The sequence below is a fragment of the Pantoea sp. FN0305 genome (assembly GCF_050113845.1).
GTDB classification, from domain to species: Bacteria; Pseudomonadota; Gammaproteobacteria; order Enterobacterales; family Enterobacteriaceae; genus Mixta; species Mixta alhagi.
On record NZ_JBNJSN010000004.1, the window covers coordinates 285,342 to 342,413 of the forward strand.

The window sequence follows — 57,072 nt, forward strand, 5'->3', positions numbered from 1 at the left end:
GCCCGATCGAGATAGTTCAACATTCCGGCAAAAAACAGAAGCAGAGCAACAACGCTGCGGTAATTTTTAAACATGACGGGTTCCCTCCATATCGATTTGCAAATGGCTGACGGTATGCTGTTTCATTACCTGCACATCAGGCGTAAAGCCCAGCCCCGGTGCGTCCGGGAGCACAAGGGTCGGCGAAAAGGCGAGCTGAGGATAGAGTGGGGAGGCGAAACGGATAAACGGCACTTCCAGCTGAACCTCGTCGGGCAGCGCTGCCACAATATGCGCCGTCGCCAGCAGCCCGGCGCCGTAATAGAAGCAGTGGGGAACGACCTTTACCCGATGCTTGTTCGCCCGTTGAATTACGCGCAGCAGCGCGCTAATACCGCCTACTTTCGCTACGCTGGGCTGAGCCACATCGATGGCGGCGTTGTTAAACAGCTCGGCGAAACCCCACTCGCCGCAGGCATTCTCTCCTGCGGCGATCGGCATTCCCGCACTGCGCACCCTTGCCAGACCATGCGCATCCTCTGGTGGCCAGACCGGCTCTTCCAGCCAGCCCAGCTTCAGTTCCGTGAGTTGCGCCGCACGCAGGCTGGCTTCTTCCACCGTCCAGGGGCAGTTTACATCGACCATCAGCGTCGCTTCTGGCGGCAGGGCGGCGCGGGCTGCGGCAATCGCCGCATACTCGGTTTCATGCAGCTTCAGAGTACGGAACCCCGCCTGCCAGGCGCGCATGACCTGACGGGCAACCTCTTCCGGCTGGTTGTTATAGCTGACCAGGCTGGCGTAGAGGCCAATTTGCTGACGGCGAGCCCCCAGCAGCTGCCACAGAGGTTGAGCAAGCTGCTGTCCCAGCAGATCCCATAGCGCGATATCGATGGCTGACAGGCCAAAGCGCACCGGCCCGCCGCGACCAAAACCATGCAGCGCCTTTTCCGCCTCTGCCATTAGCGCCTCCAGCGCGGCACGGCTCTGTGGAACTGGTTTGCCTAAAAAGCAGGGGATCACCAGCTGCTGTAGAGCCTGAAGCGTCACCGGGTTGGCGAGATGGCCAAAAGCCTCGCCCCAGCCGTGGATGCCGCTGCTGGTTTCTATGCGCACCAGCAGCGTTTCCATCTGTTTAAGAGCCGGCGAGGCGGCGTTCCATGCGGTTTCCTGATCTGTCGCCGTAGGACGATCGCTGTCAAAAGGGAGGCTGAGGCGTATTACCTCAATGCTTGTTATTTTCATGCCATACACCTTAAAAGTAGGGGAAATAAGAGAGAGAGGCGTTTTAAAATATTTTTCAGCATTAACTGGAATTAACCGACAACAGTATAAAAAACAGGCGGGGCGGGGGCACTGTACAGGCGCATGAAGTTAGGGCGAGGAAACAGCATATCTTTTGGCAAATGAATAAGCGCTCGCGCGGCAGCTCACAAAAACAGCGCAGGAAAAAATCTTCCCACAGGCGTTAACTTTTTCTTTCCTCTATTCTGTGCTCAGGGTTACACTTCTCCACTATTCCCTCTTTTTTCCGCATAGTGTCATATTCTTTTGCAATTCTTCACCCTAATCTTCTTATTCTCTCCAGGATTGCTGCATCTTTATCTTCTATGCTTTCAGGGCTTTACTCAGACTCTGAGTACTTGACGTTTGGTGTCGTAGACTCATTTCCGTAGCAGCGACATCAGCTGTCGTCATAAAACTGATAAGTAAGGACAATACAATGCGTAAACTCACCTCTATTTTGGTAGCATCGGCTCTGGCTTTCGGTGCGGCGACCGTTGCTCACGCAGCAGATGAGATCACCCCGCCGCCGGCAGGCAGCGAGCAGGCGATGCATCATAAAGGTCCGATGGGACATGGCCCGATGGGGATGTTCAAAAATCTGAACCTGACAGATGCGCAGAAACAGCAGATGCGTGACATCATGAAAGATGCCCGCAAAGATATGAAACGTCCGTCACTGGAAGAGCGCCGCGCTAATCACGCGATTATCGCCGCCGATAGTTTCGACCGCAGCAAAGCGGAAGCGCAGGCTGAGAAAATGACCGCCAATGCGAAAGAAAACGCTCTGGCGATGATGGAAACGCAGAACAAACTGTATAACGTGCTGACGCCGGAGCAGAAAAAGCAGTACAACGCTAATTTTGAGAAACGTCTGACTGAAAAGCCGATGCGTGACGGTAAGATGGCTCCACCGCCAGCTGACGAATAATCGCCGCGCGGAGTAATTCCTGAGACCGCCGACGCTGTCCATGGCCTTGTGCCGTGGGCAGCGTCGGCGGTTTTTTTATCAGAAGGTGCCGGTGCCGCCGTCAGAGCACCAGACCTGACCTGAAGAAAAGCTGCTTTCCGCTGAGGCCAGCGTGACATAGAGCGGGGCGATCTCAACCGGCTGCCCCGGTCGACCAAACGGCGCTTCCTCGCCAAATTTCATCACTTTTTCCATCGGCTGACCGCCGCTGGATTGTAATGGCGTCCAGTAAGGGCCCGGCGCAACGGCATTGACCCGAATCCCTTTTTCCGCCACCTGTTTTGCCAGTGCTTTGGTAAAGGCAATAATCGCTGCTTTGGTTTGCGCGTAGTCCAGCAGGATAGCGCTGGGTTTGCCTGCCTGCACCGAAGAGGTATTGACAATGGCTGAGCCCGGCTTCAGATGCGCCATTGCCGCTTTGGTGATCCAGAACATCGCGTAGACGTTAGTTTTGAAGGTTTTGTCGAACGACTCGGTGGTCAGATCGGTAATCGACTCCACATACTGCTGTCGGCCAGCATTGTTAACCAGGATGTCCAGCCCGCCAAGCTGCGTTGCCGCATCGTTAACCAGCTTCTGACAAAAAGCCTCATCGGTAATATCGCCAGGGATAGCAACCGCTTTACGGCCCGCCGCCTGAATCAGATCGATGACCTCTTTGGCATCCGACTCTTCTTCCGGCAGATAGTTAATTGCGACATCGGCACCTTCACGCGCGTAGGCAATCGCCACGGCACGGCCAATACCGGAATCGCCGCCGGTGATCAGCGCTTTGCGGCCGGTGAGACGTCCGCTGCCACGGTAGCTTTCTTCACCGTGATCGGGGCGTGGCACCATTTTACTGGCCAGGCCCGGCGGATCCTGCGGCTGGCGTTCAAAAGGGGGTTTGGGAAAAGCGTCGAGCGGATTTTTACCGGTTAGCGGCGGAACGTTGTTTGGGGCTGCACCGGCGCTGCCGCTTTCCGCTGCGCTGGCGCTGCCCGCCATAGCCATACCGGTAACCGCCATGCTGCCCATCAGGCCGCCAACCACCTGGCGACGAGAAAACTTACTGTGATCGTGTTGAGACATGTGTTCTCCTTTCCATCAGTAAAGTGTCTAACAAACGGCGACACAACTGATTAAAAGGTAGACGCAAATCACAGTTCATGCGAAGCGGTGCCGGGATCAGAGCGGGATAATCGGATATTTTCCGCTCAGCATCGGGCGGCAAAGATATTTGTAGCCGTCATTATCAAAGCCCTTCGGCGGACTGGTGAGACTTTTCGCCTCGTCGAGGTGGCTGACGGAGCCAAGGTAGAACCAGTTATGGATAATGTGCATCTGCGTTGCCTGCGGGCCTTCCTCCACCAGCGCGACGGCACCCGGCCATGGCCAGCACACTACGCGGACTTTCTCCAGCGCGGCCAGCAATCGCTGGTGATGATCGCTCACCGACTCTTTGCCACAGCAGGCGCCAGCACAGCGTTTCAGGCTGGCACGGAAACAGGCGCGATTTTTACTGTGGCTTTCCAGCCCCAGCAGGCCATAACAGAGCTGATGTTCATCGGCGACAGACTTGAGCGTCTCCTGCGCAGCACGGCGGCTGGAAAAGAGCCCAAACAGGTTAGGCGAGGCGGAGAAATCGAGATCGCGCGCATAAACAATGGCGGGCTGAGAGAGGCCGTCCCATTGAAGCGAACAGAGCTGCCGGTTGCGCCGCAGCCGTTTGTTGAACAACGGCTGTTGATTTTTGATCATCTGTGCTTCCAGCAGCAGCGCCCCCAGCTCGCCGGCGGTGGTTATCCAGCTCAGACGGCGCGTCAGGCGCAGCATTTTTGCCTCATCCGGCGTGCGGAAATGTGACATTACCCGCGTACGCAAGTTAATGCTTTTGCCGATATAGAGCGGCATAACGTCGCTGTCGCCGTGAAACGTATAGACGCCGGGCAGCTTCGGAATGTCGGCCAGGAATGAGCGAAGATGATCGGGATATTCATAAATGGCCGCCGCTTCAAATTCAAGGCGGTGGCTGGCAGCACGTCTTACCACAGGTGACTCCGTTTACTGGTTGCATATCCAGTCTATCAGCCGGGGCGGAAATTGAACAGCGCAAAAAAACGGCGCATTGCAGGTTTTATCATCGCCCGTAGAAGGGAGTCAGACTGAGCCACCTGCGCATATTGCAAACATAATGGGTAGCCTGGCCGGGCAAACGGAAGTTACGAAAAGGCTGAGCGGGGCGGAAAGAGAGAGCCAAAAGCGAGCAGGCCGCATGCGGCAGTCTGCCCGCAGAGCGATTATTTTTTCCAGTAATCGTCAAAAACGGTGACCGGCAGGCGACGCTTATGCTCGGTTTTCAGATACCAGCCTTCTATCGTTTTGGCGGCAGATTCATCGATCTGCTGGCCTTCAAGATAGGCATCGATTTGACCATAGCTAACGCCCAGCGCCACTTCATCCAGCAGGCCCGGGCGATCGTCTTCCAGATCTGCCGTTGGGTGTTTGAGATAGAGGTGCTGCGGGCAGCCCAGCTCTTTTAGCAGCATTTTGCCCTGGCCTTTGGTCAGGCGATGCAGCGGGTTAATATCAGTGCCGCCGTCGCCATATTTGGTAAAGAAGCCGGTAACCGCTTCAGCCGCATGGTCGGTACCCACCACCAGGCCCTGGGTCATGCCGGCGATGCTGTATTGCGCCTTCATACGTTCGCGCGCTTTTTCATTGCCGCGTACAAAATCGCTAAGCTCAATACCTGCCTCTTTCAGCGCGCGCTCGCTGGCCTGCACTGCTTCTTTGATGTTTACCACCAGCGTACGATCGGGCTGAATAAAATCGAGCGCATCCTGACAATCTTTTTCATCCGCCTGCACGCCGTACGGCAGACGCACGGCAATAAACTGATAGGCGCTGTTACCGGTTTCTTCGCGCAGTTCGCTGATAGCCAGCTGGCTCAATTTGCCGCAGAGGGTAGAATCCTGACCGCCGCTGATGCCCAGCACCAGGGTTTTTAAAAAGGGATGGGCTTTCAGATAGGATTTCAAAAACTCAACGCTGGTACGAATTTCCTCTCTGGCATCGATCGTCGGCTTGACATCCAGCGCCTTAATTATTTCCTGCTGCAGTGACATAAACCACTCCTTAAATCAGTAGCCTGATGGCTCGTTGCGAATGCGTATCTGTTAAAGCTAACGTGCATCAGGCAAAACGACAAGCGGGTTTGCGCCTGAGAAATGTTCAGGCGCGGTTAATTCAGACAGTTTGCGGTTTTTTTGCCAGCAGGATAAAGGTTGTGATTGCCAACACATAACAGCCAAAGATGGTAAAGGTCATGGTTAATACCGAGGTGCCGCCCAGGCCGGTAACCGGCACGCTGATCGCCCCAAGGGTAAACATGGTGACGCCAATCACCGCCGAGGCGCTGCCTGCGCGTTTGCCCTGGCTTTGCATCGCCAGCGATGCGGCGGTAACGGAGATGACGCCATTGCTGGCCACGGTAAAGAACAATGCCACCAGCACCAGCGGCAGCGCTGCGCCGGTGAGACCGGTTAAAACCAGACTGGTGGAAGCCATAAACGCCAGCATCAGACCGCCTTTCAGCACGCGATATTCACCCCACAGCGGACAGAGGCGGGCGCTGGTTTGTGATGCGATAATCAGCCCCAGCCCGTTCAGCGCAAAGCAGAAGCTGAACGCCTGCGGCGACAGGCCGTAGATCTGCTGCAGCACAAAAGGCGATGCGCCGATATAAGCGAACATCCCGGACATCATAAACCCCTGCGTCAGGCAGAACCCCATAAAGGGACGATGGGTGACCACTTTGCCCAGGGCTCCCCAGGCAGAGAGCAGGGAGCCATGGCTACGCTGCTCAGGCGGCAGGGTTTCATGCAGCTTAACGCGCACCATAATCAGCAGCAGCAGCGGGATCAGCGCCAGCACCATAAATAGCCCGCGCCAGTCAAGGACAGCCATCAACGCGCCGCCCATCACCGGTGCGGCAATCGGGGCCAGACCATTCACCAGCATCAGCAAAGCAAAAAAGCGCGTTAAATCGTGTCCGCTATACATGTCGCGGGCAATAGCGCGTGACAGGACCGCGCCGCCAGCGCCAGCCAGCCCTTCAAACAGGCGCGCCAGTAATAGCTGGTCGATGTTTTGCGCCAGCGCGCAGCCTACCGAAGCAATAATCAACAGAATCAGCGACAGATTCAGCGGTCGCAGACGGCCCATTTTATCGCTGAGCGGGCCAAACAGTAACTGTCCTACGCCCAGCCCAAGCAGACCGGCAGTGAGGCTTAGCTGCGCGGTAGCAGTGGGCGTGTTCAGGTCTGCAGCCAGGTCAGGCAACGCCGGCAGATAAAGATCGATGCATAGCGGCCCTAACGCCGCCAGCAGGCCAAGGCTTATCGCATAGCCAATAGGGTTACGATGGGTTGATGTCATGTTGTTTTTATCTCCCTGTCTAAAACGGTGTGGCATGTTGTGCATTTATTGCGCAGACCTCTGCGGACTGCACTATCGCTGCGGGGGCAGGCGGCGCGATTATACGGTTTTACGCCTGGTTTCCCCACGGTTTCGCCGGGCAATGACCCTTGCGCAACGCTAAATCGGAGTCGGCTGAAAACCAACAAATCTGCGGCATAAATTTGATAAATCAGTAGTTGTGTTCCAGGATTACTTCACATGGACAATGAATGAGGAACATAAAGATGAAAAAACTCACAGGATTTATTGGTGCTGCAGTGGCTTTAGCGGTGTTATCTGGCTGTACCGCTTACGATCGTGCTGAAAGTTTCGTTACTCAGCCCGTCGTGAAGGATGTGAAAAAAGGCATGACGCGTGAACAGGTTCGTCAGGTAGCTGGCCCGGCGTCTACTGAAATCACCATGGTACACGCGCGCGGTACCTGTCAGACTTATGTACTGGGCGAGCGTGACGGCAAACCGCAGACCTATTTTGTCAGCTATAACGACACAGGTCGCGTGATGAACTACGGCTTCCAGAGCTGTAAAGAGTACGATACCGATCCGCAGGCCAATCAGTAAGGTCTGAACGAAATTAGCAGGGGCGGCCTAAGGCCGCCCCTGCTGTTTCTGCTTTCTGTTTATCTTGATGGTTGTTCCATCAGACAGGGCCGCTGCACAACAGACTTTCCTGCGTCCTACACTATCCCAGTCTATAGCCCCGGCGGACGCGGTACCTCAAGATATGCCCCGTCAATATTGCGTTCATAGTAGTGCCCATCCTGCACATAATAGCGTCGCCCGTTGTAGTCAAGCGCATGCATGCTGTTGTCGAGCGTAACGCGTTCTGCAGGCGGTTTTACTACCACGTAGTTTTCTCCCTGGCGTTGGTAATAGGTGCCGTTGAGTAAGTAGTAAGTGAGGCCGCCAATCAACACGGCGGTTGCCGCCTCTGGCAGGAAGCGAAAGGGGGCCGGACGTCCCCAGCCGGGACCGCCGCCGCCATGGTGCCAGCCCGGGTCCGGTTCGCCTGGATGGGCCAGGGCAATAACCGGTGTGGTTAGCGTCAGGGCAAGTAGCGATGCGATAACCTTTTTCATGATAATTCGCCTGCATTAACTCACAGCAGAATCGATCTAAACGTGGGAAAAACAAGCGGGGAAAGGGGGATTTAGCGCATGGTTACTATGCTTAACGCTTCCTTAACGTGGCGGGCTAAATAGCCCGCCAACGGCATCAGGCTGGTACGCTTAGCGCTTTCTGGCTGCGAGACCAGATACGGTGCGCGCCGAGAGAAGCGATAAACTCGCTCATCAGTACTCCTTCGGCTTTCACATCCTCAACCAGTCCTTCTTCAGGCTCATCGTCGCCCAGGCCAAACTGCGCTTTGAAACGGCGAGCATCGCCGCTCAGGCCGATAACCTTCAGATGTTTATAAGCCTCCAGCAGATAATAGCGCGCATCGCCGCTCAGCAGCAGCGCATCAATATTACCGTCCGGCACAATCACCGCATCCACCGTAACCGAAGGCAGGCCGCTGAAGGTGCCGTCAATCGGCAGGCTGGAGCCATCATCGGCACGCACCTGTCCCATATGCGAGGCCAGTAGCCTGGCGTGCACGCCGTGCGCTTTCAGCTCCTGCAAAATCGCCAGCACGTCGGCCGCTTTCACGCCGTCGCTCACCAGCAGAGCAACCTGACGGCCTTTGATATTGCCGTTCGAGATGGCATACAGGCTCAGGCTGGCATCCTTTTTCAGGCCGTTAACATCTTTAGGCGGCGCGGTATGCAGTTTTTCATCCGACAGTGCAATGCCCAGATTCTGCGCCACGCCGTGCGCCAGCGACACATCAATATGCAGCAGATGATCCACGACGCGCTCGCGAATATAGGCACGCGCGACTTTACCCAGCTCGAAAGAGAAGGCTTCAATAATATGCTGCTGCTCAATTGGCGTCTGGCTTAGCCAGAACAGACGCGGCTGGGAATAGTATTCGCCGAACGATGGGCTGCGCTCACGTACTTTGTGACCTTCGATGCGCTCCTGATAACTTTCAAAACCGCCACGGCGCGGCTGCGGCGGCGTTTCGCGCGGCCAGTTATCGTTGATAGAATTCGGTTCATAGTTCGCTGGATTAGTATCAATATCCATGCGATGCATGCCCTGACGCTGGAAGTTATGGTAAGGGCAGACCGGGCGGTTAATAGGAATTTCATGGAAATTCGGACCGCCAAGGCGACTGATTTGCGTATCGGTATAGGAAAAGAGGCGACCCTGCAGCAGCGGATCGTTAGTAAAATCGAGGCCCGGCACAATATGGCCCGGATGGAAGGCAACCTGCTCGGTTTCGGCAAAGAAATTATCCGGGTTGCGGTTCAGCACCATTTTACCGATCAGCTCTACCGGTACCAGCTCTTCAGGGATCAGCTTGGTGGCATCCAGCAGATCAAAATCAAACTTAAATTCGTCCGCTTCCGGGATCAGCTGCACGCCGAGTTCATATTCCGGATAATCGCCTGCCTCAATCGCTTCCCACAGATCGCGGCGATGGAAATCAGGGTCGCGGCCGGTCAGCTTTTGCGCCTCGTCCCACAGCAGCGACGCTTTGCCTGCCACCGGCTTCCAGTGGAAACGGACAAAGGTTGCTTTACCTTCTGCGTTAATCATGCGGAAGGTATGAATGCCAAACCCTTCCATGGTGCGATAGCTGCGCGGAATACCGCGATCGGACATTGCCCACATCACGTTATGCAGCGTTTCCGGCTGCAGCGAAACGTAATCCCAGAAGGTATCGTGCGCGCTTTGTCCCTGCGGGATTTCATTATGCGGTTCGGGTTTCACCGCATGGACAAAGTCAGGAAATTTATGCGCGTCCTGAATAAAGAACACCGGCGTATTATTGCCCACCAGGTCAAACACGCCTTCCTGCGTATAAAATTTGGTGGCGAAGCCGCGAATATCCCGCACGGTATCGGCGGAGCCGGCGCTGCCCTGAACCGTGGAGAAACGGACAAAGACCGGGGTGACCTGACTGGGATCGCGCAGGAAATCCGCTTTGGTGATGTCGCTCATGGAGCGATAGGGCTGGAAATAGCCGTGTGCCGCTGAACCGCGCGCATGCACGATACGCTCAGGAATACGTTCATGGTCAAAATGCGTGATTTTTTCACGCATGATGAAATCTTCCAACAGCGTTGGTCCGCGCGTTCCCGCCTTCAGTGAGTTTTGATCGTTGGCGATGCGCGTCCCCTGATTGGTGGTCAGCGGAAAGTTCTCACCGCCTTTGCGGTGCGCGTCCAGCTGATCGAGTTTGGCGTTACGCGTGGTGGGCGACTTGAGGCTTCCCGGCGCGGTAGGCTGTTTGCCTGGCGGCGTCGGTTCGGAAGAGGGTTGATGCGATCCATCCGCTGGGGCTAAAGAATCCAGACCTGGCCTGGCGGATTCGGGGCCTGTAGCCGGTGCGCTGTGGCTCAGCTCCTTATTATCGGTTTCTTTCGACATTAGCATTGCTCCTGTTGATGTCGTTTAAGGCTCCATTAACTATAGAACAGCACATTAGGTACGCCTGGAATTTCCGGGATTTTGTGTTATAGCGCATTAAGGCGGTTGAAAAGAAAATGTCTTCAGGCGAGCCACAGAGAAAAAAATAAGGGCCGGAAAATCCGGCCCTTAAGGGGTTTGTCCGACCTGAACGCAGCAGGCTCAGGTTCACTGTCAGGGCACAGCGGCGTTAGCGATGTGCCAGTTCGCTATGATCGTCGCTATTAAGCAGCGCCTTGTCTGTCTGGCGCAGCCAGCGGCTGGTGAGGGAACCGGCCGTCATTGAACCATTAACGTTCAGTGCGGTGCGGCCCATATCGATCAGCGGCTCAATAGAGATAAGCAGGGCAGCCAGAGTAACCGGAAGCCCCATCGCCGGCAGTACCAGCAGCGCGGCAAAGGTCGCACCGCCGCCGACGCCCGCCACACCGGCTGAGCTCAGCGTCACGATACCAACCAGCGTGGCGATCCATACCGGATCCAGCGGGTTGATGCCCATGGTCGGCGCAACCATTACTGCCAGCATAGTAGGATAAAGACCGGCACAGCCGTTCTGTCCGATAGTGGCACCGAATGAGGCGGAGAAGCTGGCGATAGATTCCGGCACGCCGAGACGCTGGGTCTGTGCTTCCACGTTAAGCGGAATAGAAGCGGCGCTGGAGCGGCTGGTAAAGGCAAAGGTGATCACTGGCCAGACCTTACGGAAAAAGCGCAGCGGATTAATGCCGTTAACCGACAGCAGCAGGGCATGTACGCCAAACATAATCGCCAGGCCCAGATATGAGGCCACCACAAAGCCGCCGAGCTTGATGATATCCTGCAGGTTAGAGCTGGCCACCACCTTGGTCATCAGCGCCAGCACGCCATATGGCGTCAGCTTCATAATCAGGCGAACCAGCTTCATTACCCACAGCTGTAAAACCTCAATCGCTTTCAGGACGCGCTCACCTTTTTCCCGGTCATCCTTTAACAACTGCAAGGCGGCAACGCCAAGGAAAGCGGCAAAAATCACCACGCTGATAATGGAGGTGGGGTTAGCACCGGCCAGATCGGCAAAGGGATTTTTCGGGATAAAAGAGAGCAGCATTTGCGGCGCGCTGAGATCGGCAACTTTACCCGCATAGTTAGACTGAATGGCCGACAGACGAGCCGTTTCCTGCACGCCCTGCACCAGACCTTCGGCGGTCAGACCAAACAGGGTAGTGACAAATACCCCGACCAGCGCCGCGATAGCGGTGGTAAACAGCAGGACGCCAATGGTCAGCGCGCTGATTTTTCCCAATGCGGAGGCGTTATGCAAACGCGCCACGGCGCTGAGAATAGAGACAAATACCAGCGGCATCACGATCATCTGCAGCAGCTGAACGTAACCGTTGCCTACCACGTTAAACCAGCTAATCGACTCTTTCAGTACCGCTGCGTTGTCTCCGTAGATCAGATGCAGCGCCAGGCCAAACAGCACGCCAATGACCAGACCCACCAATACTTTTTTCGACAGGCTCCAGCCCTGGCGGCCAAGCCGGGATAACACCACCAGCAGGACGATAAACGTCAAAATATTCAAAATAAGCGGGACATTCATTTTTTTTCTCCATGAGATTACCCCACCGCCGCGTTAAAACGCAGCCTGTGGGGTCGGAAGAAGTGTTTTTATCGGCGCAGTGTGTTGCGCAATGGGCGAAATGGTATCAGGTCAGCACCTGACGCCATTAGATCCGAATGGAATGGGTTATAACTTTTTGTCTGATTTTGTATGCAAATGCAGCAGGCGCTTAGTTCAACAGACGATCGATGCCCGTCTGTACGTTATTCATTACGCGGGCAGGCCAGCCGTCCGCACCGAACTGGGGCATGCCAGACGGAAACCATAACGCCCCGGCAACCAGCGCCAGGCAGAACAGACGTTCCAGCTGGTTGCCTGATTTTGTGTTTAATAGCGGCAGTCGAAAGCGCCAGCGGCATGGCCACAACAGCGGCACGCCAGCGGGCGTGAGCATATCAGCCGCAATATGACTGAGATAGCCTAATACCATGCCGTGCATGGCATCGCCCGGCAACGGCGAACCGTGCGGCAGATTAAACTGTAGCAGCACGATGCCGCCCAGCACCGCCAGTAAACTATGGGTAAAGCCCCGATGCCCGAACGCCCGCGCAATGGGCTGGGAAATCCAGCGAAAACGCTGCCCAAGGGTTGAGCGGGGATGATCGATATCAGGCAGCAGGCAGGTCAGCAGAACCGCCGGAATAATATGCCACCAGTCGCCGTTAGCCAGCTCTGGCGTAAGCTCAGCGCGCTTGGCAAAAATAGCGCTGGCAATGGCGAAAATAACGTGGCCTTCGGCCGTCATGGAGATAACCTGGATACATAACTGTCAATGTATCCAGTATAGGGGATTTATACAGTAGAATGGAAGTTGTGACGCTGTAACCAAAAGTGAATACCGGACAGAGCCAGGCCCTGTCCGGTAACCATTAGCGTGCCAGCCAGCCGCCGTCAACCGCCAGCGTATAGCCGTTAACATAATCAGAAGCGGATGAAGCCAGGAATACGACCGGCCCCATCATATCGTCCGGTTTACCCCAGCGTCCGGCCGGAATACGGCCAAGAATTTCCTGACTGCGACCTTCATCGTTACGTAGCTGCTCGGTGTTGTTGGTTGCCATATAGCCCGGGGCGATGGCGTTAACATTAATGTTATGCGCCGCCCACTCATTGGCCATCAACCGCGTCAGGCCCATTACCGCGCTTTTAGACGCGGTATAAGATGGCACCCGAATTCCGCCCTGGAAAGAGAGCATGGAGGCGATATTGATGATTTTGCCGCCGTTGCCCTGACTGATAAACTGACGCGCCACCGCCTGCGAGAGGAAGAATACCGTTTTGCTGTTGATATTCATCACGTCATCCCAGTTCTGCTCGCTGAATTCAATCGCGTCCTGGCGGCGAATAATACCGGCGTTGTTAACTAAAATATCGATACGACCAAAGGCGGCAACCGCCTGTTGCACCACTTGCGGGATGCAGCTGCTATCCATCAAATTGGCATTGATGTTGATAAAGCGGCGGCCGGTAGCTTCCACCAGCGCGGGCGTGTCATCCGCGCCAGAGTGGTTAACGCCGACGATATCACAGCCCGCCTGCGCCAGCCCTACAGCCATTCCCTGACCCAGACCCGTATTACAGCCGGTAATCAGCGCCACTTTTCCTTCGAGGTTAAATGCATTCAGTATCATTTTTTGCTTCCTGTAATCGTCGTTAACGCAGTTCACTGACTTTGACGTGATCCATATCGTCAAAGACCTGATTTTCACCCACCATGCCCCAGATAAAGGTATAGCGTTTGGTGCCGACGCCGGCATGAATCGACCAGCTCGGCGAAATTACCGCCTGCTCGTTATGCACCAGCAGATGACGCGTTTCCTGCGGCTGACCCATCATATGAAACACGGCGGTTTCCTCATCCATATCGAAGTAAAAGTAAACTTCCATACGGCGTTCGTGGGTATGGCAGGGCATGGTGTTCCACAGGCTGCCTTCTTCGAGTTTGGTCAGGCCCATGGTGAGCTGGCAGGTTGGTAACACATCCGGCACGATAAATTTATTAATGGTGCGGCGGTTGCTGGTGGCGGGATCGCCCAGCGTGGCAGTCGAGGCCTCTTCCAGGGTGATTTTTTTATCCGGGTAACGCGTATGGGCCGGGGCGCTGTTGTAATAAAATTTAGCGGGCTGGCTGGCATCTACGCTTTTAAACACCACCGACTGCGCGCCCATGCCCACATAGAGCGCCTGCTGGTTACCAATTTCCCAGGCTTTGCCATCAACTTCAATCAGGCCCGGCCCGCCAATATTGATCACGCCCAGTTCGCGGCGTTCCAGAAAATAACTCACACCCAGTTGCTTACCCACTTCGCTGCCGATAGTGACGCTTTCACGCACCGGCATTACGCCGCCGACGATAATGCGGTCGATATGGCTGTAGGTCATGGTGTAGTTGTCAGCCGTGAATATGTTCTCAATAAGAAATTCGCGGCGTAAGCCAGCCGTATCAAGCTGACGGGCATGGTCGCTATGGATGCTTTGACGAACTTGCATGTCGATGCCTCTCTGAGGTTAGAACCTATAAATCAGGAATACGCTTGTCGTTAACAGAATCATAGGCAGGTCGGCATGCGAATTCAATAAAAATGAAATGGTGTTTTATTTATTTTGCACGTCGGATCATATTTGCGGAAAAAACAGTGGAGCTAAAGCAGGGCGTGGCAGCGATCGGAGACCAGCAGCAGAGTCAAAGTGACAGGGCGCAAAGGAAATAGCCTGCCTGCAAAGCGCAGGCAGGGTAAAAGTCAGTAGCCCTTTAACTGCTGGGCAGTGAGCTGTAACAGCGAATCCAGCTTAACGTCCGCCAGCGCCCAACGCCCATCGCTGCGATATTCAGCTGCGGGAACCACGACCGAGCGCATACGCGCCGCTTTAGTGGCAATCATGCCGTTAAAGGAATCTTCCAGCGTGACGCAGTTTAACGGATCCACGCCGAGACGTGCCGCGGCATCCAGATAGACCTGCGGATGCGGTTTGCTGTAGGGTAGCGCCTCGGCGGAGACCAGCACCTCGAAAGAGTCGCGCAGATTAAACAGTGCCAGTACTTTTTCCAGCATATGCAGCGGTGAAGCGGAAGCCAGACCGATTTTTAAACCCTCAGACCGGCAGAGCTGCAGCGCCTGCTCCACGCCCGGCAACAGCGGTTTCTTCTCTTCCACCAGATTGATGGCGCGGGTAATGATGCGGTCGGTAACCTCCTGCTGGCTGGGTCCATTCCACGGCAGCGTTTCGAACCACATGCGCACCACCTGATCGATACGCAGGCCCAGCGTATCCGGCAGTTCGCTACGGCGCGACAGATCAACATCCAGCGTGGCGAATACATCCATTTCCGCCTGATCCCATAAGGGTTCAGAATCAATCAGCAAACCGTCCATATCAAATATCGCGGCCAGTACAGGTCGGGTGTAGGTCATACAAGGCTCCATTTTCACATTTTGTCTTTAACATAGCATGAAGCTTTCCAGCAGGCATGGTGGGACTCACAGGATAAAATAATTAGCAGCGCTTTTTTCCAGGCGCTTTTCCCTGACAGCGGGTAGACTTACTGCCAGACAACAGGTGCAAGGAGAAACCATGACTTATCAACAGGCTGGCCGTGTTGCCATTATCAAACGCGTGGCTGGCTGGATTATTTTTCTACCGGCGCTGGTTTCCACGTTGGTATCGCTAATGAATTTTATGTTCACGCACAGCGAAAAGCGGCCCGGCATTGATGCGGTGCTGCTCGATTTTATTCACGTGATGATCGATATGATCCGTTTCAATACGCCGTTTCTTGGTTTTTTCTGGCGTAATTCGCCGGTGCCCGACTTTAATGCGGGTGGCAATATCGGTTTCTGGCTTATCTATATCCTGATTTTTGTGGGTCTGGCGCTGCAGGCATCGGGCGCACGTATGTGGCGTCAGTCGCGCCATATAAAAGAAGGGCTCGAAGATATGCTGATCCTGGAACAGGTAAAAGGTGAGGAAGGGCGCAGCCGACAGCAGCTGGAGGAAAAAATCGTGGTGCCACGGCACACTATTTTCCTGCAAATCTTCCCGCTCTATGTGTTGCCGATCGTTATCGCCCTGGCAGGCTACTTTGTACTGTCAGTAACCGGTTTTATCTGAACAGCGTAACGGGCCTGAACAATGATCGCTTCAGGCCCGATTTTTCTGTTGCTCATCCCGTTCCAGCAGCAGGCCCACCGCGCGCTGCGCCTCACTTAGCCAGGCACCGCCAAACACATTGGCGCGGTTGAGCAGGTAATAAAGCTGATAAACTGGCTGACGCTGTGGATAATCCTCCGGCAGCGGCCATTCCGACTGATAACCTGCCAGAATGTTTTCCGGAAAAGCAGGATAGCGGGAAAGCATCGCCAGATCGCATTCACGATCGCCCCAGTAGCAGGCGGGATCGTAGATCCACGGTCCGCTTTCGCTGCCCGCGCAGTTAGTGGGCCATAAATCGCCGTGCAACAGCGAGGGCTGAGGATGATGAGTCGCCAGTGCGCGCTGAACGCAATCGATAATCAACTCGGTATTACCGTACAAAATGCCTTTCTCCGCCGCCAGCTGGAGCTGCCAGCCTATCCGCTGCTCGGAAAAGAAGCGCGACCAGCGACGCACCCAGACATTGGGCTGAGGCGTAGTGGTAATATTATTGTCGAAATCAAGACCGAAATGGGGCTGTTCGCTCCACTGATGCAGGCGGGCAAGCTGCTGCCCCAGCTGAAAGGCGCTGGCTTCATCCAGCGAACGCGGCTCAATATATTCCAGAAGCAGAAAACTGTAATCGCGATCGCTACCGATGCCATACACTTTCGGCACGCGTACCGTCTGGCTGCGTGCCAGCAGCGCCAGCTGATCCGCTTCGGCGGTAAAGGCGCTCAGCATCTCCTGCGTATTGCACTTCATAAAGAGTTGATGTTCGCCATAGCGAATTTGCCAGGCAGCATGAACTTCACCGGCAGGCAGCTCCGTGCGCTGGGTAATTTCCGCATGTCCTAATTGTTCATTCAACAGACGACTTATGGCTGACCACATGGGGTTATCCTCATTCTCGCTGTGTAATGACAGAGCATAAAATCGGCGCCAACGCGCGGCTCGCTCTTCAGGCGTTAAGGGCGGTTCTGCTGGATATAATCCACAAAGGTTTGTACCTCCACCTCCGGCTCACTCTCCAGCGCGACTTCGCCGAGGCTGATGGCTTGCTGACGGATCTCATCAGCGCTTTTAGCGCTGACGATGCCGTAACTGTTGGTACCCAGCTCGTGCGTATGGCCCTCATCATCCTGCAGAGTAGCGCTAAAACCGCTGTTAGTCATCGCGCTGTTGAGTTCAAGACCGGCAGCCAGCCCCTTGTCCTGGTAACGAAAGGTAACAACATACCGGGTCACACTTGATGGGCTCATATTCACCTCGTTGTTCCCGAAAGAATTTTCAGCTTAGACCATCACTGCCAAAGCGGCGAATCAGTAACAAAACAGGTTTGATAATGCGATTAATTATCATTATTATCATGGCGCTAACCTTTTGAATAATAGTTGAACAGGCACCGTCTGTGACAAGGAGAACGATGTGCATCGCGCAATAAAATTTTCTGCCTCGGTTGTTATGCTGGCAGCTTCCGCATCGGCCGTAGCAACCACTTATCCCGTTACCCTGACTGATTTCGATGGGCAGAAAATCACCCTGGCTAAGGAGCCGCAGCGAATCGTGGTTCAGGACGGACGCGATATTCTTGCGCTGGCGCTGCTCGATCGCGCGGATCCTTTTCAGCGCGTCGTGGCCTGGAATAACCTGTTAAAGAAAAGCGACGGGCAAACCTGGCAACTGATGCTGGGCAAATGGCCGCAGGCTGAGCATATTACCGATATGGGCTTCAGCGATAAGGGTGAGGTAAATCTTGAAAGCGTTATCGCCCAGCGGCCAGATTTAATGATTGCACAGCTGCGCTCAAAACCGTCGTTAACCCAGACCGGCGTGCTGGCAAAGCTTAAGCAGTTGAATATTCCGGTGCTGTTTATCGATACCTTTAAAAACCCGGTAAAGGATGCGCCAGCCAGCGTAACGCTGTTGGGTGAGGCGCTTAATCGCGAGCAGGAAGCGCAGCAGTACACCGATTTTTATCAGCAGCACTACCAGGCAATTCAGGATAAGGTGCGGACGGTTTCCCCGAAACCGCGCGTCTTTATTGAAGCCAAAGCCGGGCTGGCCGGGCTGGAATCGTGCTGCTTTACCCACGGCCATGTTGGCTGGGGTTCTATGGTGGAAGCGGTCGGCGCGACCAATATTGGCTCAGAGCTGCTGCCGGGTGCAACTGGCGAGGTATCGCTGGAGAAGGTGATCGCCATGAAACCGGACGCCTATATCGTGTCGGGTTCACAGTGGGCAAGCAAAAATAATGCGGCCGTGCCGTTCGGCTATGGCGTAACGCAGCAGCAGGTTGATGTGGCATTTAATAAAATGAAACAGCGCCCGGGCTTTGCACAGTTACAGCCAGTGAAAGAAGGGCATTTTTATGGCGTTTATCATAATTTCTATAATCACCCATGGAATATTGTGGGTATTGAATATCTGGCGAAATTTATTTATCCACAGGCATTCGCTCAGCTTGATCCTGCCAACAGCTGGCATGAAATCGTCACGCGTTTTACTACCATCCCGGAAGGCCAGGGCGTATTAGGCTCGGCGGCTCCACAAAAGTAACTGCGGTTTTAAGCACGCTTTTCGGCGTGCTTTTCTTTGATAACAAAGGGAAATAAATATTTTTCCAGCCGTGCTGCGTTTCGCCTGATTACCCTTTATAATGCGCGCCGTTAATAAGAAAATTCCAATTCATGACATCTTTTCCTTTGGATGCTTAGGTATTCACGCTGTTTAACGCCTGTTTACAATATTTACGGTAAGTGACGTTGATTGCAGCGTAAAACCCTTCAGACTCTCCCTTTTTTAAACTGTCGTACGGATCACAATAAATGAATTTGCTTAATAAGTTTTCTGCTGCGCTATTACTTTCTGCGGGCGCTTTCTGTCATCAGGCCATGGCTGATAACACCGTATTTACCGTTATGGATGACCCCTCTACCGCTAAAAAAACCTTTGAAGGCAATGCGGCGGCGGGTTATTTAGCACAGACGGGAAACACCAAAAGTTCTTCATTAACCGCACAGACCAATATGACTTGGTATCAGCCGAATACCGCGTACAGCCTGTGGGGCAACGCAGCCAACACGTCTTCTAACGATGAGCGTTCTTCCGAAACCTATCAGGTAGGTGGACGTACACGTTATAACATGACCGACCATGACTATCTGTTCGGTCAGGCCAGCTGGCTTAGCGATCGTTTTAACGGCTATGATTCGCGTGATGTGCTGGCTGCCGGTTACGGTCGTCAAATCCTGAACGGCCCGGTGCATTCGCTGCGTGTGGAATTCGGTCCGGGCGTACGCTATGACGATTTCCATGACGGCGGACATGAAACGCAGGGACTGGGCTACGGTGCGATGAGCTATCAGTGGCAGATGACCGATACCACTAAGTTTATTCAGGGTGCCTCGGTGTTGAGCAGCTTTAATGACAACACCACGGTTAACTCTGAGACCGGCCTGCAGGTAGCAATTAACGCGCACTTTGCACTGAAGGTGACCTATAACGTGACCTGGAATAACAATCCGCCAGAGTCTGCGCCGGATCATACCGATACCAAAACGCAGGTTCTGCTCTCCTACGCGATGTAAAACCGGTTTTACTGCGTGTGATAACAAAGGGCTGCCAGAGGCAGCCCTTAAATATTCTCAGGCATGGCTGTCTTTACCGGTAAAGGCGCTGATGGGTTTGTCCGGTACCGGTTGCTCCATCGCGGTAGCGAACGCCTTTAAGCCGGCGACCAGCGGCATCACCGCATGCCACAGGCTCTCATCGTGCAGCAACTTCCAGGTGCCGCTGACGCCGGGTGCAACCTCATGGTGCTGTTGGGTTTCAGCGTGCTGGTTCACTGCGTTTAAGGCTGATTTCACCGCGTAAACCGTTTTATGAAACTGCCCTGGCGGAATATCAGACAGCGCCATCAGCAATACTGAAAGGTTTTGCATCGCATTCTGCGAGCCCGGTTTGTTTAATCCCTCTACCAGAACTTTGGCAATCTGCGTGTTGGCTGAAACCATATCGTTGGCCAGACGCAAAAAACCGTGATGGTGCAGGCTGTGCAGTAGCTCATGCAACGCATCGTGTGCATCAGGTTCGGTTTTGGGTGGCGGGACATCATAATTTATCGGTTCAGCCATTAAAATTTCTCCGGATGTTGGGTGTGTTCAGGGGGAAGGGTATAACCCTCTTGCTGCCATTTGATTTCGATCGGCAGTCGGGTTTGCGGCGTGCGGCTGCCGTAGCGGAAGTTTTGATGCGGCAACGGCTCGGCCAGCGGTGGGTGCGCCAGCTTAACCATTTTTACCGCAATCTCTTTATAGGCCGGAGTGTTTACATCTGGATCGTGGTGGTCGCCGGTCAGACCATTAACGCCCGGCTTGCCATGGTGGATCGGCATAAACAGCACGTTGCCCGCGACACGATCGCTGACAATCACCGGCACCTCAATTGCGTTACGGCGCGATGCGATGCTCACCCAGTCGCCCTGCTGGAGTTGGCGCGCCTCGGCCAGCTGTGGACTGATCTCCACAAAGCCGTTTGGCGAAAGCGAAAACATACGGTCGCCGCGTCCGGTCTGGTTGGTGGACTGAAAATGCTCCAGCATCCGGCCATTGTTTAACCAGAGATCGTATTCGTCATCTGGCGCCTCCTGCGGCGGCTGCCAGTGAATGGGATAGAGTACCGCTTTGCCGTCGGGAAATTTAAAACCGTCGGTATAGAGCAGCGGGGTGCTGCTGCCGTCCGGCTTCACCGGCCACAGCTGAGACCGCCAGCCGCTGAGCTGCTGATAATCCACCCCAGCGAAGATATCGGCGATGCGTGCGGCTTCGGCCATGATCTCACCCGGATGGGTATAATTCCAGGGATAACCCAGCCGGGCGGCGAGATCGGTAAGAATACGCCAGTCGGGCAGGCTGTCGCCCAGCGGCGGCATCACCTCGTAAAAACGCTGGATGCGGCGCTCGGTATTAACATAGGTTCCCTCTTTTTCTACGCTGGGGCAGCCCGGCAGCACCACATCGGCAAAGGCCGCGGTGCGGCTCATAAAGATATCCTGCACCACCATAAACTCCAGCTTACTGAACGCCTCATGCACCCTGGTGGAGTTTGCATCGGAAAAGGCGGTTTCCTCACCAATGATATACATCGCTTTTAACGCGCCCTGATGCGCGTGTTCGATCATTAAATAATTATCCGCTCCCGCCTGGTCTGAGAGCGTTTCTGGCGTAACGCCCCAGGCATGAGCCCACTTCTCCCGCACCGCAGGGTCGGTAACCTTTTCGTAGCCCGGATAAATATTGCTCAGACAGCCGAAGTCGCTGGCACCCTGCACATTATTATGTCCGCGCATCGGATAGCCGCCGGTGCCTGGCCGACCATAATTGCCGGTAACCAGCAGCAGGTTCGAGAGAGCGGTGCTGGTATCCGCGCCGTGGCTGTGCTGGGTAATGCCCATGGCCCACAGGATAGAGACCCGTTCCGCCTGGCCGATCATTTCCGCCGCGCTAATCATCTCTTCAACGCTCAGGCCGGTCTGCTCGCTGACCTCGTTCAGGGTAAAAGGCGCCAGCGAGGCGCGGTACTCCTCCAGCTGGTTGACCTTTCCGGCAAGAAACGCCGCATCAGCATAGTTATGTTCAAACATATAACGGGACATGGCCGAGGCCCACAGGCTGTCGCTGCCGGGTTTGATGCGCAGGTACAGATCGGCACGCTCGGCCATTTCATGTTTGCGCGGATCCACCACCAGCAGTTTTTGTCTGTGATGTTTTTGCGCGGCCTTGATGCGCGAGGCGATAACCGGATGGTTTTCCGCCAGGTTGCTGCCGACAATCACGATTAAATCAGCTTTTTGCAGATCCTCTATCGTGCCTGCGTCGCCGCCATAACCCACGGTGCGGAACAGTCCTTCGGTCGCCGGGTTCTGGCAGTAACGCGAAGAGTTATCGACATTGTTGGTGCCAAAAATCAGGCGGGCAATTTTCTGCGTCAGGTAAGCTTCTTCATTACTGCCTTTGCTGGAACCGATAAACCCGATACTGTCGCCGCCGTGCTGCGTGGCGATGGTTTTGAGCCGTTGTGCGACGAGATCCAGCGCCTCATCCCAGCTGGCCGGACGAAAGCGCCCGTTTTCACGGATCAGCGGTGTGGTCAGTCGTTGCGGACTGTTCACGAAATCCCAGCCAAATTTGCCTTTCAGGCAGGTTGAAATGCCGTTTACCGGCGCATCCGCCACCGGCTGAACTTTCAGGATATGGCGATCGCGCGTCCACATTTCGAAGCTGCAGCCGACGCCGCAATAGGTGCAGACGGTTTTGGTTTTTTTGATCTCTTTCTGCCGCATCGCCATATCTATCAGCGAAACGCCGGTAACAGGCTGCGCGCCAATGGTGTTTTCCAGCGACTTCACTAACTCAATCATGGGGCGTTTGAGATCTTCCGGCATTGCGGTAAAAGGCCCGGCGTCAGGCTGCATGGTTTTTTCCAGCAGTGCGTTACAGGGACAAACGGTAACGCAGTGGCCGCAGCTGACGCAGCTGGATCCAGCAATTTCGGTGCCGCCATCCCACAATACGCGCGGATGTTCCGCACCGTAGTCAATAGAGAGCGTTTCATTGACCTCAACGTTCTGACACGCCTCTACACAGCGCCCACACAGAATGCACTGATCGGGATCATAGGTGTAGAAAGGGTTACTTTCATCTTTGAGATAAGGTTTACGTTGATAGGGATAGTACTGAATAGGGATACGCATATCGGCGACGGTATTATGCAGCGTGCAGTCGCCGGTATTGTGTTCGCACAGGGTACAGTAGAGTTCGTGACGCGCCAGCAGTCGATCCATGCCTTCTTCCTGCGCGGCTTTCGCTTCAGGCTGATGGCTGGAAATCTCCATGCCATCCCAGGTTCGCAACGTACAGCCGCGCACCAGCTCACCCTGATATTCAACCCAGCAGACATCGCACGATTGCAGCGGAGGCAGGGCAGGGTGATAACAGACGTGCGGCAAGATTTTTTCCTGGGCTTGTAAAAAATCAATCAGAGGCTGGTCAGCTTCACCGCTCAGGTATTCGCCGTTGTAAATAATGGTGCAGGTGTTCTGGCTCATCAGGCGCTCTCATAAGGCAATGCATCATGACCACTTCCTGTGTGCTTTCCCTGTTTTCGTAAAGTTATGTCATTGAAGGTAGACCCTGACGCTATTCCCGGCAAAAGGGCTGTGATAAAAAACCTGATTTCAAATGATAAAAATTATTTCAAACAGTGGCGCGCCTGCGGTTGCTGCCTACGCTTTAAAGTAAGGCTGGCTAAAGCGGGAGGGCCTTATCATGAGTGAAGTTATGTCATTACTGTCCGGGGGCTGGAGTTGGATACTGGGAGGGCTGGCGCTTATTGCCGGGCTTGCCGGCTCTTACTTTGGTGGAAAAAAAATTGGCAAGACGCAAGAGAAGGCTCGCGGGGATGTGGCAGCGGCAGAGCTGCAAACCCAACAGGCTGAGGCGATTGCAAAAAAACAGGCGGATAATATTAAGGTGGCTAAGCATGTGGAAACGTCTAACGCTACTGTCAGTGACGCTGCTGCTCGTGACAAGCTGCACCGGTCGAAGTACAACGTCGATGATTGACCGCGCCAGCGTCGATTCATCCTGTACGTTATTTCAGCCTATCTATACGCATGGCAAAGATGCCGAGGTGATGGACGTTCGCACGATACGCGCGATCAATACGCATAATGAGCTGTGGGACAGGCTCTGCAGTGAAGAAAAACAGTAAGGAGAACCTTTTCCTGAATGTGCTAACGGCCCGCTGATGCGGGCCGCTTTCTTTTGTAGGTCACGGCAAACACCTGTTTAACATCATCCCTTTAGCGTGTAAGATGTCCGCTCTTCAACTCTTACCCGGCCGGGCACTTCTGCATCTTGTCCCTGGCTGCGTACCAAATTAACAACTGTGGGTTAGTTTTGGCCGGTAATCCGTTGAAAATTAACTTCTAACCAATGTTTGCATGTAATCTTTCGTGTGGGTTACCACTGCAATTAAGGATATGAAATGCCTGTAATTACCCTTCCTGACGGCAGTCAGCGCAGCTTTGACCGACCTGTTAGCGTGATGGATATTGCGCAAGATATCGGTCCAGGGCTGGCAAAAGCCTGTATCGCCGGTCGCGTTAATGGCGAACTGGTGGATGCGGTTGATCCAATCGCCGAAGATGCCAGCGTTGCTATTATCACCGCTAAAGATGACGCAGGTCTGGAGATTATCCGCCACTCCTGCGCGCATCTGCTAGGTCACGCCATGAAACAGCTCTGGCCCAACGCGAAAATGGCTATCGGTCCGGTTATTGATAACGGTTTCTATTACGATGTCGACCTCGATCATACTCTGACGCAGGAAGATCTCGATCGGCTGGAAAAGCGCATGCATGAGCTGGCCGAAACGAACTATGACGTCGTTAAGAAAAAAGTCAGCTGGCAGGAAGCGCGTGACGTCTTTGCCGCACGCGGTGAAAACTATAAAACCACCATTCTTGATGAGAATATCAGCCATGACGATCGTCCTGGTCTGTATCACCATGAAGAATATGTCGATATGTGCCGTGGGCCGCACGTGCCTAATATGCGTTTCTGCCATCACTTTAAACTGCAGAAAATTGCGGGCGCTTACTGGCGTGGCGACAGCAGCAATAAAATGCTGCAGCGTATTTATGGCACCGCATGGGCGGATAAAAAGCAGCTGAACGCTTATCTGCAGCGTCTGGAAGAGGCGGCCAAGCGTGACCATCGTAAGATCGGTAAGCAGCTTGATCTCTATCATATGCAGGAAGAAGCGCCGGGTATGGTATTCTGGCACAACGATGGCTGGACTATCTTCCGTGAGCTTGAAACTTTTGTTCGCAGTAAGCTGAAAGAGTACCAGTACCAGGAAGTTAAAGGTCCGTTCATGATGGACCGCGTCCTGTGGGAAAAAACCGGCCACTGGGAAAACTATAAAGAAGCGATGTTTACCACCGCTTCTGAGAACCGTGAATACTGCATTAAGCCGATGAATTGTCCCGGCCACGTGCAGATTTTCAATCAGGGTCTAAAATCATACCGCGACCTGCCATTACGTATGGCGGAGTTCGGCAGCTGCCACCGTAACGAGCCTTCCGGCGCGTTGCATGGTCTGATGCGTGTGCGCGGCTTTACCCAGGACGACGCCCATATCTTCTGTACGGAAGAGCAGGTGCGTGCTGAGGTTAACAGCTGCATTAAGATGGTGTACGACATGTACAGCACCTTCGGTTTTGAAAAAATCGTGGTGAAGCTGTCTACCCGTCCGGAAAAACGCATCGGCAGCGATGAATTATGGGATCGTGCTGAAACGGATCTGGCTGCGGCGCTGGAAGAGAACGCGATTCCGTTCGAATACCAGCCGGGCGAGGGCGCATTCTACGGTCCTAAAATTGAATTCACCCTGCATGACTGCCTGGATCGTCCATGGCAGTGTGGTACCGTACAGCTCGATTTCTCATTGCCGAGCCGTCTGAGTGCCTCTTATGTAGGTGAAAATAACGAACGACAGGTGCCGGTGATGATTCACCGTGCTATTCTGGGTTCAATGGAACGCTTTATCGGTATTCTCACTGAAGAATACGCCGGTTTTTATCCAACCTGGCTGGCACCGGTACAAGCGGTGGTGATGAATATCACCGACGGGCAGTCTGATTATGTCAACGAATTAACGCGAAAATTACAGAATGCGGGCATTCGTGTAAAAGCAGACTTGAGAAACGAGAAGATTGGCTTTAAAATCCGCGAGCACACATTGCGTCGCGTCCCTTATATGTTGGTTTGCGGTGATAAAGAGGTAGAAGCCGGTAAAGTGGCTGTACGTACCCGCCGCGGTAAAGACCTTGGGTCCATGGACGTGGATGTGCTGATCGAGAAGCTGCAGCAAGAAATACGCAGCCGCAATCTTCATCAATTGGAGGAATAAGGTATTAAAGGCGGAAAACGAGTTCAACCGACGCGTCCCAATCGTATTAACGGTGAAATCCGTGCTACCGAGGTGCGTCTGACTGGCGTCGAAGGCGAGCAGCTTGGTATTGTTAGTTTACGCGAAGCTATTGAAAAAGCTGAAGAAGCAGGTGTTGATTTAGTTGAAATCAGCCCTAACGCCGAACCGCCGGTTTGTCGTATAATGGATTACGGCAAGTTCCTCTATGAAAAGAGTAAGTCTTCTAAGGAACAGAAGAAGAAGCAGAAAGTTATCCAGGTGAAGGAAATTAAATTCCGCCCTGGTACCGATGAAGGCGACTATCAGGTCAAACTACGCAACCTGATTCGTTTTCTGGAAGAAGGCGATAAAGCCAAAATCACCCTGCGTTTTCGCGGTCGTGAGATGGCGCACCAACAGATCGGTATGGAAGTGCTTAACCGCGTGAAAGAAGATCTGAGTGAACTGGCAGTAGTTGAATCTTTCCCTTCGAAGATTGAAGGCCGCCAGATGATCATGGTGCTCGCACCCAAGAAGAAACAGTAGGCTTTCAAGTAATAATGTCGCGCAGCGTTCGCGCTGTGCGATTTTATTCGCCTGTCTGGTTCATTTTATTAACAATGCGAAGTGGATATTTTATAAATGCCTAAGATTAAAACTGTCCGTGGCGCGGCTAAACGCTTTAAAAAAACCGGTAAAGGTGGCTTTAAGCACAAGCACGCGAACCTGCGTCATATCCTGACCAAAAAATCAACCAAGCGTAAACGTCACCTGCGCCCGAAAGCCATGGTGTCTAAAGGCGATCTGGGTCTGGTTATTGCCTGCCTGCCGTACGCATAAGTTAATTTTTTCAATCAGAATATAGAACAGGAGAGCTCAAATGGCTCGTGTAAAACGTGGTGTAATTGCTCGCGCACGTCACAAAAAAATCTTAAAACAAGCTAAAGGCTACTACGGTGCACGTTCACGTGTTTACCGCGTTGCCTTCCAGGCTGTTATCAAAGCTGGTCAGTATGCTTACCGCGACCGTCGTCAGCGTAAGCGTCAGTTCCGTCAGCTGTGGATTGCGCGTATCAACGCTGCAGCGCGTCAGAACGGTATCTCTTACAGCCGTTTCATCAATGGCCTGAAAAAAGCGTCCATTGAAATTGACCGTAAAATCCTGGCCGACATCGCCGTATTCGACAAAGTGGCTTTCACTGCACTGGTTGAAAAAGCGAAATCAGCTCTGGCGTAAGTCAGATGGAAGAGGGAGCGTGCTCCCTCTTTTATTTTATGTAACCGTAGCAAAAGATTGACTTTTCCGCCTGCTGGCATTTCAATAGAGCCGTCTAACGCAAGCGACAAGGTAAACCAAGCATGCACGCTATTTTTCGTTTCTTTTTTTACTTTAGCACCTGAATTTTGGGGGCTTGTGCGCGAAAAAAGAAACGAAAAATCGCACTGAAAGCCTCCCTCGTGGAGGCTTTTTTATTTTCCGCGAACTGATATGGACTTCTGGTCCCCACCTGAAACAGCCCGGCCTTAGGCTGGAAGAAGAGGAAACAATGTCCCATCTCGCAGAGCTGGTTGCCAACGCCAGGGCAGCCATTGAACATGCGCAGGATGTTGCGGCGTTAGATAACGTCCGCGTCGAATATCTGGGCAAAAAAGGGCATCTGACCCTGCAGATGACCACCCTGCGCGAACTGCCGGCCGAAGAGCGTCCTGCGGCAGGCGCGGTGATTAACGAAGCCAAACAGCAGGTGCAGGAAGCGCTTAACGTGCGTAAAGACGCGCTGGAATCCGCCGCGCTAAACGCGCGTCTGGCTGCAGAAACCATCGATGTTTCCCTGCCCGGACGTCGGGTAGAAAACGGTGGCCTGCATCCGGTAACCCGTACCATCAATCGCATTGAAGACTTTTTTGGCGAGCTGGGTTTTGCTGTAGTTACCGGACCGGAAATCGAAGATGATTATCATAACTTCGATGCGCTGAACATTCCGGGTCACCACCCGGCCCGCGCCGATCATGACACCTTCTGGTTTGACGCCACGCGCCTGCTGCGTACCCAGACTTCTGGCGTACAGATCCGCACCATGAAAAACCAGCAGCCGCCGATTCGCATTATCGCGCCGGGCCGCGTTTACCGTAACGACTACGACCAAACGCATACGCCGATGTTCCATCAGATGGAAGGCCTGATTGTCGATAAAGATATCAGCTTCACCAATCTGAAGGGCACGCTGCACGATTTCTTGCGTAACTTCTTTGAAGAAGATTTGCAGATCCGCTTCCGTCCTTCCTATTTCCCGTTCACCGAGCCATCTGCGGAAGTGGATGTCATGGGTAAAAACGGCAAATGGCTGGAAGTGCTGGGCTGCGGCATGGTGCATCCAAACGTGCTGCGCAATGTCGGCATCGATCCGGAAGTCTATTCTGGCTTCGCTTTCGGCATGGGTATGGAACGTCTGACCATGCTGCGTTATGGCGTGACCGATCTGCGCGCTTTCTTCGAAAACGATCTTCGTTTCCTCAAACAGTTTAAATAAGGGCAGGTTATCCAATGAAATTCAGTGAACTCTGGTTACGCGAATGGGTAAATCCGGCTCTTGACAGTGCGGCCCTGGCGGAACAAATCACCATGGCTGGTCTGGAAGTTGACGGCATTGAGCCGGTCGCCGGCGCTTTCCATGGCGTAGTGGTTGGCGAAGTGGTCGAATGCGGTCAGCATCCGAACGCCGATAAACTGCGCGTAACCAAGGTCAACGTCGGCGGCGATCGCCTGCTGGATATCGTCTGCGGTGCGCCAAACTGCCGTCAGGGGCTGAAAGTGGCCGTGGCCACCGTCGGGGCCGTGCTGCCGGGCGATTTTAAAATCAAAGCGGCGAAACTGCGCGGTGAGCCGTCGGAGGGCATGCTCTGTTCTTTCTCTGAGCTGGGCATCAGCGATGATCACAACGGCATTATCGAACTGCCTGCGGACGCGCCGATTGGCACCGATATCCGTGAATATCTGCAGCTGAACGATAACAGCATCGAAATCAGTATCACGCCAAACCGTGCCGACTGCTTTGGCATTATCGGTATCGCACGTGACGTCGCGGTGCTAAATAGCCTGCCGCTCAACGCGCCGGAAATGGTTGCGGTGCCAGCGACCATCAGCGATACGCTGCCGATTCGCGTAGACGCCACCGATGCCTGTCCGCGCTATCTGAGCCGGGTGGTCAAAAATATCAATGTGAAGGCGGCCACGCCGTTGTGGATGAAAGAGAAGCTGCGTCGCTGCGGCATCCGCTCTATCGATCCGGTGGTAGACGTGACCAACTATGTGCTGCTGGAGCTGGGTCAGCCGATGCACGCCTTCGATCTGGATTGCATTGATGGCGGCATTGTGGTGCGCATGGCGCAGCAGGATGAAGCGCTGACGCTGCTTGATGGCAATGAAGTGAAGCTGAACAGCGACACGCTGGTGATTGCTGACCATCATAAACCGCTGGCAATGGGTGGCATCTTTGGCGGCGAGCATTCAGGCGTGAATGAAGAGACCACAAACGTGCTGCTGGAATGCGCCTGGTTTGCGCCGCTGGCGATTGCCGGCCGCGCACGTCGCCACGGTTTGCATACCGATGCCTCCCATCGCTATGAGCGCGGCGTCGATCCGACCCTGCAGCAACAGGCAATGGAGCGCGCGACGCGCCTGCTGCTGGATATTTGCGGCGGTGAAGCGGGCCCGGTTGTGGATACCAGCGCGCAGGATAAGCTGCCGGTACGCGCCACCATCACGCTGCGTCGTGAGAAGCTGGATCGACTGATTGGTCATCCTATTGCCGATGCGCAGGTTACCGATATTCTGCAGCGTCTGGGCTGTGAAGTAAGCGTAAGCGAAGGCGAATGGCGCGCGATAGCACCGGGCTGGCGCTTTGATATGGCGATTGAAGAAGATCTGGTTGAAGAAGTCGCGCGCGTTTACGGCTATAACAACATCCCGGACGTGCCGGTTAAAGCCTCGCTGGTGATGACGCAGCATCGTGAAGCGTCGCTGTCGCTAAGGCGCGTAAAAAATCTGCTGGTGGATAAAGGTTACCAGGAAGCCATTACCTACAGCTTTGTCGATCCCAAAGTGCAGGCTCTGCTGCACCCTGGCGAAGAAGCGCTGCTCCTGCCCAGCCCCATCTCCAGTGATATGTCTGCGATGCGTCTCTCGTTGTGGACCGGTCTGCTCTCTGCCGTGGTCTATAACCAGAACCGCCAGCAGAGCCGTGTACGCCTGTTTGAAAGCGGATTACGCTTTGTGCCAGATACTCAAGCAGATTTAGGTATCCGCCAGGATGTTATGCTGGCTGGCGTACTGAGCGGTAACCGCTACGAAGAGCATTGGGACCTGGCGCGTCAGACCGTCGACTTCTATGATTTAAAAGGTGATTTGGAATCGGTACTGGAACTGACCGGTAAACTGGATGCCATTGAATTTCGTGCCGAAGCTAATCCGGCCCTGCATCCGGGGCAAAGCGCAGCGATCTATTTACAGGGTGAACGCATCGGATTTATCGGTGTGGTGCATCCGGAGCTGGAACGCAAGCTGGATCTCAATGGCCGCACCTTAGTGTTTGAACTGCTTTGGAATAAGGTTGCAGACCGCGTCCTGCCTGATGCGCGCGAGATTTCGCGCTTTCCGGCAAACCGTCGCGATATCGCCGTTGTGGTGGCTGAAACGGTTCCCGCAGCAGATATCATTGCGGAGTGTAAGAAAGTTGGCGCAAATCAGATAGTTGGCGTAAACTTGTTTGACGTGTACCGTGGTAAGGGTGTAAACGAAGGTTTTAAGAGCCTTGCGATAAGCCTGATTTTGCAAGATACCAGCCGGACACTCGAAGAAGACGAGATTGCCGCAACCGTCGCCAACTGCGTTGCGGCATTAAAAGAGCGATTCCAGGCAACCTTGAGGGATTGAACCTATGGCGCTTACAAAAGCTGATATGTCGGAATACCTGTTTGAAAAGCTGGGGCTGAGTAAACGGGATGCCAAAGAGCTGGTTGAACTGTTTTTTGAAGAGGTAAGAAGAGCTTTGGAAAACGGCGAGCAGGTCAAACTGTCTGGATTTGGCAATTTTGATCTTCGCGATAAAAATCAACGGCCGGGGCGTAACCCGAAAACCGGTGAAGATATCCCTATCACCGCGCGTCGTGTGGTGACATTTCGTCCTGGACAAAAGCTGAAAAGCCGCGTCGAGAACGCTTCCCCTAAAAACAGCTGATCTGTCAGTACCATAAAGGCCGCCTCGTGCGGCCTTTTTTATGGGTGTTTTACCGGCTGCTTCATCAGCACGGATTTTCCGCCTTTTCCATAAAGTCACCACAATGTAAGGAATGCGTAAGGCGCGGGAAAATAAGCCGAAAATCGGCTCAGGCTGATAGTGACAGCTGCCTGATCACAGGTATAAACAGGGGATGAAACATGATGAGGTTACCCCGATGAACATAAAAAAATTACTTCCAGGTATCGTGCTGAGCATCGTGGCGGCGCTGCCCGTTGTCGCCAGCGCTGACGTTTCGTTTGATCTGACACCTGCTGGCGTAACGATCCATATTGGCGATCGCGATCATCGAGGCTACTACTGGGATGGTTATGACTGGCGAGCTCCAAAATGGTGGCAGGAGCATCATGGACGTCATATTGGCGAGAAGGGGCCGCGCGGCTACTGGAATGGCAACGGGTGGCAGCCACATCGACCTGAAGCGCATCAGCAGCAACCCGTGCGTAAAAAGCCGGTTACGCATCATCAGGAACCGGCACGCGATCGCCCGACGGCGCACCGTGACGCATCCGGTAGCGATCGACTGGCCGCAGATCAGCAGGCTCATGGCGCAGCAGGCCATCGTCCCGATTTCCAGCCGCACGGTTAAGCACATTATGCCGGACGACTGTGTCCGGCTTTTCTTATTCCTTTCTTTTTCTGCCTTAGCCACTACAATCAAATCTCTGTTTTCCTTATAAAACTATAGCTATGTCGCTGCTAACTGAACTCTCCCGTCAGGCGGATCGTCGCGCTTATCGCTGGCTGGTCTGGCTGAGCGCTATGCTGCTGGGCGTTACGCTGGTAAGCCTGTGCGCGGGAGAGACGTGGATTCTGCCTGACCGCTGGCTAAGCGAGGAGGGCAAGCTGTTTGTCTGGCAACTGCGTCTGCCGCGCACGCTGAGTGTGTTGCTGGTTGGCGCCTCACTGGCAACGGCGGGGTGCGTAATGCAGGCGCTGTTTGAAAATCCGCTGGCGGAACCTGGCCTGCTTGGCGTATCAAACGGCGCGGGGCTCGGCCTTGTGCTGTGTGTGCTGCTGGGAAATGGCGATTTCTGGGCGTTCAGCCTGGCAGCCATTGCCGGTGCGCTGCTGGTCACGCTGATCCTGCTGCGTTTTGCCCGTCGTCATCTTTCTAACAGCCGACTGCTGTTAGCGGGCATTGCGCTGGGGATTATCTGTAGTGCGGCGATGACCTGGGTGGTTTATTTCAGCAGTAATCTCGATCTGCGACAGCTGATGTACTGGATGATGGGCGGCTTTAGCGGCATTGACTGGCGCTACCGCTGGCTGATGCTGGCGCTGCTGCCGGTGCTGATCTGGCTGAGTGGGCAGGCGAAAATTCTGAATCTACTGGCACTGGGCGAAACCAGCGCCCGTCAGCTTGGCCTGTCACTTTATCTCTGGCGCAACCTGCTGGTGGTGGCGATTGGCTGGTTGGTTGGTGTTAGCGTAGCGCTGGCCGGGGCAATTGGCTTTATTGGGCTGGTGGTGCCGCATTTGCTGCGGCTGAACGGGCTCACCGATCATCGTATGCTGCTGCCCGCCAGCGCACTGGCCGGGGCCGCCGTATTGCTTGCTGCCGATATCATTGCCAGACTGATACTTACCGCAGCGGAATTGCCCATTGGCGTTGTCACCGCTACGCTGGGGGCGCCGCTGTTTATTTGGTTATTACTCACTCAGCACCGTTAAGGGCTGTACCACACACCGAAACAGGAAACGCGCATGAGCATTTATGATACTGAACTGGTTATGCTGGATGGTAAACGCACCACGCTGGGACAATGGAAAGGCGATGTACTGCTGATAGTTAACGTCGCTTCTCAGTGTGGACTGACGCCACAGTATAAAGAGCTGGAGAACCTGCAGCGCGCCTGGAATAAGTCCGGCTTTAACGTGCTCGGTTTTCCGTGCAACGCCTTTCTTGGTCAGGAGCCAGGCAGTAATGAAGAGATCAGGGAGTTTTGCGACACCAACTACGGTATCAGCTTCCCGATGTTCAGCAAGATCGAAGTGAACGGTCCTGAGCGTCATCCGCTGTATCAGCAACTGATCGCCGCCTGCCCTGAAGCGGTCGAGCCAGAAAACAGCGGCTTCTATGAGCGTATGGCAAGTAAAGGACGTGCGCCGAAAGAAAAGGGCGATATTTTATGGAATTTTGAAAAGTTCCTCGTGGGGCGCAACGGTGAAGTGGTACAGCGTTTCGCGCCGGATATGACGCCGGAAGATCCTATTGTGATGGAAAGCATCAAGCTCGCGCTGGCAAAATAATGTTGTTGTCCATTGAGCAGGCGACCGTCCCGGGACGCCTGCAGGCTTTTAGTGCCCAGGTGAAAAGCGGCGATCTGGTTCATCTGCTTGGTCCCAATGGTGCCGGTAAAAGCTCCTTGTTAGCGCGTCTGGCCGGGCTGTTACCAGGCGCAGGCGTGGTGCGTCTTATCGGTAGGCCGCTGGAGGGGTGGCCGCGGGCGGCGCTGGCGAGACGGCGTGCCTGGCTACCACAGCAGCAGCAACAGTTGGGGCAGATGGCGGTTTTCCACTATTTACAGCAACATCTGATCGGGGCAAAACCCGGTCAGGATATGCTGCTGTCACGTCTGCTGGCTGCTTTTCAACTGCATGATAAGCTTACGCGTTCGTTAAGCCAGCTTTCCGGCGGTGAATGGCAGCGCGTCAGGCTTATGGCGGTATTGCTACAGGTTTGGCCGTGCGTCGCGCAGCCGGCAACGCTGCTGCTACTGGATGAGCCTTACGCCGGTCTGGACGTGGTGCAGCAGCAGGCGCTGGATCGCGAGTTAACCGCTTTTTGCGAGGCGGGCGGCGCGGTGATCACCAGCGGTCACGATGTTAACCATAGCCTGCGTCATGCGCGCGACGTATGGCTGATGCAACAGGGTAAAGTTATCCGCCAGGGACGGGCTGAGGCGGTCCTGCAGCCTGATACGCTGCGTATGCTGTATGGGCTGACGTTTCGTAAGCTACAGTCGGAAGGAGAAAGCTGGTTAGTGGCTGAAGAGGCGCGCTGAGAAGATTGCCAGCGTCAGGACTTACCGTTACAGTTAGCCCGGCTCCGCTCATACAGGATGGACTCAGGTTATGCGAATCGGTGTATTACTTTTGCTTAGTGTATTGCTTGTCGGCTGTAGTCATCATGCGCCACCGCCTAATGCGCGACTTTCTGATTCAGTTACCGTTATTGCCGAGCTGAACGATCAGCTAAGCCGCTGGCAGGGTACGCCCTATCGTTACGGTGGCCTGAGCCGCAGAGGTATCGACTGCTCTGGATTTGTTTATCTGACATTTCGCGATCGCTTTAATTTACAACTGCCGCGCAGTACACGCGACCAGAGCGATACAGGCACGCGCATCGATAAAGATCAGTTACTGCCGGGAGATTTGGTCTTTTTTAAGACTGGCCGTGGTGAGAATGGTCTGCACGTAGGCATTTATGACAGTGATAAAAGGTTTATCCATGCTTCTACCAGCAAAGGGGTAATCCGCTCTTCACTGGATAACAGTTACTGGCAAAAAGTATTTTGGCAGGCGCGAAGAATTTAAGATTAACCTGTTGAAAAAGCATCAATCGATTCAGAAAATGCTCATTTAATCAGCGCTTAAAATATGGAATGATATACCGGTAATGCAAATCGACAATGAATGAAATTTCAGCTTTACATAAGCAGTCTTTTTAATTGCTCAGTAAGTAAGATATTCCCGAAAACAACGAGAATGATCACTAAATCTTATTTATTTGGCTGATTCAGCGTAGAGAAACATAAGCGGTCATAAAGGTAAATTTGCGTTATATAGTTTAGTATCAGCAGTTTACTGCGTTAAAAGAAGCAGGGGCGGGCATTACTTATCATTAAATATACTATTGATTGTAATATTTCCTTGGTATAGGATGCGCGAATTGCCACTTTTTTATGGCTAAAAAAATGACAACAACAGTTTTTGCTGATTATTTTATTCATACAGCCTTCAACCCTGTTTATGCTTTAAATGGCCGATTACTTGCCGTAGATTTGCTATCCAGCTTTACACATACTTCTCTTAATGTTGTTGTGCCGCAGGATATTCTGTTACCTCAGTTCGACGGCGAACAGCGCTTGCAAACCTTACAAAAGCAGATCAGCGTTATTGAGCATTATCACGACTTTTTCCTGCGGAATAATGTTGCAGTAATTTTGAACGTGGATGAAGAGATGGTTGAAACCCTTTTATCCAGCGAGTTTTTGCTACGTAAATTGCGACCGCTGCAGGCGCTGGAATTAGGGCTGAGTGAGAGTTTTCCTAACTTCAGGGCGGGAAAAGATAATCCGTTATTAAGCAGCCTGAGCGATAATTTTAAATTAACCCTGACTAATTTTGGCTCAGGCAAAGCGCCTGCAAAAGCGGTTTACGATAATTTGTTTCATCGCATCCGGCTGGATAAATATTTTTTGCAGCAGACGCTGAAGCGCGCCTCATATCATTCCATGTTAAAGGCGATCGTTTATCAGGTAAGCGATCACTGCCAGCAATTTATCGTATCGGGCATTGACGATCTCACTACCCTGGAAAAAATCGCCCCATTCGCCTTTACCGGTATGCAGGGCGCGCTGTTCCCCCCGGTTCCAGACAGCGAGCTGGCCGCTCTGATGGAGCCGCCTCACGGCTTTTCTGACGGTCAATGCTGATAAACCCACGCGGTTTTCTGTTTACCACGGCATAACAGGGTTACACTTAAACTCTACTGCGGTAAACGGAGGCAGCATGGAGTTTAATAACACCTGGCATAACGAACTAAGCGGATTTTATACCGCGCTGAAGCCAACACCGCTGAAACAGGCCCGCCTGCTTTATCATAGCGAGGCGCTGGCGCGCGAGCTGGAACTGGATGAAAGCTGGTTCAACCAGGAAAATACCGGCGTCTGGAGCGGTGAAACGCTGTTACCTGGCATGCAACCGCTGGCGCAGGTCTATAGCGGCCATCAGTTTGGCGTCTGGGCCGGGCAGCTGGGCGATGGTCGCGGCATTCTGCTGGGCGAGCAGCAGCTGAGCGATGGCAGAAAATTTGACTGGCACCTAAAGGGAGCAGGCTTAACCCCATATTCACGTATGGGAGACGGGCGCGCTGTGTTACGTTCAACCGTGCGTGAGTTTCTCGCCTCTGAAGCCCTGCATCATTTAGGCATTCCCACCAGCCGGGCGCTGACCATTGTGACCAGCGATGATCCTGTTTACCGTGAAACCAAAGAGCGCGGGGCGATGCTGTTGCGCGTGGCAGAAAGCCATGCGCGCTTTGGTCATTTCGAACACTTCTTTTATCACGGCGAACCGGAAAAAGTACGCCAGCTGGCAGACTACCTCATCCATCATCACTGGCCGTCACTGGCGTCAGAGCCGGATCGCTATCTGCTGTGGTTTAGCGATGTGGTGGAGCGCACAGCACGCCTTATCGCCGCCTGGCAAAGCGTGGGCTTCGCTCATGGAGTGATGAATACCGATAATATGTCGATTCTGGGCCTGACGCTGGATTATGGGCCCTACGGTTTTCTGGATGACTATCAGCCTGGCTTTATTTGCAATCATTCGGATTATCAGGGACGTTACGCCTTTGATAATCAGCCGATGATCGGTTTATGGAATCTTAACCGGCTGGCGCATGCGCTGTCGGATCTGATGACTACCGAACAGCTTAAGCAGGCACTGAGTCTCTACGAGCCGGCATTAATGACGGCATGGGGCGAAAGAATGCGCGCGAAGCTGGGCTTTTTAACGCCGCAGGCGGAAGATAACGAGCTGTTGACCGGATTGCTGGCGTTAATGAGCCAGGAAGGGAGTGATTATACCCGCACCTTCCGTATGCTAAGCGAGACGCAGCAGCAGGAGAGCCGCTCACCGCTGCGTGACGAGTTTATCGATCGTGCCGCGTTTGACCAGTGGTATCAGCGCTATCAGCAGCGCTTATTAAAAGATGATTGCAGCGATGCTGAACGCCAGCAGCGAATGAAAGCGGCGAACCCGGCGGTTGTTTTACGTAACTATCTGGCGCAGCAGGCGATTGAAGGCGCGGAACGCGATGACATCACCATGCTGCGACATCTGCATCAGGCGTTGTGTAATCCGTTCAGCGATGCGCCGGAATATGCTGATTTAACCCGACGTCCGCCGGATGAAGGCAAGAAAATCTCGGTAAGCTGTTCCAGCTAACCGCAGGGCGTCAGCGGATCTGGTACGGAGGTTCACTGAACTCAGGGCGCGGTGAGTGCAGGCAGAAAAGTAAAGCGGCCCGCGTCATAGAGGGCGCGGGCCGGGGAGCTGTTTTGCGTGTTTACGCTCGGCCTGCACTCCCGGGGCCGGTGCCGATTTTTTAACTAAAAGCGGCTGTCGACTGCATCGGCGAGCTGTGCCAGGACCGCTTCGCTATCTTCCCAGCTAAGACAGGGATCGGTAATGGACTGACCATAAGTGAGTGGCTGTCCGCTTACCACTGGCTGATTGCCTTCCTGCAAAAAGCTTTCAATCATCACCCCGGCAATGGCGCGCGATCCGTCACGGATCTGCTGCGCTACCGATGCAGCTACGTCACGCTGGCGGCGATGCTGCTTCAGACAGTTGCCGTGGCTGAAATCCACAACCAGATGCTCTGGCAGATCAAAGGCACGCAGGCTGGCGACCGCATCAGCAATATCCTGTGCATGGTAGTTTGGCACTTTTCCACCGCGCATAATGATATGGCCGGAAGGATTACCGCTGGTCTGATAAATGGTCATCTGGCCATGCTTGTCAGGCGAAAGGAACATATGGCTTACCCGTGCCGCCCGGATGGCATCGACGGCAATACGCGTATTGCCATCGGTACCGTTTTTAAAACCAACCGGGCAGGAGAGGGCGGAGGCCATTTCACGATGGATCTGGCTTTCCGTGGTGCGCGCGCCAATTGCCCCCCAGCTTACTAAATCGGCGATAAACTGGCCGATCACCATATCAAGAAACTCTGTCGCGGTAGGCAGGCCCAGCGCATTGATATCCAGCAGAAGCTTACGCGCGATAGCAAGCCCTTCATTAACACGAAACGAGCCGTCAAGATCGGGGTCGGAAATCAGCCCTTTCCAGCCAACAACGGTACGGGGCTTTTCAAAATAGGTGCGCATCACGATTTCAAGGCGGGAATGATATTTATCATGCAGCGCCTTAAGTTTAGCGGCATATTCCAGCGCGGCGCGCGGGTCGTGTAGCGAGCAGGGGCCTATAATCACCAGCAGGCGCGCATCCTCGCCAGAAAGAATGCGCGCAATGCGCTGGCGCGCCGAGGTGACATTCGCAGCAATAGCTTCGCTTATCGGATATTGCTCTGCCAGCGCTGCGGGCGTCACCAGCGTATCGATGCGAGCAGTACGCAGTTCATCAGTTTTGTTCATTGAGATCTCAAAATAATGTCTTCACAGCGGCAGAAGTACCGGGAAGTGATGGCGATCACAATAAACCAACCAGCAGTAAATTCAACCGTCCGGAAGGGGTAAAAGCGTGTTTTGCAGCACAATACGCGCCGGATTCTGGCCTAATACATCCGGCGGCTCAGCCCCATAATATCGAGAATTTTGGTGGCGATTTCTTCAACCGAATAGTTAGTGCTGTTGAGATAGCGTATTTGATGCGAGCGAAACAGCGCCTCCACTTCCCCTACTTCCAGCCGACACTGACGCATCGAAGCGTAGCGTGTGTTCTCGGCGCGCTCCTGACGAATCGCCGCCAGCCGCTCCGGATCGATTGTTAAGCCGAACAGTTTGTGCTGGAAGGGCTTCAGGGCAGGCGGCAGCTTCAGATTATCCATATCATCGGCGATAAAGGGATAATTTGCGGCGCGCACGCCAAACTGCATGGCAAGATAGAGGCTGGTTGGCGTTTTACCGCAGCGGGAAACGCCCAGCAAAATCACCTGCGCCTCATCCAGACCGCGAAGTGAAATGCCATCATCATGCGCCAGGGTATAGTCGATAGCGGCGATACGCGCGTCATACTTGCCCAGATTACTGGCCGTCAGACCGTGGGTACGGTGCGCCACCGGCGCAGGCGCGATGCCCAATTCCTGCTGTAGCGGTGCAACCAGCGCCTGCACTATATCCTGACAAAAGCCGTCGCTCTGTAGAATAATGTCGCGCACTTCCGGCAGTACAATAGAAAAAAACACTAAAGGGCGTAAGCCGCTTTGCTGATAAATGGCGTTGATCTGCGCTTTGACAGCCTGGGCGCGCTGCACGTTTTCAACAAAAGGCAGGGTAAAACTATTGGCCATTACCGGAAACTGCGACATAACCGCATGTCCCAGCACCTCTGCGGTGATGGCGGTGCCGTCAGAGATATAAAAAACGCTGCGTTCTGCCGTCATACTTATTCTCTCTTATCCAGGGTTAACCGAGCCTGACAGATAATCGCAGCGAAAATCAAGCGGGAAGTTCGTATAATTATTGAAATTAATTTTTCAAAAATAGTTAATATGAATATTTTATTCTTTCTGGGTTTTATCCCGTACCGAAAGCATAAGAAAATGAAATGGCGTTCCTGTTTTCATTTATCGACAGGGCGGAACACAACAAACAAATGGATAAAAACAGGATTGTAGCGTTGCGCAACGGAATAAATAAGGTTAAGCGATTACATTAATTTATCCCGATGAAATGGCTGGGTTTTTTATAAAATAATATTGTTGCGCAAACGCACTATTATAGGCGGAGTTTTCTTAAAAATATTTTTTTACTCTGCTTTAACGATTCAACACTTTCGCTTTTACATTCTGCTGTGCCAGGCTGAATAAGCGTTATCAGCGCTATTTTTCCGTGTGCCCCTCAAATTTATCATAAAAGGATTGTCCCAATGTCCAATCAAGGCGAAATGCCGCTAGTGCTCTGGTATAGCCAGTTAGGCATGAACGATGTTGATCGCGTGGGAGGAAAGAATGCCTCTCTCGGTGAAATGATTACTAACCTGTCGTCGCTTGGCGTATCCGTTCCAAACGGTTTTGCGACCACCTCGGAAGCCTTCAATCAATTTCTCGATCAGAGCGGCGTTAACCAGCGTATTTATGCCTTGCTGGATGAAACCGACATTGATGATGTGGATGAACTGGCGAAAGCGGGTAAACAGATCCGTCAGTGGATTGTGGAGACCCCTTTTCAGCCGGCGCTGGAAGAGGCCATACGCGAAGCCTATCAGCAACTCTCGGCAGATGATGACGAGGCCTCGTTCGCCGTGCGATCTTCAGCGACCGCTGAGGATATGCCGGATGCCTCATTCGCCGGTCAGCAGGAAACCTTCCTTAACGTCCAGGGTATTGATGCCGTCATGGTGGCGGTAAAACATGTTTACGCGTCGCTGTTTAATGACCGCGCCATCTCTTATCGTGTGCATCAGGGCTACGATCATCGTGGCGTGGCGCTCTCCGCTGGCGTACAGCGCATGGTGCGTTCCGATGAGGCCGCTTCCGGCGTAATGTTTACCATTGATACGGAATCGGGCTTTGATCAGGTGGTCTTTATTACCGCCGCCTGGGGGCTGGGCGAAATGGTGGTGCAGGGCGCAGTTAACCCGGATGAATTTTATGTGCATAAGCCGACGCTGCAGGCTAACCGTCCCGCCATTGTGCGCCGTAATATGGGCTCAAAAAAAATTCGCATGGTCTATGCCGATTCGCAGGAGCACGGTGAACAGGTAAAAATCGAAGACGTGCCGCAACAGGATCGCGATCGTTTCTGCCTCAGTGATGACGAAGTACAGGCGCTGGCGCATCAGGCGCTGCAAATTGAGAAACATTATAAGCGTCCAATGGATATTGAGTGGGCGAAAGATGGCCATACCGGCAAGCTCTATATCGTTCAGGCGCGTCCGGAAACTGTGCGCTCTAACGGGCAGGTCATGGAACGTTATACGCTACAGGGCAAAGGCAAGATTGTGGTCGAGGGACGTGCAATTGGTCATCGCATTGGCGCCGGTGAAGTAAAAGTCATTCACGATATCAGCGAAATGAATCGCATTCAGAAGGGCGATGTGCTGGTCACCGATATGACCGACCCGGACTGGGAGCCGATTATGAAAAAAGCGGCAGCGATCGTCACGAACCGTGGCGGGCGCACCTGCCATGCGGCCATCATTGCCCGCGAACTGGGTATCCCGGCAGTAGTAGGCTGCGGCGACGCTACTGATCGACTGAAGGATGGTCATAAGGTTACCGTTTCCTGCGCCGAGGGCGATACCGGTTATGTTTACGACGACCTGCTCGACTTTGAAGTAAAAAGTTCGCAGGTGGATAAAATGCCTGATCTGCCGCTCAAAATCATGATGAACGTAGGTAACCCGGATCGGGCTTTTGATTTTGCCTGTCTGCCTAACGAAGGGGTGGGCCTGGCGCGTCTGGAATTTATTATTAACCGCATGATCGGCGTGCATCCAAAAGCGCTGCTGGAGTTCGACCAGCAGACGCCGGAGCTGCAGCAGAAAATCCGCGAACTCATGAAAGGTTTCGACGATCCGGTCGAGTTCTATGTCGGGCGTCTGACGGAAGGGATCGCCACGTTGGGTGCCGCTTTTGCGCCGAAGCGCGTGATTGTGCGGCTGTCGGACTTTAAATCTAACGAATATGCCAATCTGGTTGGCGGCGAACGCTATGAGCTGGAAGAGGAAAACCCGATGCTGGGCTTCCGAGGTGCCGGACGCTACGTGGCAGATCGCTTCCGCGACTGCTTTGCGCTGGAATGCCAGGCCGTTAAACGCGTGCGCAATGAGATGGGGCTGACCAACGTCGAAATTATGATCCCGTTTGTACGTACCGTTGCGCAGGCGGAAGCGGTTATTGAGGAACTGGCGCGTCAGGGACTCAAGCGCGGCGAAAACGGCCTGAAGATTATTATGATGTGCGAAATCCCCTCTAATGCGCTGCTGGCGGAGCAGTTCCTGGAGCATTTCGACGGCTTCTCTATTGGCTCAAATGATATGACGCAGCTGACGCTGGGGTTAGACCGCGATTCCGGCGTGGTTTCCGAACTGTTCGACGAACGTAACGAAGCGGTAAAAGCGCTGCTGTCGATGGCAATTCGCGCCGCCAAAAAGCAGGGGAAATATGTGGGTATTTGTGGTCAGGGGCCATCCGATCATCAGGACTTTGCCGCCTGGCTGATGGAGGAGGGTATCGACAGCCTGTCGCTTAACCCTGATACGGTGGTTCAGACCTGGCTAAGCCTTGCAGAAATAAAGTAAAAGATCCCTTAATAATGTTACTTAACGATAAAGGCCGGAATTTTCCGGCCTTTTTACTGGAAAAAAGCATAAAAAAAAGCCCATCACATGGGATGGGCAAAGACTACACACAGCAATTCTTCACTTTACTCAGGGGAAAAAGGTTGTTTAAAAATCATAGGTTTGATCCTAAACATGGCACTCATAGTATTCAGCTACAGCTTGCCAGTCTTTAAGAATCCTCTTATTAGTTAATCATGCGTTACATTAAATGCGCCACTTTACTCTTTTAAGGCCCGAAAACAGTGCCAGTGGTAATCAGTTTCACGCAGGCACTACCTCATAAGATATAAAGTAGGGTAAATATTAAGAAGATTTAATATTATTCCGGGGTATTTACACAGGGGGAAAAGCCGGGCAGCGCTAAATGCCCGGCGGGAGGGTTAATTTGTGGTTGTGGTGTTCTTTACATCTTCTTCATGTTCAGCCAGTTCCTCTACCACATCTTCAGGATCTTCTTGCGGCATTGGTGCTTCATGCACCCAAACAGTGACCAGACGATAGGAGACTGCCAGTACCACCGGCCCAATAAACAGACCAATCATGCCAAAAGCCACCAGGCCGCCGATAACGCCGGAGAGGATCAAAATCATGGGTAAATCTGCGCCCATGCGGATCAGCACCGGACGCAGCACATTATCCAGCGTACCGACCACGCAACTCCAGACCAGCAGCACCGTGCCCCATGTGGTATCGCCGCTCCAGTAAAGCCAGATAATCGCCGGGATAAGTACTGGTAGTGGCCCCGCCTGCACCAGACAAAACAGAATCATCAGCACCGTCAGCAGCGTGGCATAAGGTATCCCGGCTACGGCCAGGCCGATGCCACCCAGCACGCCCTGCACCAGTGCCGTAACCACGACGCCCAGCGCGACCGCACGAATCGCCTGTCCGGCAAGCAGCACCGATGCATCACCCCGGCGACCGGCCAGACGGAAAGCGAAGTGGCGAATGCCGTCGCCCACCTGCTCGCCGCGCCAGTAAAGCAGCACGCTGAACAGCAGCATCAGGCCGAGATGCAGCAAAAATCGGCCAAAATGGCCCGCCTGAGAGACAAAAAAGCCGGTGGTGCGCCCAATATAAGGCTGTACTTTTGTCATCACTGCGCCGCCGCCGCCGTCCAGCAGCAGGTGATAGCTGTGATAGAGTTTTTCACCAATCAGCGGCACCTCATTCAGCCAGGTCAGCTGAGGAGGATGAAGGTTTCCTGAGGTCGCCCAGGCGACCACTGGTCCGGTATTATCGATCAGGCTATTTACCAGCAGCGCGACGGGAATAATGAACAGCAGCAGCAGGATAAGCGTCATAGCGATAATCGCCAGCGTACGTCGTCCCCAAAGCAGAGCCTGTAGCTTGATCATTAACGGCCAGGTGGCAATAACCACCATCGCAGCCCAGGCAAATCCCAAAATAAATGGCTGCACTACCCAGAAGCAGGCAACGATCATCAGCAGGATGAACATCAAAGAGAAGAGAATCTGGGTTAAATCCATATCCTGTTGCAGTTTTCTCATACGAAAAAAGGATCCTTAATTTACGCCTTGCGATTATGAACAGCCCATTGCCGCTCAGCCCATAATAATGCGTGATTTCTTTACGTTGCGACAGAGTTAAGCGCCGGAAGTTTTTACGTTTCCTGAAAAAACAGCGGGGCATAAAAAAATATGATACAACGAGATTTCGCAGATAAAACAGCAAGCGCAAACGATACACAACATTTGGTCACCCGATAATGATCCCACAGATTTCTCAGGCGCCAGGCCTCGTGCAACTGGTGCTTTCATTTTTGGACACGCTTAAGCAACAAGGCTTTACCGGCGATACGGCCACCAGCTATGCCGATCGTTTAACCATGTCGACCGATAACAGTATTTATCAGCTGTTACCGGATGCCGTGCTTTTTCCTCGCTCTACCGCTGATGTCGCTCTGTTAGCCAGAGTGGCGGCGATGCCGCAGTTTTCCCGCCTGATTTTTACTCCGCGTGGCGGCGGCACCGGCACGAATGGACAGTCGCTAAATCAGGGCATCGTGGTTGATATGTCGCGCTATATGAACCGAATCCTGGAGATCAATCCGGAGCAGGGCTGGGTGCGGGTTGAGGCGGGCGTGATAAAAGATCAGCTCAATGCCTTTCTTAAGCCTTACGGCTACTTTTTCTCGCCGGAGCTGTCAACCAGCAACCGCGCCACGCTGGGCGGCATGATTAATACGGATGCTTCCGGTCAGGGCTCGCTGGTATACGGCAAAACCTCCGATCATGTGCTGGGGCTGCGGGCGGTGGTGCTGGGCGGTGATATTATCGATACGCGCGCCATGCCGGTTGCACTGGCAGAACAGCTGGCCGCTGAGCAGACAACGGAAGGGCGTATCTATCACACTGTGCTGTCACGCTGCCGCCAGCAGCGCGATCTGATTACGGAAAAATTCCCGCCGCTGAACCGTTTTCTCACTGGTTACGATTTACGTCATGTATTAAGCGACGATCTGCAGACGTTCGATTTGACCCGCATTCTGTGCGGGGCTGAAGGCACGCTGGCCTTTATCAGTGAAGCCCGTCTGAATATTACGCCGCTGCCTGCGGTGCGGCGTTTAGTGAATATCAAGTATGACTCGTTTGATTCGGCGTTACGTAATGCGCCTTTAATGGTAGAAGCCAAAGCGCTGTCGGTAGAGACCGTTGATTCAAAAGTGCTGAATCTGGCGCGTGAGGATATTGTCTGGCATTCGGTTCGCGAATTAATTACCGATGTGCCGGGCAAAGAGATGCTCGGCATTAATATTGTGGAATTCGCCGGAGACGATCCTCAGCTGATCGACACCCAGCTAACGGCCCTGTGCCAGCGTCTCGATGCGCTGATGGCGCAGCAGCAGGGCGGCGTGATCGGCTATCAGCTTTGTAACGATATCGATGCCATCGAGCGCATCTACAATATGCGTAAAAAAGCGGTAGGCCTGTTGGGCAATGCCAAAGGACGCGCCAAGCCCATTCCGTTTGTGGAAGATACCGCCGTGCCGCCAGAGCACCTGGCGGACTATATTACCGAGTTTCGCGCCTTGCTGGATAATCACGGCCTGAATTACGGCATGTTTGGTCATGTGGATGCGGGCGTGCTGCATGTGCGGCCTGCGCTGGATATGTGCGATCCGCAGCAGGAGATGCTGATGAAGCAGATCTCCGATGAGGTCGTGGCGCTGACGGCGCGCTATGGCGGCCTGCTGTGGGGAGAACACGGCAAAGGGTTCCGTGCGCAATATAGCCCTGCCTTTTTTGGCGAAACGCTGTATGAAGAGCTGCGCCGGATCAAAGCGGCCTTCGATCCCGCCAACCGCCTTAACCCAGGCAAGATCTGTACGCCCACTGGCGTCGATGAGCCAATGATGCAGGTCGATGGTGTGAAACGCGGCTATTATGACCGTCAGATCCCGCTGGCGGTGCGTAACGAGTGGCGTGGCGCGATGGAGTGCAACGGCAACGGCCTGTGCTTTAATTTTGATGTGCGCAGCCCGATGTGTCCCTCGATGAAAATTACCCGCGACCGCATCCATTCGCCGAAAGGGCGCGCCACGTTGACGCGTGAATGGCTGCGTCTGCTGGCGGAGAAGGGTATCGATCCGCTGACGCTGGAGCAGCAGATCCCGGAATCGGCTATTAGCCTGCGGGGGTTAATCGCCCGCACCCGCAACAGCTGGTATGCGCGTAAAGGTGAATATGACTTTTCGCATGAGGTGAAAGAGGCGATGTCAGGCTGTCTCGCCTGTAAAGCCTGTTCAACGCAGTGCCCAATCAAAATCGATGTGCCGGCCTTCCGCTCGCGCTTTTTGCAGCTTTATCACACGCGTTACCTGCGCCCGCTCAGCGATCATCTGGTGGCGGCGGTAGAAAGCTATGCGCCGGTGATGGCGCGCGCGCCGCGCACCTTTAATTTCTTCCTGCGCCAGCCCTGGCTGAGGACTTTGAGCCAGCGTCATATCGGTATGGTTGATTTGCCGCTGCTTTCTTCACCAACGCTAAAACAACAGCTGGCGGGCCATAGGGCGGCGACCACCACGCTGGAACAGCTGGAGAGGCTCGACGCTGCACAGCGGGAAAAAACGGTGCTGGTGGTTCAGGATCCCTTTACCAGCTATTACGAAGCGCAGGTAGTGGCGGACTTTGTGCGCCTGATTGAAAAACTGGGTTATCAGCCGGTACTGCTGCCGTTTTCGCCTAACGGCAAAGCGCAGCATATAAAAGGCTTTCTGAAACGCTTCGCCCGCACCGCACAGAAAACGGCAGATTTCCTTAACCGGCTGGCGCGTTTGGGGATGCCGATGGTCGGCGTCGATCCTGCGCTGGTGCTGTGTTACCGCGATGAGTATCAGCAGACGCTGGGCGATAAACGCGGCGATTTCCACGTTCAGCTGGTGCATGAGTGGCTGCATCAGGCGCTGTCGTCGCGCGCCATACAGCCACCTGGTGGCGAAGCCTGGTATCTGTTTGCCCACTGTACCGAGGTCACTACGCTGCCCGCAACGCCGAATCAGTGGGCCGCTATATTTGCGCGCTTTGGTGCGCGCCTGGAAAATATCAATGTGGGCTGCTGCGGCATGGCGGGTACCTACGGGCATGAGGCGAAGAACCTGGATAACTCGCTGGGCATTTATGAGCTTTCCTGGCATCCACAGTTGCAAAAACTGCCGCGTCAACGCTGCCTGGCCACCGGCTATTCCTGTCGTAGCCAGGTTAAACGTATCGAAGGCAATGGGATGCGTCACCCGCTGCAGGCGCTGTTGGAGTTAATATAATGGCGATCTGGCAACGACAGGCCACCCTCGAGCAGATCAACGCACAGGGCGAAGGCTGTATGGTAGGGCATTTAGGCATCCGCTTTACGGCGCTGCATGATGACGGCCTGGAGGCGGTGATGCCGGTGGATGCGCGTACGCGTCAGCCGTTTGGGCTGCTGCACGGCGGTGCTTCCGCCGTACTGGCGGAAACGTTAGGCTCAATGGCGGGTTATCTCTGCACGCAGGAGGATGACATACTGGTGGGCCTGGAAATCAATGCCAACCATCTGCATGCGGTACGTGAGGGCGAGGTGCGGGGCCGCTGTCGGCCACTGCATCTTGGCCGCATGCATCAGGTCTGGCAGATTGACATTTATGATGATGAAAACCGTCTTTGTTGCAGTTCCCGGCTCACCACGTCAGTAAGGCCTGACGCAGCCAGAAACTGAGATTTACCAGATCCAGCCAGCATGCCTGACGAAATCGCTTTGCAGAACGGTGGCCTTTTCCCAGTCACCGCTCATTGTCAGGTGCTGGCAGAGTTTAGTCAGCGTATGGCGTGCCAGCTGGCACGCCTGCATACGGAACAGCCGTTCCCGTTGGCTATTGTTCACCTCCTGCAGCAGCCGATGATGAAGTTTTCCCAGCGCATGAAGATAACTTTGCTCATCGCCATTGAGCTGGCAGAGTTCGGCCATATCTAAACAGGTATCATTGAAATTACGAAGCTGGTCGAGGGAGCAATCGGGACGGTTCAGTTTGGCCTGCGCCAGATAAAAATCCACCGTCATATCACGCACGGCAAAGTTATATTCATCGATTTTATGCTGTAGCCAGGCATTAACGGAGAGGTTCATGCTTTACCTGAGATGTGTTAATGATAATCATTATCATAATAAAATTGCTGCAGGTTGCAATGGCGCGGCGGAAGAATTTATCGATTAATGCTTCCTGTTGATAAAATCGGCAATAGCAATCCCAACCTTCTTATATAAGCGTAAAATAGCTGGTGGAGCAGGTTAACTCAGGTAGCACTTTTTAAATGAATGATTTTAAAATATTATTCCCCACCAACAGGCGCGTCATGATGGTCTGCGCAATCTGGTCTGGCAGGGACTATCCTTAGTTAATGGGCCTTAAAACGTCAATTTTGCGCTTATCCCTGCAAAACAAGAGGTTGAAGCAATTATCATTATCACTAACATAGTGGGATAAGCCTGTAAGGCATCGCATCGCGAGGTAATAAACAATGCAATCTGCAAATCCGGCCTCTTTCTCTCCAGATGATTTTATCTGGAAGGGTTTGACCCTTACTGACAGCGCAGCGCAGCAAATCAAGGCGCTTATCGCTAACGATCCGCAAGTGTTAGGACTCCGGCTGGGCGTAAAACAGTCCGGCTGTGCGGGGTTCGGCTATACCATGGACCTGGTGAAAGAGCCTGTAGCAGACGATCTGCTGTTTACTCATCAGGGCGCAACGCTGTACGTGCCGCTTCAGGCGATGCCCCTTATTGACGGTACGCAGGTAGATTTCGTTCGCGAAGGCCTGAATCAGGTATTTAAATTTAATAATCCTAAAGCTCAACACGCCTGCGGTTGTGGTGAGAGCTTTGGCGTTGAGTAACAGTGCTATGTCCCGAAACAGTGAAGCATCAGACGACGTACAAATCTGGGAAGGCGGCCGCAAAAATTATAAAGAAGGCTTCTTTACCCAACTGCAAACCGATGAGCTGGCGCACGGCATCAGCGAAGAGGTGGTGCGTGCCATTTCCGCGAAGCGCAACGAGCCGGAGTGGATGCTGGAGTTCCGCCTGAAAGCCTATGAAGCCTGGTTGCAAATGGAAGAGCCGCACTGGCTGAAAGCCCATTACGACAAGCTGGATTATCAGGATTACAGCTATTACTCGGCGCCTTCCTGCGGCAACTGCGATGACAGCTGCGCGTCAGAGCCGGGTGCGCAGCAAACCTCCGGCGGTCAGGCAAGCAGCAGCTACCTGACGCAGGAAGTAGAAAAAGCGTTCGAACAGCTCGGCGTACCGGTGCGTGAAGGGAAAGAGGTGGCGGTCGACGCCATTTTTGACTCGGTATCGGTAGCCACCACCTATCGCCATAAACTGGCGGAGCAGGGCATTATTTTCTGCTCATTTGGCGAAGCTATTCAGGAACATCCGGAACTGGTAAAGAAATATCTTGGTACCGTGGTGCCGCATAATGATAACTTCTTTGCCGCGCTGAACTCGGCTGTGGCCTCAGACGGCACCTTTGTTTATATCCCGAAAGGGGTGCGCTGCCCGATGGAGCTTTCCACCTATTTCCGCATCAACGCGGCGAAAACCGGACAATTCGAGCGCACAATTCTGATCGCCGATGAAGAGAGCTACGTCAGCTATATCGAGGGCTGCTCCGCGCCGGTACGTGACACCTATCAGCTGCATGCGGCGGTGGTGGAAGTGATCATTCATAAAAACGCCGAAGTGAAATACTCCACGGTACAGAACTGGTTCCCGGGCGGCGAAGGGGAAGGCGGTATTCTGAACTTTGTGACCAAGCGCGCGCTGTGCGAAGGCGAGGGCAGCAAAATGTCCTGGACGCAATCGGAAACCGGCTCTGCAATTACCTGGAAATATCCAAGCGTGATCCTGCGCGGCGATAACTCTATCGGTGAGTTCTATTCTGTCGCGCTGACCAGCGGTCGCCAGCAGGCGGACACCGGCACCAAGATGATCCATATTGGTAAAAACACCAAATCGACCATCATCTCCAAAGGGATCTCCGCCGGTAAGAGCCAGAACACCTATCGTGGACTGGTAAAGATTATGCCAACCGCCACCAACGCGCGTAACTTTACCCAGTGTGATTCCATGCTGATAGGCCCGGACTGCGGGGCGCATACCTTCCCGTATGTTGAGACGCGTAACAACACCGCGCAGCTGGAGCATGAAGCCACCACCTCACGTATTGGCGAAGATCAGCTTTTCTACTGCCTGCAGCGTGGGATCAGCGAAGAGGATGCGATCTCCATGATTGTTAATGGTTTCTGTAAAGATGTCTTCTCTGAACTGCCGCTGGAATTTGCCGTTGAGGCGCAAAAGCTGTTGGCCATTAGTCTGGAACACAGCGTTGGCTAATGCCAGCGCGATGCATCGTTGCCTGTGGGCAAGCGAAGGATAAAACATGTTAAGCATTAAAGATTTACAGGTAAACATCGAAGATAAGGCCATTCTGCGCGGACTCGATCTTGAAATAAAGCCGGGTGAAGTTCATGCGATCATGGGACCTAACGGCTCCGGTAAGAGCACGCTTTCCGCGACTCTGGCAGGTCGCGAAGAGTATGAAGTGGTTGGCGGCTCGGTGGATTTCAAAGGTAAAGATCTGCTGGAGCTGTCGCCGGAAGATCGCGCGGGCGAAGGCATCTTTATGGCTTTCCAGTATCCGGTGGAAATCCCCGGCGTCAGCAATCAGTTTTTCCTGCAAACCGCTGTTAATGCGGTACGTAAATATCGTCAACAGGAAGAGCTGGACCGTTTCGATTTTCAGGACTTTATCGAAGAAAAAATCGAACTGCTGAAAATGCCGGAAGATTTGTTGACCCGCTCGGTTAACGTTGGCTTTTCCGGCGGCGAAAAGAAACGTAACGATATTCTGCAGATGGCGGCGCTGGAGCCGGACCTGTGCATTCTGGATGAAACCGACTCCGGTCTGGACATCGATGCGTTGAAAATTGTCTCTAACGGCGTGAACTCGCTGCGGGATGGCAAACGCGCCTTTATTATTGTTACGCACTATCAGCGTATTCTGGACTATATCAAGCCGGACTATGTTCATGTGCTTTATCAGGGCAAAATTGTGAAATCTGGCGACTTTACGCTGGTTAAACAGCTGGAGGAGCAAGGCTATGGCTGGCTTACCGACCAGGAGTGAAAACGCGCTGCAGCAGTGGCACCATCTGTTTGAGTCGCGCGGCGACGTGCGCTCGCTACAGGCACAGCAGCACTGGCAGCAGCTGATGCGGCTGGGATTGCCGACCCGCAAGCATGAAAACTGGAAATATACGCCGCTGGACGAGCTGCTCAGCCAGCAGTTTGTATTGCCTGAAGCGTCCGCGCTCACGGCTGAAGATGTTACTCGCCTGGCGCTGCCGCTGGACGCAGTGCGCCTGGTGTTTGTTGACGGGCATTTTAATGCTGCGCTGAGCGATACTCAGTTCGATCATTTTGAAGTGCAGGTAGCCAGCGCGGCGGAAAGACGCAATTTCGCCACTCCCGTGCAGCCGGAGGTGTTTCTGCACCTGACCGAGAGCCTGGCCGAGCAGGCGACCATGCTGCGCCTGCCGCGTGGCAAAGCGGCTGAACGTCCGCTCTATTTGCTGCATATCAGCAGCGGTCGGGCAGAACAGCAGCTGAATACGGTGCATTACCGTCATCATCTGCAGATTGATGAGGGTGCTGAAGCGCAGGTAATTGAACATTACGTTAGCCTGGATGCGCAGCCGCATTTTACCGGCGCTCGTCTGACCATGATGGTTGGTGACAATGCACAGCTGACGCATACCAAACTTTCGTTTGAGAATGCCGCCAGCTTCCATTTTGCGCATAACGATATCGTGACCGGGCGCGATGCGCGCGTCAGCAGCCACAGCTTCCTGCTGGGCGCTGGCCTGAGTCGTCACAATACCAGCGCGCAGCTGAACGGCGAAAATAGCGACCTCTCTATCAACAGCCTGGTGCTGCCGGTAGACAAAGAGGTATGCGATACCCGCACTTACCTTGAGCACAACAAAGGCTACTGTCAGAGCCGTCAGCTGCATAAAACCATTGTGCGCGATCGCGCCCGTGCGGTATTTAACGGCATGATCAAGGTGGCTCAGCATGCGCTGAAAACGGATGGTCAGATGACCAACAACAACCTGCTGTTGGGGCGTCTGGCGGAAGTGGATACCAAGCCGCAGCTGGAAATCTATGCCGATGACGTTAAATGCAGCCATGGCGCTACCGTGGGACGCATTGACGAAGAACAGATGTTCTACCTGCGCGCGCGCGGCATTAGCGAAGAAGCGGCGCAACGTATGATCGTCTACGCCTTTGCTGCGGAACTTACAGAAGCGATTGACGATGAAACGCTGAAAGATTTTGTTCAGCAGCGCATCGCGCAACGTTTTCCCGGAGGCATTCAATGAGTTTTGATCTCGCACGCGTCAGGGCCGATTTCCCGATTCTGGCACGCGAGGTCAACGGACAGCCGTTGGCCTACCTTGACAGCGCGGCCAGCGCGCAAAAACCGCTGGCGGTGATTAACGCGGAAAGTCATTTCTACCAGCACGGCTATGCGGCGGTTCACCGAGGGATCCATACCCTCAGCGCTGCCGCCACGACGGATATGGAAAACGTGCGCGCCCAGGCGGCGCGTTTTCTTAATGCTGCCTCGCCGGAAGAGATTGTTTTCGTTAAAGGCACCACAGAAGGCATCAATCTGGTCGCCCACAGCTGGGGCGGCAGTCAGCTGCAGCCAGGCGACAATATTATTATCACTGCCATGGAGCATCACGCGAATATCGTGCCGTGGCAGATGGTGGCTGCCCGTACCGGCGCTACCATTCGTGTATTGCCGCTGACGGCGGATGGGGAGCTGGATAGCTCGCAGCTCGCTTCGCTGATTGACAGTAAAACGCGTTTGCTGGCGGTGACGCACGTTTCCAACGTGCTGGGCACCGTTAACCCGGTTAAAGAGCTGGTTGCGCAGGCGAAAGCGGCAGGGCTGGTGACGCTGGTGGATGGCGCGCAGGCCGTGATGCACCAGCGGGTAGATGTGCAGGACATTGACTGCGACTTCTATCTGTTCTCCGGGCATAAAATCTACGGGCCGACCGGCATTGGTATTCTGTATGGCCGCTATGCGCAGCTGTCAGCGCTGCCACCGTGGGAAGGCGGCGGCGCGATGATTGAGCACGTGGTGCTGCCGGAAGGCACAACCTACGCCAAAGCGCCCTGGAGCCTCGAGGCGGGCACGCCTAATACCGGCGGTATTATTGGACTGGGCGCTGCGCTCGCCTATGTGGAAGCGCTGGGGCTGGATAATATTCAGGCCCGTGAACAGGCGCTGATGCGTTATGCGCTGGATAAGCTGGCGTCGGTACCTGAGCTGACCATTTACGGGCCGCAGACGCGCGCCGGGGTGATCGCATTCAATCTTGGCAACCATCACGCCTATGATGTGGGCAGTTTCCTCGATCAGTACGGGATTGCTATTCGTACCGGTCACCACTGCGCAATGCCACTGATGAAGCACTATGGCGTTCCTGCTATGTGTCGCGCATCGTTCGCCATGTATAATAGCGAAGAAGAGGCCGATCGGCTTGCCGCTGGGCTGACACGTATTCATCGCTTGCTGGGAGGCTAAGCCATCCGGCGGGCAAGGGAGGAAGGAATGGCGATACTGCCAGAGAAAGAGAAGCTGGTGCGCAATTTTAATCGCTGCGCCAACTGGGAAGAGAAGTACCTGTATGTGATTGAACTGGGAGGGAAGCTGCCAGAATTGTCTGATTCCTTCCACCAGCCGGAATACAGCGTTTCCGGCTGTCAGAGCCAGGTCTGGATTGTCATGCAGCAGGGCACTGACGGTACCGTCGAACTGCTGGGCGATAGCGATGCGGCCATTGTTAAAGGCTTGATTGCGATTGTATTTAGTCTTTATCAGGGCATGACGCCGCAGCAGATTGTAGAATTTGATGTGCGTCCCTGGTTTGAACAACTGGCATTAACGCAGCACCTTACTCCGTCCCGTTCTCAGGGGCTGGAAGCCATGATCCGCACTATCCGCGCCCGCGCGCAGAGGCTCTGCTAAGCTACACTTCTCTCACACCCCGTTACGGTTAGCGGGGTGCGTTATTCATCACGAGAGAAGCCTACATGAACGCTCACCTTCCTTTTGCCGGCTGGTTGATATGCGCCGTGCTCTTTGTACCGCGCCTGGTCAGCGCCACTGAATATCCTTTGCCTGCCGAAAACAGCCGCTTGATTGGCGAAAACACCACGGCGCAGGTGCCGAACGATAAGCGGCCGCTGGAGTCGATTGCCGCGCGCTATCAGGTTGGTCTGTTAAATATGCTGGAAGCGAATCCCGGTACCGATCCCTGGCTGCCTGCCGCAGGCAGCGAGCTTACCATCCCTCATCAGATGCTGCTGCCCGATACCAAACGCGAGGGCATCGTGGTCAATCTGGCGGAGCTGCGTCTTTATTACTATCCGAAAGGGGAAAACAAGGTGATTGTCTATCCGATCGGCATCGGCCAGCAGGGGATTATGACCCCTTCGATGGTTACCCGCATTAGCCAAAAAATTCCTGGCCCAACCTGGACGCCAACCCCCAATATCCGCAAGCGCTACGCGCAGGAAGGGGTGAAACTGCCAGCCGTGTTTCCCGCCGGGCCTGATAATCCAATGGGACTGTTTGCGCTGCGTCTGGCCTGGGGTAGCGGTCACTATCTGATTCACGGCACTAACGCTGATTTCGGCATTGGCATGCGCGTCAGCTCAGGCTGTATTCGTCTGCGGCCTGATGATATCGAGACCCTGTTTAACAGCGTGTCGGAGAATACGCGGGTGCAGATTGTCAACCAACCGGTGAAGTACGCTATTGAACCCGACGGTAAGCGCTATATTGAAGTACATCAGCCGTTATCGCGTAATGAGCAGGATGACCCACAAACAATGCCGCTGCCGCTTAGCAAAGCGCTGAAGCGTTTTATCAACAGCAGCGAGAGCGATAAAGCGATCATCGAGGCGGCGTTAAAACGACGTTCAGGCATGCCGGTACTGGTTAACCTTGGTGAAGCGGTAAACCATGACCAGATAGCGCCGCAGAATGCGCTGGAAAGCGCGCAGGAGCATGAGACGGGTCAAGAGAGCGCTACGATGGGGAAAAGCTGAGAGGCACTTACAGCGGGCTGTTCAGAAAGCACAAAAAAAAATGGTGCCCATTGGGCACCATTTTTATTACACCAGTACTCTTACTTACGGTAAGAATGAGCCTGGTTGTCCAGACGCTGGTTAGCACGAGCTGCGTCATCTTTAGCAGCCTGTACGTCAGAACGCATTGCGTTCACGTCGTTGCTCAGCTGGTCAACTTTCGCGTTCAGAGTCTGAACGTCGCTTGACAGCTGGTCGATTTTAGCATTGCTGGAGCAACCAGCCAGCAGAGTTGAACCCAGAATTACCGCGCCCAGTACCAGTTTAGTACGATTCATTATTTATACCCTCTAGATTGAGTTAATCTCCATGTAGCGTTACAAGTATTACACAAACTTTTTTGGTATGAGAATAAATTTTTGATGAGAACATGCTTATTTTTACTCGTTCGCTCAAAGAAACATCTGTTAAGCCAATAATGCCAAAAAATAAGTTAAAACAGTCAGATTTAATTGATTTTATCTTGCCTGAAAGGCAGATTTTATTGTTATTTTCAATTGGAATTTTTGGAAATAACCGTTACGACAAAATAAAAAAAGCGCCTTACGGCGCTTTTATCTGCAGGGCTGTGATTATTTACAGTACATGTACAGAAGCAGTATTTGTTGTTCCGCTTGGTACCAGGGCACCTGAGACCATTACCACCACATCACCTTTCTGGCCGTAACCGCTCTCCAGCGCAATTTCTTTACCAATACGGTAGAAATCATCGGTAGAGGCGATCTCATTCACTACGCGCGCTTCAATGCCTTTGCTCAGCAGCAGCTGGCGTGCAGTGATTTCATTGGTGGTTAACGCCAGAATGGTAGCATCAGGGAAGTACTTACGCACCGACTTCGCGGATTTACCGCCTTCGGTCGCAACCACAATCAACGGGGCTTCCAGCTTCTCAGCGGTCTCAACTGCGCCGCGACATACCGCTTCGGTGATACGCAGTTTGCGGTTGTCGTTCAGCGTATCAATGCGTGATTTCATCACGCGATCGGTACGTTCGCAGATGGTCGCCATAATGCGTACCGATTCCAGCGGGTATTTACCTTTAGCACTTTCACCAGAGAGCATGACCGCATCGGTACCGTCAAGAATGGCGTTCGCCACGTCGCCGGCTTCCGCACGGGTAGGGCGTGGGTTTTTGATCATGGAATCAAGCATCTGAGTGGCGGTGATAACCACTTTGCGTGCTTTATTACATTTCTTGATCATCATTTTCTGCGCGAAAATCACCTCTTCAACCGGGATTTCCACGCCGAGGTCGCCACGGGCAACCATGATGCCGTCAGAAGCATCCAGGATCTCATCAAAGTTATTGAGGCCTTCCTGGTTCTCAATTTTAGAGATGATCTGGATATGCTCGCCGCCGTGCTTTTTCAGATGCTCACGAATTTCCAGCACGTCTGAACGCTTACGAATAAAGGAGGCTGCAACGAAATCCACACCCTGTTCGCAACCGAAAATCAGATCGCGTTTATCTTTCTCAGCCAGCGCAGGCAGCTGAATGGAAACGCCCGGCAGGTTAACGCCTTTGTTTTCACCCAGATCACCATTGTTCAGCACGATACAAACCACGCTGTTTTCAGTGACTTCAGTGACTTCCATACCGATCAGGCCATCGTCGACCAGTACGGTATTACCGATTTTCAGATCGGCAGCAAAACCAGCGTAAGTCACGGCAACGCGCTCGCTGTTGCCAATCACGGACTGATCGGTGGTGAAGGTGAACGTCTGGCCCGCTTTCAGCGAAACATCGTTACCGCCTTCCAGTTTCATGGTGCGAATTTCCGGACCTTTGGTATCCAGCAGGATAGCTGCCTGATGACCCGTTTTTTGCATAACCGCGCGGATATTGGCGATACGACGACCATGCTC

General features: G+C 53.7%; 53 protein-coding genes, 1 other RNA gene, 1 pseudogene and 1 other annotated feature (2 of these 56 running past the window's edge). Of the genes and pseudogenes, 31 read left to right on the forward strand and 24 right to left on the reverse strand.

Going from position 1 to position 57,072, the window contains the following annotated elements:
- Positions 1-74 carry the 5' portion of an MFS transporter gene (locus tag ACQE3Y_RS10355; RefSeq protein ID WP_426981600.1) on the reverse strand. Its footprint begins 1,204 nt before the window's first position, so 74 of the gene's 1,278 nt are visible here — the first part of the coding sequence; the start codon lies at positions 72-74; its stop codon lies beyond the left edge, outside the window.
- A complete protein-coding gene (locus ACQE3Y_RS10360; RefSeq protein ID WP_426981601.1) occupies positions 67-1,221 on the reverse strand; it encodes a mandelate racemase/muconate lactonizing enzyme family protein in 1,155 nt (384 codons plus the stop codon). Before ACQE3Y_RS10360 ends, ACQE3Y_RS10355 begins: the two co-directional genes overlap by 8 nt.
- Positions 1,222-1,699: 478 nt before the next feature.
- On the opposite strand from ACQE3Y_RS10360, the gene spy reads away from it, so the two are divergent.
- On the forward strand, positions 1,700-2,191 hold the full coding sequence (gene spy, locus ACQE3Y_RS10365; RefSeq protein WP_426972767.1) for an ATP-independent periplasmic protein-refolding chaperone Spy: 492 nt from the start codon (positions 1,700-1,702) through the stop codon (positions 2,189-2,191).
- Positions 2,192-2,269: 78 nt separating this feature from the next.
- Here the strand turns inward: spy and ACQE3Y_RS10370 are convergent, their stop codons facing one another.
- The 4 genes from ACQE3Y_RS10370 to ACQE3Y_RS10385 all read right to left on the reverse strand — a co-directional run bounded on the left by ACQE3Y_RS10370 (position 2,270) and on the right by ACQE3Y_RS10385 (position 6,649).
- Positions 2,270-3,301, reverse strand: a complete 1,032-nt coding sequence (locus tag ACQE3Y_RS10370; protein ID WP_426972765.1) for an SDR family oxidoreductase — start codon at positions 3,299-3,301, stop codon at positions 2,270-2,272.
- A 96-nt stretch (positions 3,302-3,397) separates the two neighbouring features.
- Entirely contained in the window at positions 3,398-4,261 is an 864-nt protein-coding gene (cho, locus tag ACQE3Y_RS10375) for an excinuclease Cho (protein WP_426981602.1), read from the reverse strand.
- A gap of 248 nt (positions 4,262-4,509) precedes the next feature.
- Positions 4,510-5,337 carry an ammonia-dependent NAD(+) synthetase gene (gene nadE, locus ACQE3Y_RS10380; RefSeq protein WP_426972763.1) on the reverse strand — a complete coding sequence of 276 codons (828 nt, stop codon included), beginning with the start codon at positions 5,335-5,337 and terminating at the stop codon, positions 4,510-4,512.
- A gap of 121 nt (positions 5,338-5,458) precedes the next feature.
- On the reverse strand, positions 5,459-6,649 hold the full coding sequence (locus ACQE3Y_RS10385; protein ID WP_426972762.1) for a multidrug effflux MFS transporter: 1,191 nt from the start codon (positions 6,647-6,649) through the stop codon (positions 5,459-5,461).
- 266 nt (positions 6,650-6,915) lie between these two features.
- Between ACQE3Y_RS10385 and osmE the strand changes: the two genes are divergently transcribed.
- Positions 6,916-7,251: an osmotically-inducible lipoprotein OsmE gene (osmE, locus tag ACQE3Y_RS10390; protein ID WP_085071865.1), complete on the forward strand. Its 336-nt coding sequence runs from the start codon at positions 6,916-6,918 to the stop codon at positions 7,249-7,251.
- Positions 7,252-7,382: 131 nt separating this feature from the next.
- Here osmE and ACQE3Y_RS10395 read toward each other — a convergent pair whose 3' ends face one another.
- The 7 genes from ACQE3Y_RS10395 to hxpB all read right to left on the reverse strand — a co-directional run bounded on the left by ACQE3Y_RS10395 (position 7,383) and on the right by hxpB (position 15,225).
- Positions 7,383-7,769, reverse strand: a complete 387-nt coding sequence (locus ACQE3Y_RS10395) for a DUF6515 family protein (RefSeq protein WP_426981603.1) — start codon at positions 7,767-7,769, stop codon at positions 7,383-7,385.
- Between the two features lie 136 nt (positions 7,770-7,905).
- A complete protein-coding gene (katE, locus tag ACQE3Y_RS10400) occupies positions 7,906-10,170 on the reverse strand; it encodes a catalase HPII (protein ID WP_426972758.1) in 2,265 nt (754 codons plus the stop codon).
- Between the two features lie 229 nt (positions 10,171-10,399).
- Positions 10,400-11,791 carry an L-cystine transporter gene (locus tag ACQE3Y_RS10405; RefSeq protein WP_426981604.1) on the reverse strand — a complete coding sequence of 464 codons (1,392 nt, stop codon included), beginning with the start codon at positions 11,789-11,791 and terminating at the stop codon, positions 10,400-10,402.
- Positions 11,792-11,981: 190 nt separating this feature from the next.
- A complete protein-coding gene (locus ACQE3Y_RS10410) occupies positions 11,982-12,557 on the reverse strand; it encodes a metal-dependent hydrolase (RefSeq protein WP_426981605.1) in 576 nt (191 codons plus the stop codon).
- A gap of 124 nt (positions 12,558-12,681) precedes the next feature.
- On the reverse strand, positions 12,682-13,443 hold the full coding sequence (kduD, locus tag ACQE3Y_RS10415; protein ID WP_426972755.1) for a 2-dehydro-3-deoxy-D-gluconate 5-dehydrogenase KduD: 762 nt from the start codon (positions 13,441-13,443) through the stop codon (positions 12,682-12,684).
- 22 nt (positions 13,444-13,465) lie between these two features.
- Positions 13,466-14,302, reverse strand: a complete 837-nt coding sequence (kduI, locus tag ACQE3Y_RS10420; RefSeq protein WP_426972754.1) for a 5-dehydro-4-deoxy-D-glucuronate isomerase — start codon at positions 14,300-14,302, stop codon at positions 13,466-13,468.
- Between the two features lie 251 nt (positions 14,303-14,553).
- Positions 14,554-15,225 (reverse strand): hexitol phosphatase HxpB, encoded by a 672-nt coding sequence (gene hxpB / locus ACQE3Y_RS10425; protein WP_426981606.1) that lies wholly within the window; start codon positions 15,223-15,225, stop codon positions 14,554-14,556.
- A gap of 160 nt (positions 15,226-15,385) precedes the next feature.
- Here hxpB and ACQE3Y_RS10430 point away from each other — a divergent pair, with 160 nt between their 5' ends.
- Positions 15,386-15,922: a YniB family protein gene (locus ACQE3Y_RS10430; protein WP_426972751.1), complete on the forward strand. Its 537-nt coding sequence runs from the start codon at positions 15,386-15,388 to the stop codon at positions 15,920-15,922.
- A gap of 30 nt (positions 15,923-15,952) precedes the next feature.
- Here ACQE3Y_RS10430 and ACQE3Y_RS10435 read toward each other — a convergent pair whose 3' ends face one another.
- Together ACQE3Y_RS10435 and ghoS are read right to left on the reverse strand one after the other, a co-directional pair.
- Positions 15,953-16,837 carry a fructosamine kinase family protein gene (locus ACQE3Y_RS10435; RefSeq protein WP_426972749.1) on the reverse strand — a complete coding sequence of 295 codons (885 nt, stop codon included), beginning with the start codon at positions 16,835-16,837 and terminating at the stop codon, positions 15,953-15,955.
- 74 nt (positions 16,838-16,911) lie between these two features.
- Positions 16,912-17,205 (reverse strand): type V toxin-antitoxin system endoribonuclease antitoxin GhoS, encoded by a 294-nt coding sequence (gene ghoS, locus ACQE3Y_RS10440; protein WP_426972747.1) that lies wholly within the window; start codon positions 17,203-17,205, stop codon positions 16,912-16,914.
- Between the two features lie 202 nt (positions 17,206-17,407).
- Here ghoS and ACQE3Y_RS10445 point away from each other — a divergent pair, with 202 nt between their 5' ends.
- Both ACQE3Y_RS10445 and ACQE3Y_RS10450 read left to right on the forward strand, forming a co-directional pair.
- On the forward strand, positions 17,408-18,502 hold the full coding sequence (locus ACQE3Y_RS10445; protein WP_426973071.1) for an ABC transporter substrate-binding protein: 1,095 nt from the start codon (positions 17,408-17,410) through the stop codon (positions 18,500-18,502).
- A gap of 269 nt (positions 18,503-18,771) precedes the next feature.
- The gene (locus ACQE3Y_RS10450; RefSeq protein WP_426972746.1) at positions 18,772-19,533 is read left to right on the forward strand and encodes a DUF481 domain-containing protein; all 762 of its coding nucleotides are present in this window, start codon (positions 18,772-18,774) and stop codon (positions 19,531-19,533) included.
- Between the two features lie 57 nt (positions 19,534-19,590).
- On the opposite strand, the gene ACQE3Y_RS10455 is transcribed toward ACQE3Y_RS10450, so the two are convergent.
- Positions 19,591-20,079, reverse strand: a complete 489-nt coding sequence (locus ACQE3Y_RS10455; RefSeq protein WP_426972744.1) for a DUF1641 domain-containing protein — start codon at positions 20,077-20,079, stop codon at positions 19,591-19,593.
- On the reverse strand, positions 20,079-23,051 hold the full coding sequence (gene fdhF / locus ACQE3Y_RS10460; protein ID WP_426972743.1) for a formate dehydrogenase subunit alpha: 2,973 nt from the start codon (positions 23,049-23,051) through the stop codon (positions 20,079-20,081). The genes ACQE3Y_RS10455 and fdhF overlap by 1 nt, the downstream gene beginning before the upstream one ends.
- A gap of 220 nt (positions 23,052-23,271) precedes the next feature.
- On the opposite strand from fdhF, the gene ACQE3Y_RS10465 reads away from it, so the two are divergent.
- From ACQE3Y_RS10465 to ACQE3Y_RS10540, 16 genes and pseudogenes are all read left to right on the forward strand, one after another.
- Positions 23,272-23,568: a hypothetical protein gene (locus ACQE3Y_RS10465; RefSeq protein ID WP_426972741.1), complete on the forward strand. Its 297-nt coding sequence runs from the start codon at positions 23,272-23,274 to the stop codon at positions 23,566-23,568.
- Between the two features lie 424 nt (positions 23,569-23,992).
- Complete coding sequence (thrS, locus tag ACQE3Y_RS10470) at positions 23,993-25,921, forward strand: threonine--tRNA ligase (protein ID WP_426972739.1); 1,929 nt, start codon at positions 23,993-23,995, stop codon at positions 25,919-25,921.
- A gap of 3 nt (positions 25,922-25,924) precedes the next feature.
- Entirely contained in the window at positions 25,925-26,467 is a 543-nt protein-coding gene (infC, locus tag ACQE3Y_RS10475; protein ID WP_038626364.1) for a translation initiation factor IF-3, read from the forward strand.
- 96 nt (positions 26,468-26,563) lie between these two features.
- Complete coding sequence (gene rpmI, locus ACQE3Y_RS10480; RefSeq protein WP_038626362.1) at positions 26,564-26,761, forward strand: 50S ribosomal protein L35; 198 nt, start codon at positions 26,564-26,566, stop codon at positions 26,759-26,761.
- A gap of 40 nt (positions 26,762-26,801) precedes the next feature.
- Positions 26,802-27,158, forward strand: coding sequence for a 50S ribosomal protein L20 (rplT, locus tag ACQE3Y_RS10485; protein WP_010616241.1), 357 nt, complete (start codon positions 26,802-26,804; stop codon positions 27,156-27,158).
- Positions 27,159-27,271: 113 nt separating this feature from the next.
- Positions 27,272-27,396, forward strand: a sequence feature (Phe leader region).
- A pseudogene (pheM, locus tag ACQE3Y_RS10490) lies at positions 27,281-27,322 on the forward strand (pheST operon leader peptide PheM). Its footprint overlaps the feature before it by 42 nt.
- Positions 27,397-27,468: 72 nt before the next feature.
- Entirely contained in the window at positions 27,469-28,452 is a 984-nt protein-coding gene (gene pheS / locus ACQE3Y_RS10495; RefSeq protein WP_085071847.1) for a phenylalanine--tRNA ligase subunit alpha, read from the forward strand.
- A 14-nt stretch (positions 28,453-28,466) separates the two neighbouring features.
- A complete protein-coding gene (gene pheT / locus ACQE3Y_RS10500) occupies positions 28,467-30,854 on the forward strand; it encodes a phenylalanine--tRNA ligase subunit beta (protein ID WP_426972737.1) in 2,388 nt (795 codons plus the stop codon).
- A 4-nt stretch (positions 30,855-30,858) separates the two neighbouring features.
- Positions 30,859-31,158 (forward strand): integration host factor subunit alpha, encoded by a 300-nt coding sequence (gene ihfA, locus ACQE3Y_RS10505; protein WP_038626354.1) that lies wholly within the window; start codon positions 30,859-30,861, stop codon positions 31,156-31,158.
- Between the two features lie 217 nt (positions 31,159-31,375).
- A complete protein-coding gene (locus ACQE3Y_RS10510; RefSeq protein ID WP_426972735.1) occupies positions 31,376-31,807 on the forward strand; it encodes a DUF2502 domain-containing protein in 432 nt (143 codons plus the stop codon).
- A 101-nt stretch (positions 31,808-31,908) separates the two neighbouring features.
- The gene (gene btuC, locus ACQE3Y_RS10515; protein ID WP_250652562.1) at positions 31,909-32,892 is read left to right on the forward strand and encodes a vitamin B12 ABC transporter permease BtuC; all 984 of its coding nucleotides are present in this window, start codon (positions 31,909-31,911) and stop codon (positions 32,890-32,892) included.
- Positions 32,893-32,925: 33 nt separating this feature from the next.
- The gene (locus tag ACQE3Y_RS10520) at positions 32,926-33,471 is read left to right on the forward strand and encodes a glutathione peroxidase (RefSeq protein ID WP_426972734.1); all 546 of its coding nucleotides are present in this window, start codon (positions 32,926-32,928) and stop codon (positions 33,469-33,471) included.
- Positions 33,471-34,226 (forward strand): vitamin B12 ABC transporter ATP-binding protein BtuD, encoded by a 756-nt coding sequence (gene btuD, locus ACQE3Y_RS10525; RefSeq protein ID WP_426972733.1) that lies wholly within the window; start codon positions 33,471-33,473, stop codon positions 34,224-34,226. The genes ACQE3Y_RS10520 and btuD overlap by 1 nt, the downstream gene beginning before the upstream one ends.
- 70 nt (positions 34,227-34,296) lie before the next feature.
- On the forward strand, positions 34,297-34,758 hold the full coding sequence (locus ACQE3Y_RS10530; RefSeq protein WP_426972732.1) for a C40 family peptidase: 462 nt from the start codon (positions 34,297-34,299) through the stop codon (positions 34,756-34,758).
- Positions 34,759-35,138: 380 nt separating this feature from the next.
- A complete protein-coding gene (locus ACQE3Y_RS10535; protein WP_426981607.1) occupies positions 35,139-35,879 on the forward strand; it encodes an EAL domain-containing protein in 741 nt (246 codons plus the stop codon).
- A 76-nt stretch (positions 35,880-35,955) separates the two neighbouring features.
- Positions 35,956-37,395 (forward strand): protein adenylyltransferase SelO, encoded by a 1,440-nt coding sequence (locus ACQE3Y_RS10540; protein WP_426981608.1) that lies wholly within the window; start codon positions 35,956-35,958, stop codon positions 37,393-37,395.
- Between the two features lie 164 nt (positions 37,396-37,559).
- Here ACQE3Y_RS10540 and ACQE3Y_RS10545 read toward each other — a convergent pair whose 3' ends face one another.
- Positions 37,560-38,606, reverse strand: a complete 1,047-nt coding sequence (locus ACQE3Y_RS10545; RefSeq protein WP_426981609.1) for a 3-deoxy-7-phosphoheptulonate synthase — start codon at positions 38,604-38,606, stop codon at positions 37,560-37,562.
- A gap of 140 nt (positions 38,607-38,746) precedes the next feature.
- A complete protein-coding gene (gene ppsR, locus ACQE3Y_RS10550; protein WP_157130210.1) occupies positions 38,747-39,574 on the reverse strand; it encodes a posphoenolpyruvate synthetase regulatory kinase/phosphorylase PpsR in 828 nt (275 codons plus the stop codon).
- Between the two features lie 485 nt (positions 39,575-40,059).
- On the opposite strand from ppsR, the gene ppsA reads away from it, so the two are divergent.
- Positions 40,060-42,435: a phosphoenolpyruvate synthase gene (ppsA, locus tag ACQE3Y_RS10555; RefSeq protein WP_426981610.1), complete on the forward strand. Its 2,376-nt coding sequence runs from the start codon at positions 40,060-40,062 to the stop codon at positions 42,433-42,435.
- 68 nt (positions 42,436-42,503) lie between these two features.
- On the opposite strand, the gene rprA is transcribed toward ppsA, so the two are convergent.
- Positions 42,504-42,613: antisense sRNA RprA (rprA, locus tag ACQE3Y_RS10560), an RNA gene on the reverse strand.
- A gap of 244 nt (positions 42,614-42,857) precedes the next feature.
- On the reverse strand, positions 42,858-43,988 hold the full coding sequence (ydiK, locus tag ACQE3Y_RS10565; protein ID WP_426972724.1) for an AI-2E family transporter YdiK: 1,131 nt from the start codon (positions 43,986-43,988) through the stop codon (positions 42,858-42,860).
- 218 nt (positions 43,989-44,206) lie between these two features.
- Here ydiK and ydiJ point away from each other — a divergent pair, with 218 nt between their 5' ends.
- Together ydiJ and ACQE3Y_RS10575 are read left to right on the forward strand one after the other, a co-directional pair.
- On the forward strand, positions 44,207-47,260 hold the full coding sequence (ydiJ, locus tag ACQE3Y_RS10570; protein WP_426981611.1) for a D-2-hydroxyglutarate dehydrogenase YdiJ: 3,054 nt from the start codon (positions 44,207-44,209) through the stop codon (positions 47,258-47,260).
- Positions 47,260-47,691 (forward strand): hotdog fold thioesterase, encoded by a 432-nt coding sequence (locus ACQE3Y_RS10575; protein ID WP_426981612.1) that lies wholly within the window; start codon positions 47,260-47,262, stop codon positions 47,689-47,691. The genes ydiJ and ACQE3Y_RS10575 overlap by 1 nt, the downstream gene beginning before the upstream one ends.
- Positions 47,692-47,694: 3 nt before the next feature.
- On the opposite strand, the gene ACQE3Y_RS10580 is transcribed toward ACQE3Y_RS10575, so the two are convergent.
- Positions 47,695-48,099, reverse strand: coding sequence for a hypothetical protein (locus tag ACQE3Y_RS10580; protein ID WP_426981613.1), 405 nt, complete (start codon positions 48,097-48,099; stop codon positions 47,695-47,697).
- Between the two features lie 392 nt (positions 48,100-48,491).
- On the opposite strand from ACQE3Y_RS10580, the gene sufA reads away from it, so the two are divergent.
- The 7 genes from sufA to ACQE3Y_RS10615 all read left to right on the forward strand — a co-directional run bounded on the left by sufA (position 48,492) and on the right by ACQE3Y_RS10615 (position 55,167).
- Entirely contained in the window at positions 48,492-48,866 is a 375-nt protein-coding gene (gene sufA / locus ACQE3Y_RS10585; RefSeq protein ID WP_426981614.1) for a Fe-S cluster assembly scaffold SufA, read from the forward strand.
- A 7-nt stretch (positions 48,867-48,873) separates the two neighbouring features.
- Entirely contained in the window at positions 48,874-50,370 is a 1,497-nt protein-coding gene (sufB, locus tag ACQE3Y_RS10590; RefSeq protein ID WP_426972719.1) for a Fe-S cluster assembly protein SufB, read from the forward strand.
- A 46-nt stretch (positions 50,371-50,416) separates the two neighbouring features.
- Positions 50,417-51,163: a Fe-S cluster assembly ATPase SufC gene (gene sufC, locus ACQE3Y_RS10595; RefSeq protein ID WP_085071831.1), complete on the forward strand. Its 747-nt coding sequence runs from the start codon at positions 50,417-50,419 to the stop codon at positions 51,161-51,163.
- Positions 51,138-52,418, forward strand: a complete 1,281-nt coding sequence (gene sufD / locus ACQE3Y_RS10600) for a Fe-S cluster assembly protein SufD (RefSeq protein ID WP_426981615.1) — start codon at positions 51,138-51,140, stop codon at positions 52,416-52,418. The genes sufC and sufD overlap by 26 nt, the downstream gene beginning before the upstream one ends.
- On the forward strand, positions 52,415-53,638 hold the full coding sequence (gene sufS, locus ACQE3Y_RS10605) for a cysteine desulfurase SufS (RefSeq protein WP_426972717.1): 1,224 nt from the start codon (positions 52,415-52,417) through the stop codon (positions 53,636-53,638). The genes sufD and sufS overlap by 4 nt, the downstream gene beginning before the upstream one ends.
- Before the next feature lie 27 nt (positions 53,639-53,665).
- Complete coding sequence (gene sufE, locus ACQE3Y_RS10610; RefSeq protein ID WP_426972715.1) at positions 53,666-54,082, forward strand: cysteine desulfuration protein SufE; 417 nt, start codon at positions 53,666-53,668, stop codon at positions 54,080-54,082.
- Between the two features lie 65 nt (positions 54,083-54,147).
- Positions 54,148-55,167, forward strand: coding sequence for a L,D-transpeptidase family protein (locus ACQE3Y_RS10615; protein WP_426981616.1), 1,020 nt, complete (start codon positions 54,148-54,150; stop codon positions 55,165-55,167).
- Positions 55,168-55,247: 80 nt separating this feature from the next.
- On the opposite strand, the gene ACQE3Y_RS10620 is transcribed toward ACQE3Y_RS10615, so the two are convergent.
- Together ACQE3Y_RS10620 and pykF are read right to left on the reverse strand one after the other, a co-directional pair.
- Positions 55,248-55,484: a major outer membrane lipoprotein gene (locus ACQE3Y_RS10620; RefSeq protein ID WP_002908860.1), complete on the reverse strand. Its 237-nt coding sequence runs from the start codon at positions 55,482-55,484 to the stop codon at positions 55,248-55,250.
- 298 nt (positions 55,485-55,782) lie between these two features.
- Positions 55,783-57,072 carry the 3' portion of a pyruvate kinase PykF gene (gene pykF, locus ACQE3Y_RS10625; protein ID WP_426981617.1) on the reverse strand. The gene runs 123 nt beyond the window's last position, so 1,290 of the gene's 1,413 nt are visible here — the last part of the coding sequence; the start codon falls outside the window, past its right edge — the gene reads right to left on this strand; the stop codon is at positions 55,783-55,785.

Bases quoted from the DNA above. Each gene is read 5' to 3' on its own strand.
- spy (WP_426972767.1), top strand. From the start codon at position 1,700: ATGCGTAAACTCACCTCTATTTTGGTAGCATCGGCTCTGGCTTTCGGT.
- ACQE3Y_RS10465 (WP_426972741.1), top strand. From the start codon at position 23,272: ATGAGTGAAGTTATGTCATTACTGTCCGGGGGCTGGAGTTGGATACTG.
- ACQE3Y_RS10545 (WP_426981609.1), bottom strand. From the start codon at position 38,606: ATGAACAAAACTGATGAACTGCGTACTGCTCGCATCGATACGCTGGTG.
- ppsA (WP_426981610.1), top strand. From the start codon at position 40,060: ATGTCCAATCAAGGCGAAATGCCGCTAGTGCTCTGGTATAGCCAGTTA.
- ydiJ (WP_426981611.1), top strand. From the start codon at position 44,207: ATGATCCCACAGATTTCTCAGGCGCCAGGCCTCGTGCAACTGGTGCTT.
- ydiK (WP_426972724.1), bottom strand. From the start codon at position 43,988: ATGAGAAAACTGCAACAGGATATGGATTTAACCCAGATTCTCTTCTCT.
- ACQE3Y_RS10450 (WP_426972746.1), top strand. From the start codon at position 18,772: ATGAATTTGCTTAATAAGTTTTCTGCTGCGCTATTACTTTCTGCGGGC.
- ACQE3Y_RS10530 (WP_426972732.1), top strand. From the start codon at position 34,297: ATGCGAATCGGTGTATTACTTTTGCTTAGTGTATTGCTTGTCGGCTGT.
- ACQE3Y_RS10360 (WP_426981601.1), bottom strand. From the start codon at position 1,221: ATGAAAATAACAAGCATTGAGGTAATACGCCTCAGCCTCCCTTTTGAC.
- ACQE3Y_RS10395 (WP_426981603.1), bottom strand. From the start codon at position 7,769: ATGAAAAAGGTTATCGCATCGCTACTTGCCCTGACGCTAACCACACCG.
- thrS (WP_426972739.1), top strand. From the start codon at position 23,993: ATGCCTGTAATTACCCTTCCTGACGGCAGTCAGCGCAGCTTTGACCGA.
- ACQE3Y_RS10520 (WP_426972734.1), top strand. From the start codon at position 32,926: ATGAGCATTTATGATACTGAACTGGTTATGCTGGATGGTAAACGCACC.
- kduI (WP_426972754.1), bottom strand. From the start codon at position 14,302: ATGCAAGTTCGTCAAAGCATCCATAGCGACCATGCCCGTCAGCTTGAT.
- kduD (WP_426972755.1), bottom strand. From the start codon at position 13,443: ATGATACTGAATGCATTTAACCTCGAAGGAAAAGTGGCGCTGATTACC.
- ghoS (WP_426972747.1), bottom strand. From the start codon at position 17,205: ATGAGCCCATCAAGTGTGACCCGGTATGTTGTTACCTTTCGTTACCAG.
- ACQE3Y_RS10445 (WP_426973071.1), top strand. From the start codon at position 17,408: ATGCTGGCAGCTTCCGCATCGGCCGTAGCAACCACTTATCCCGTTACC.
- btuD (WP_426972733.1), top strand. From the start codon at position 33,471: ATGTTGTTGTCCATTGAGCAGGCGACCGTCCCGGGACGCCTGCAGGCT.
- ACQE3Y_RS10385 (WP_426972762.1), bottom strand. From the start codon at position 6,649: ATGACATCAACCCATCGTAACCCTATTGGCTATGCGATAAGCCTTGGC.
- ACQE3Y_RS10370 (WP_426972765.1), bottom strand. From the start codon at position 3,301: ATGTCTCAACACGATCACAGTAAGTTTTCTCGTCGCCAGGTGGTTGGC.
- ACQE3Y_RS10430 (WP_426972751.1), top strand. From the start codon at position 15,386: ATGACTTATCAACAGGCTGGCCGTGTTGCCATTATCAAACGCGTGGCT.
- sufS (WP_426972717.1), top strand. From the start codon at position 52,415: ATGAGTTTTGATCTCGCACGCGTCAGGGCCGATTTCCCGATTCTGGCA.
- ACQE3Y_RS10620 (WP_002908860.1), bottom strand. From the start codon at position 55,484: ATGAATCGTACTAAACTGGTACTGGGCGCGGTAATTCTGGGTTCAACT.
- ihfA (WP_038626354.1), top strand. From the start codon at position 30,859: ATGGCGCTTACAAAAGCTGATATGTCGGAATACCTGTTTGAAAAGCTG.
- nadE (WP_426972763.1), bottom strand. From the start codon at position 5,337: ATGTCACTGCAGCAGGAAATAATTAAGGCGCTGGATGTCAAGCCGACG.
- ACQE3Y_RS10510 (WP_426972735.1), top strand. From the start codon at position 31,376: ATGAACATAAAAAAATTACTTCCAGGTATCGTGCTGAGCATCGTGGCG.
- rplT (WP_010616241.1), top strand. From the start codon at position 26,802: ATGGCTCGTGTAAAACGTGGTGTAATTGCTCGCGCACGTCACAAAAAA.
- osmE (WP_085071865.1), top strand. From the start codon at position 6,916: ATGAAAAAACTCACAGGATTTATTGGTGCTGCAGTGGCTTTAGCGGTG.
- btuC (WP_250652562.1), top strand. From the start codon at position 31,909: ATGTCGCTGCTAACTGAACTCTCCCGTCAGGCGGATCGTCGCGCTTAT.
- rpmI (WP_038626362.1), top strand. From the start codon at position 26,564: ATGCCTAAGATTAAAACTGTCCGTGGCGCGGCTAAACGCTTTAAAAAA.
- ACQE3Y_RS10405 (WP_426981604.1), bottom strand. From the start codon at position 11,791: ATGAATGTCCCGCTTATTTTGAATATTTTGACGTTTATCGTCCTGCTG.
- sufA (WP_426981614.1), top strand. From the start codon at position 48,492: ATGCAATCTGCAAATCCGGCCTCTTTCTCTCCAGATGATTTTATCTGG.
- ACQE3Y_RS10455 (WP_426972744.1), bottom strand. From the start codon at position 20,079: ATGGCTGAACCGATAAATTATGATGTCCCGCCACCCAAAACCGAACCT.
- pheT (WP_426972737.1), top strand. From the start codon at position 28,467: ATGAAATTCAGTGAACTCTGGTTACGCGAATGGGTAAATCCGGCTCTT.
- sufB (WP_426972719.1), top strand. From the start codon at position 48,874: ATGTCCCGAAACAGTGAAGCATCAGACGACGTACAAATCTGGGAAGGC.
- hxpB (WP_426981606.1), bottom strand. From the start codon at position 15,225: ATGACCTACACCCGACCTGTACTGGCCGCGATATTTGATATGGACGGT.
- ACQE3Y_RS10540 (WP_426981608.1), top strand. From the start codon at position 35,956: ATGGAGTTTAATAACACCTGGCATAACGAACTAAGCGGATTTTATACC.
- ACQE3Y_RS10575 (WP_426981612.1), top strand. From the start codon at position 47,260: ATGGCGATCTGGCAACGACAGGCCACCCTCGAGCAGATCAACGCACAG.
- fdhF (WP_426972743.1), bottom strand. From the start codon at position 23,051: ATGAGCCAGAACACCTGCACCATTATTTACAACGGCGAATACCTGAGC.
- ACQE3Y_RS10410 (WP_426981605.1), bottom strand. From the start codon at position 12,557: ATGACGGCCGAAGGCCACGTTATTTTCGCCATTGCCAGCGCTATTTTT.
- ACQE3Y_RS10435 (WP_426972749.1), bottom strand. From the start codon at position 16,837: ATGTGGTCAGCCATAAGTCGTCTGTTGAATGAACAATTAGGACATGCG.
- ACQE3Y_RS10580 (WP_426981613.1), bottom strand. From the start codon at position 48,099: ATGAACCTCTCCGTTAATGCCTGGCTACAGCATAAAATCGATGAATAT.
- ACQE3Y_RS10535 (WP_426981607.1), top strand. From the start codon at position 35,139: ATGACAACAACAGTTTTTGCTGATTATTTTATTCATACAGCCTTCAAC.
- ACQE3Y_RS10615 (WP_426981616.1), top strand. From the start codon at position 54,148: ATGAACGCTCACCTTCCTTTTGCCGGCTGGTTGATATGCGCCGTGCTC.
- katE (WP_426972758.1), bottom strand. From the start codon at position 10,170: ATGTCGAAAGAAACCGATAATAAGGAGCTGAGCCACAGCGCACCGGCT.
- sufD (WP_426981615.1), top strand. From the start codon at position 51,138: ATGGCTGGCTTACCGACCAGGAGTGAAAACGCGCTGCAGCAGTGGCAC.
- pheS (WP_085071847.1), top strand. From the start codon at position 27,469: ATGTCCCATCTCGCAGAGCTGGTTGCCAACGCCAGGGCAGCCATTGAA.
- sufE (WP_426972715.1), top strand. From the start codon at position 53,666: ATGGCGATACTGCCAGAGAAAGAGAAGCTGGTGCGCAATTTTAATCGC.
- sufC (WP_085071831.1), top strand. From the start codon at position 50,417: ATGTTAAGCATTAAAGATTTACAGGTAAACATCGAAGATAAGGCCATT.
- ppsR (WP_157130210.1), bottom strand. From the start codon at position 39,574: ATGACGGCAGAACGCAGCGTTTTTTATATCTCTGACGGCACCGCCATC.